Raw genomic sequence first — 56,670 nt, forward strand, 5'->3', positions numbered from 1 at the left:
TGTGCGCTACGCGAAAATCGACAGCACCGTGAAGATCGACGGCCAGAAGGTCGGCAGCGTCGATGTCGACCCGACGGTGTACAGCCTCAATCTTGCCTATCGTTTTTGAAGGAAACTCGCCATGACTGAATTGAACACCCCATTGGCCGAGCAGGCCGACGCCTTTATCCAAACCGAATCAAGCACGCCGGCACAGCGCCTGACCAGTGAAGCGCAGGCCATTGAAACGGCCCGGCGCCTGGCCAGCGAGTTTGCCCGTGAGGCCGTTGCGCGTGATCGCGAGCGGCGTCTGCCGGTTGCCGAACTCGACGCATACTCCCAGAGCGGGCTATGGAGCATCGTGGTACCCAAGGCGTACGGTGGGCTGGGCGCCGGTTACCGAACGGTCGGTGAAGTCTTTAAGCAGATCTCGTCGGCGGACGGCTCACTGGGCCAACTGGCGCAGAACCACTTCGTTATCCTGGCCCACATCGCCTTTGACGCCAGTGAGCAGCAGAAGCGCTTTTTCTTCGACCTGGCACTGTCAGGCGCACGCTTTGGCAATGCCTTCTCCGAGCGTGGCAGCAAGCACGTAGCAGACTTCCAGACCCGTATCAGCGCTGAAGGCGACGATTTTGTGGTGAGCGGCCAGAAGTTTTTTTCCACGGGGGCGCTGTTGGCGCACTGGGTGCCGATTGTCGCGGTTACCGAGGAAGGCTTGCCGCACCTGGCCGTGGTGCCACGCAATGCACCGGGGCTGAAGGTGGTGAACGACTGGTCCAGTTTCGGTCAGCGCACCACCGCCAGCGGTACGGTGCTGATCGATCAGGTAAGGGTACCTGCCGCGCAGGTGGTGCCGATCTGGAAGGCGTTCGACCGTCCGACCGCAGGCGGTGCCATTTCTCAGTTCATCCAGGCTGCCATCGATGCAGGCCTTGCCCGCGGCGCGTTCAACGATACCCTGGACTATGTGCGCCGGCATACCCGTCCATGGATCGACTCGGGGTTGGAGAAAGCCACGGATGATCCGTACATCATTCAGCAGGTGGGCGATTTGCAGATTCGCTTGCGTGCCGCTGATGCGGTATTGGACCTGGCGGCTGATGCGATTGACCATGCACTGCGCGAGCCGACAGAAGACAACGTGGCGCTGGCCTCGCTGCTCACCGCCGAAGCCAAGGTGCTGACCACCGAAGTGGCAATCCTGGCCAGCAACCGCCTGTTTGAATTGGCGGGTACCCGGTCGACCCTTGAGGAATACGGGCTTGACCGTCATTGGCGCAACGCCCGTGTGCATACGCTGCACGACCCGGTACGCTGGAAGTACCACATCGTTGGCAACTATGCGCTCAATGGCGTCAAGCCACCTCGCCACCCCTGGAGCTGATCGGCGTGTGCTGGCTAGGCACTGTGTGGTGTAGTAATGCGACGTAAATGTCCTGTTTTTATCCAAACGCTGGCGCCATCAGCGCCCGCTGTGGCGACCAAATGGTCGCCTTTGGGCAGGCGCATCCACGACAGGGCTGTAAGCAGGTCGCCATCAACCTCCACCTCACCGGCCAGCACCAGCATTTCGGCGCCATCCGGGCATGCCATCTCGATGTGCGTGCCTTGCACCCACACTTCCAGGCGTACCGTTTCGTGATTGTCCTGGAACAATGGGATAACGCCTATACCCGGGCGTTGGGCATCCGGTGTCAGTGTTGCGTGGTTCATGTCGATCACGCAGTGATGACGGTCTGCCGGATCGAACTGCCAGAGTTTGACGAAGATGATGCAACCATCGCTGGAGCCGGGTGTGTGCCGCGAGGTTGGAGGATTGCGCACATAGGTGCCGGCAGGGTAGTCGCCATGCTCATCCTGGAACACACCCTCCAGTACGATGAACTCCTCGCCGCCGTCATGGGTGTGAGGGCTGAACTGGCTGTCAGGCGCATAGCGCACGATGGAGGTGGCGCGTGCAACTTCGTTACCGATGCGGTCGAGCATTCGTCGCTGCACGCCCTGCATAGGGGAGTCTACCCAGGGCATGTGTGCTGCGTGCAGCACGATACGCTGGTCGAAGTCGGCGTTGATTTCCATGCAGGGAGTTCTCGTTTTGGCGGCGGTTCGGGTTACCTGTCACCCGTTAGTGTTGTTCCAACGCAGCGGCCGCGCAAGGCGTTAGTACTTGCCGCTGGGTAGCGGGCTCTTTAAATAAAAAACCCTTGCTTTCTGGCAAGGGCTTTTCCACGTCTGAGGGTGGTTATGATTCGACAGTTTCGAGGGTGTTCTTGATGTGCTGAAACAGCGTGTCCTGGCACGTCCGGTATTGGCGTTCTAGTTCATCAAGCTCTTGCATTCTAGAAAGCCAAACCTCGTCGGATACAGTACTTAGATGTTCCACGGTGTTTTGCCAAGTAGCTTTGGCGCAGTCGGTGGCATTCAGCAAGGCTAGGAAGTGTGCGTCTACAGGCAGTGCTTGCGCAGAGTGTTTCCGTGACAACATTAAAAAACCCGGTAATCCATTGATTTAGTGTGGTTAATGTTAACCCTCTGTGAGCAAAAAATCGTGCGGTATACGACGAATGGATAGTGGGCTATCAATCTGTGCGCGGTGTTGTCAGAGGTTTTCCCTGGCCTGTCACAAGGCTTAAACATGGCGTCGGCAAAATGACGTCAAAATGCTTACGTGGCGATATTAAAGTGATATTATCCTGCGCTGGCGATGTGCAGGTCTGAGCTGTGAGGGTGTGCGTATCGGCCCAGGAGCAGATTATTTATAAGCGTATTCACGGATGGCATCGTAAAAAGAACCCTCGGGTTTGTAACTTTCACATACCGCATTCATAACCGCTCAACTTATTCAGGGTTTGCCGTGTGCCTGGCGATTTAACGTCATGAACGCTGCGACGCAGTACCACTCGCCTGAAAATCATCGGATATAAAGTTTTTGCCAGCGCGTTTAACACGTCGTGGCCGCCAAGGATTATGTGCATGTTCAATCAGCTAAAATTCAGCCAGAAAATTCTGCTCGCTGCCGCTGTGGTAGTGGTGATGATTTTCTCCTTATCCAGCCTCTATAGTTACTCGTTGCAGCGCGATGCGGTCAGCAAGAGCCTGGAGAACTATCTCAACGATGTTGGCGGCGCCACTGCCAAGGGCATCCAGAGCTGGCTGGCAGGGCGCATTTTGCTGGTGGAAAACACCGCCCAGTCGATTGTCCGTAACCCGGCACCTGAGGAGGTCGTTGGCCTGCTGGAACAAAAAACGCTGCTGTCGAACTTTGTGTTCACCTACCTGGGTAGTGTTGACGGCCGTTTTACCATGCGCCCGGACAGCAAGATGCCTGATGGCTATGACCCGCGCACACGACCTTGGTACCTGGCCGCCAAGGCGGCTGGAGGCACCATCCTGACCGAGCCCTATGTCGACGTGGTCACCGGCGGGCTGACCGTAGCCATCGCAACGCCTGCAGGCAGCGCGGGCGTGCTGAGCAGCGATCTGAACCTCAACGTGCTGAATGACACCATCAATTCGCTGAACTTCAATGGCTTGGGTTACGCGTTCCTCGTGAGCAGTGATGGCCGGATTCTGGTTCACCCAGACAAGAGCCTGGTCATGAAGAACCTGAAGGATGTGTACCCTCACAATACGCCACGTATCGGCGACAACTTCAGCGAGGCGAGCAACCAGAACGGTACGCGCATTCTCAGTTTTGCCCATATCGACGGCCTGCCTTCGGCTGACTGGTACATCGTACTGTCCGTTGATAAAGCCAAGGCCTACTCGCTGCTCAGCGAGTACCGCACGTCAGCGATCATCACCACGCTGGTCGCGGTCGCTGTGATCATGCTGTTGCTCGGCGTCCTGATCCACGTGCTGATGCGCCCGCTGAACGCCATGGGTGTTGCCATGCGTGACACTGCCAAGGGCGAAGGGGACCTGACCAAGCGCCTGACGGTACATACTCAGGACGAATTTGGTGAGCTGGCCACGGCCTTTAACCAGTTTGTCGAGCGCATTCATGCCTCTATCCGCGAAGTGTCGTCGTCGGCTTTCCATCTGAGCGATGTGGCGACCCAAGTGGTCACGGCTTCCAATTCGTCGATGCTCAATTCCGACGAACAAGCCAGCCGTACCAATAGCGTGGCTGCGGCCATCAATGAACTGGGTGCTGCTGCCCAGGAAATCGCACGCAATGCGGCAGAGGCTGCACACCAGGCCAGCGATGCGCGGGCGCGGGCGGAAGAAGGCCAGAGCATTGTGGACGCCACCATCAAGACGATGAACCAGCTGTCCGCCAGGATCAGTGACTCGTGTGGCAACATCGAGGCGCTGAACGGCAAGACGGTCGACATCGGGCAGATTCTTGAGGTCATCCAGAGTATTTCCGACCAGACCAACCTGCTGGCACTCAACGCCGCCATTGAGGCAGCGCGTGCCGGTGAAGCCGGGCGCGGCTTCGCTGTGGTCGCCGATGAAGTGCGCAACCTTGCCCATCGCACACGAAGCTCGGCGCAGGAAATCCAGCACATGATCGAGGAGTTGCAGGTTGGTTCCAAGCAGTCGGTAGAAACGATGGTAGAAAGCCAACGCGACAGCGAAAGTAGCGTCTTGATCGCCAACCAGGCCGGCTCCAGCCTTGGGGTTGTCACCGAACGTATTGGTGAAATCGACAATATGAACCAGTCCGTGGCCACGGCGACAGAAGAGCAGACGTCGGTGATCGAGGCGCTCAACCTGGACATCAACGAGATCAATACCCTCAACCAGGACGGTGTCGAGAACCTGCAAGCGACCTTGCGCGCCTGCAACGATCTGGAGCGCGAAGCCAACCGCCTCAAGCATCTGGTCGGAACCTTCCGCATCTGATTGCGGCCAGCCGCTGCGCCAAGTGGGCCAAGGCGCAGTGTTGGACGGGTAGGGGCTTGCCCTTACCCGTCCTGGTGCTGGCGTGCGCCGTGCCGCAAACTCATCCAGTTCTCACGACTCAAGCGGTACATGCGCACTAGCCGGCCATGAAACTCGCGTAACTCGAATGTCGTAAAGCCGGTTTTTTCAGCCACCCTCAACGAGGCGATGTGCTCCGGTTCGATGACTACAACGACAGACGCCAGTTGTTTTCGAGCAAAAACGTCATCAACAACAGCGTTGCTCGCTTCGCAGGCAAGCCCTTGGTTCCAGTACCTTCTGGCCAGGCGATACCCCAGATTGGCCTCTTCTGCGCCATCAATCACTTCTGGCCCAACGCCACAAAATCCGACGAGGTCATTCGTGGCTTTTTCGACCAAGGCCCATGGGCCTATGCCGAGCGAGGCGTAGCAGGCCTGGCACCATTCAATAAAACGCCGGGTGGCCTGCTCGTTACATACCCCGCGCACCGAATACCTCATCACCTCAGGGTCGCTCAGCATTGCTGCCAGCGCGGGTAGATCGTGCTGTGATAGATGCCGCCCAATCAGCCTCGGCGTTTCAAATACATGCACTCATCTCTCCTTGTGCCTGCCCTTAAGTTAATCGGCGCGCGGGTGCGCGTCGTCCTTGCATGCAGCGTCAGTCGTCAATACGGTAACATCCTGGCCGCCGCTAGGTAGATCAAGCAACAACCGTGTACCTCTCTGGAAAATAGCGAGTAGCGCCCATGCACCTGCCGAGTGTGAACTGATGACCGCCTTGACTGCCCGAGAGGTGTACCAATGCTTGCGAGACGCCGCCTTGGGCATTCGACCCTTGCAGCGCCTTGACCAGCCGTCTGGGCATGGCCTGTTGGAGGTTGCCATTGAAGGGTGGCAACTGACGCTCGACTTCAGCGGCAACAGCCTGCACCACTGCCTGCGTGGTCAGAGCCCGGATGGTCGTGTAGGGGCCTGCGACAGTTGGCAACGTACCGACCCGGTCAGTTTGCTCAGTACCTGGGAACTGGCCCAGGTTGAGCGGTTGCTGAAGGGCGCCTGAGTCAAGGCTGCACGGGTTCGTCGGCACACTGCTTGAGCTAGTCAATCAGCACCTGTACACGCTGGGGCATGGCTTCGCGGTTGGGGTAGACGAATAACCTGTGGCCACGGCGCTGCGATCAAGGGCTAGTGTCCAGCCAGTAGTGTACGGCCCCGGCTCAGGTAGGCGTCCATTTCTTCGTCCGGGACCATGCTGCCGCCGGTGCCCCACATGATGTGCGTCGCCTTGGCCATACGTGGGTCATCCAGCCCCAGGCGTGCCCTGTAGCCTTGTTGCTCCTGCAACACCCGCAGGAAACCGGGCAGCCCGGCCAGTGCCGAGGGCTCCAGCTTCAGGCCTTCGGTAGCCTCCATCAGGGCCAGCAGGCGGTAGAGTTCGTCATCGGTGACGGTGTAGTAACCGTCGATCAAGCGCTGCATGGCGCGCCCGACAAAGCCTGATGGCCTGGCCACTGCCAGGCCATCGGCGGCGGTGCGGTTGTCGATGCCGACGTCGTAGACGCTGACCGCATCGTGCAACCCGGTGTAAACCCCCAGCAGCATGCAGGGCGAGTGCGTCGGTTCAGCAAACACGCAGTGCACCGCATCACCGAAAACCTGCTTGAGACCGAACGCCACTCCGCCAGGGCCACCACCGACACCGCAAGGCAGGTAGACAAACAGTGGGTGCGCCTGATCTACCGTGATGCCTGCGGCGTCAAGCTGGCGTTGCAGCCGGCGTGCGGCCACGGCGTAGCCGAGGAACAGGTTCAGAGAATTTTCGTCGTCGACAAAATGGCATTTTGCGTCCATCTCGGCCTGTTTGCGGCCTTGCTCCACCGCCACACTGTAGTCGGAGGCGTATTCGATCACCTCGACCCCGCAAGCGCGCAGCCGGTCTTTCTTCCATTGCCGGGCATCGGCGGACATATGCACGGTGGCCTTGAACCCCAGGCGTGCGCTCATGATGCCAATCGACAAGCCCAGGTTGCCGGTGGAGCCGACCGCGATACTGTACTGGGCAAAAAAGGCCCGGGCTTCATCGCTGTCCAGTGTGCTGTAGCTGTCGCCGGGTTGAAGCAAGCCGCCGGCCAAGGCCAGGTCCTCAGCGTGCTTGAGTACTTCATAGATACCGCCCCGGGCCTTGATCGAGCCAGAGATCGGCAGCAGGTTATCGGCCTTCAGCCATAGTCGGCCTTGCATCGGCAGCTGTTGCTCCGCGCACAAAGCAGCCTGGAGCTGGGCCAGCGGCAGCAGCGGCGATTCGATGATGCCGTCACTGGCCTGTGTCTCGGGGAAGGCTGATTGGATAAATGCCGCAAAGCGTTCAAGCCGGGAGGCGGCGTCGCCGACATCGGCGACGTTCAGCGGCACATCACCCAGCGCCTGTGCTGTCGGTGCCAGCGCCGGATTGAACCAGGTGGTTGGTTCAAGACGGATCAATTCGGCGAGCAAAGGATGGTTTTCGCACCCGTTGTCGATCATTTCATTGACGGTCATGTTCTGCCCTTTGTTCTCGTCAGTGCATGAGGTTGTGTAGATCGCAGTTGCAGCGATTAAGCCTCGGACGCTGGGGCTTTACAACGGATGGATGTTCAACGGATGGCTGATCTGTGGTCACCTGTGCAGGTTCGGCAGAGCACGTCGGGCATGGCTTCGAGCCGGTGCCTGTCTGCCAGGCTTGCGCCATCACAAAGGAAGAAGCCTGTTCTGGATGACTTGCTTCATTACCAGGGTGGAGGTCAGCCGCTGCACATTGGGCAGTGTCGAAAGGCTTTCATCGTAGAGCCGCTGGAAGGCCGGCAGGTCCTGAGTGATGACCTGAAGCAGGTAGTCCGGCTCGCCAAACAGTCGCTGAGCGTCGACCACCTGGGGAATGTCAATCAGCGCCGTCTCGAACGCCTCGACGGCGCGCCTGTCGCCCTCTCGGAGCGTTACAAACACCATGGCAGAAAAATTCAGGCCCAGTGCGCCGGGATTCAGCTGTGCGCGATAACCCAGCAACACGCCAGACTCTTCCAGTGCCCGTACACGCCGATGGCACGGGGAAAGGCTCAGGCCCACGCGCTCGGCCAGTTCGGTGACCGATAGACGACCATCTTTTTGAAGCTCAGCAAGAATCTTCCGATCAGTTCTGTCCATGTAGAAGAATCTCCCGGTTAGCGGCACGTACATGATGATATTCGAAAGAAAATTCTAGCAAGATTTCACTAATCTTCCTCGCACCCTTAACGGCTGCACTTTTCTGGCGACCAGATGAGGGCGGCGTTTGATTCACGGAGTGAGGCGATGCAGATGATGATGAGTAAGCAGCAGGGGCGGGTGGCCCGATGACGTTCAGTGTGGTCGTTGCATTCTGGGCTGTGTCGATTCTGTTCATTATCACGCCCGGCGCGGATTGGGCGTATGCGATTTCGGCGGGCCTGAAGGGGCGTGTCGTCATACCTGCGGTGGCCGGGCTGCTGTCTGGCCACTTGATTGCAACCGTGATTGTGGCAGGCGGTGTCGGCACGCTGGTTGCCAGCCACCCGGTAGCCCTGTCGGCACTGACCGTTGCCGGGAGCGCTTATCTGCTTTGGTTGGGCATCAATATGCTTGCCCATCCGGCTACACCGCACGCTGATGCCCGTCAGGCATCGGGCTCCTGGTCGCGCTGGGCAATCAAGGGGCTTTGCGTGAGCGGGCTGAACCCGAAAGTGTTCCTGCTGTTCCTGGCACTCTTGCCTCAATTCACGGATGTCACCGCGCCATGGCCCGTTCCCATGCAGATCATTGCGCTGGGGCTCATACACGCCTTGAGTTGCGGTGTGATCTATCTGCTGGTCGGGTTTGGTTCACAAGCCGTTCTTCGGGCGCGCCCGGCTGCAGCGCACCTCATCAGCCGGCTCTCTGGTGCAACCATGATCATCATCGCGGTAGTGCTGCTCGCCGGGCAGCTGTCCGGTTAATTCTATTTCAGCGAGGCGACACCCGATGAGCGACCAGCCTTCACCTTATGGCAGTGCCCCTCGTGCCCAACAGGCGACCCGCGTCAGAATTTCACACCTGAAACAGATGAAAGTTGACGGCCAGAAGTGGGCGATGCTCACTGCGTATGACATGTACAGCGCCGCTATCTTTGAAGAGGCCGGGATACCTGTCCTTCTGGTGGGGGATTCTGCCGGGAACAATGTCTATGGCAATGAGAACACCCTATCGGTAACCGTTGATGAACTTATCCCGCTGGTACGCGCGGTAACTCGCTCGACACAGCGAGCACTAGTGATTGCGGATCTGCCTTTTGGTGCTTACCAGGCTTCGGTGGAGCAGTGCTTTAACACTGCGGTCAGGTTCATGAAGGAAGCCGGTGCGCACGCTGTCAAACTCGAGGGCGGTATCGAGGTGCTGCCGCAGGTTGAGAAGCTTGCCAGCTCGGGTATCCCCGTCATGGCGCATATCGGTTTTACTCCACAACTGGAACATCAATTAGGTGGATACCGCGTACAGGGTCGTGGCGAAGATGCACAGCGACTGATCGACAGTGCCAAAGCCTTTGAAGCCGTGGGCGCGTTCGCTATCTTGATCGAGATGGTGCCGGGGGACGTGGGTGGCGCGATCACTGCAGCTGTTTCGATTCCTACTGTCGGGATCGGCGCGGGTAACCAATGCGATGCCCAAGTGCTGGTCTGGCAAGACATGGCCGGGCTGCGCACGGGGCGGCTGCCGCGGTTCGTCAAGCAGTACGCCGATCTACGTTCGATCCTTCACACCGCGGCAAGGGACTTTGCAGGTGAGGTAGAGGCAGGAACATTTCCCGGCCCCGAGCATACGTTTTAACCGCCGACTATCAGTAGCCAAGGAACCCCACATGAAAAGCCCGAGAGAACGTGCTGCTGAAGGTCTTCAGGTCGGCGACTGCTTTACAGTATCCCGCTGTTTCTCAGAGGACGATGTTCGTCAGTTCGCACAGATATCTCGGGACTACAATCCGGTTCACTGCGATGCCTGCTATGCCGAACTGCGCAGGTTCAAGGCGCCCATTTCCCACGGTCTTCTGACGGCCAGCCTGCTCACTGAAATCGGCGGGCAGATTGGTTGGCTGGCGACAGGGATGCAATTCGAGTTCAAACGCCCGGTTTACCCAGGCGAACAGATCACGTGCCATTGGCGCATCACTGACATCAACGAGCGGGGGCAGGCAAAGGCCGAGGTGATAATACTCAACGCAGAAGGCGTCACGGTGCTGGAGGCTTTGACCTCGGGTGTGCTGCCGGGCGTACAGGAGCGTGAACGCCTCAAACAGATGCTTTGTGAGGGGGACCCCACCAACGGTGCCGCCACGTCTGTGAGTTGATTGGCGGCCATGAACACCAAGCGGGCAGGGCGCTATGCCACTACCCGCATACACCGCTAGCGTGCTTCCGGCCTTGACCGGTCGGCCTCCATGCCTCCGAGTAACGCCTGCGCCAGCCCTTGAGCCATATCAACGGCCGTGCGCGTGGACCAGAGCAGATGACGGGTTTCGCTGTCGACCACCTGACAGGCCTGTTCGTTGGTGGCGTAGGCGGAGCGTAGCAGGATGGTGAGGTGGATCAGCACGTCTTCGACGTTGAGCCCGGCGCGAACACTGAACAGCGGATCGTGACTGTCTTCGCAGGAACCGAACGTGGCGCAGGCGGTGGTTTTCAGGATGTTGGTGTGCGGGGGATCGGGGACTATCTTGGTCATGGTGATGCTCCTGGAAAATCTGACCGCTGACCTCTTGCGCTAGGTGGACGGTCTCGCTGAGACCCTGTTCAATCATGTTAAGGCTCAATAATGTCAATGGGCCGCTATGCCAAAAGGACGAGGTCATGCTTCTGCAAACCCGCAATTTTATTCTTGAAGCACTTGGCGACCTGGCCATTGGAGATTACAACGCACGCCCCTTCGACTGCGCTTTCGAGTTGCTCGCGGCACCACCAAGCCGCAAGCGTCTGATCATGGTCGGCTTTAACGGCTCTCTTGCCGATGCCGTCCACACCAACGCCGGTTCAATAGGTGCAGGTTACGATCAGCCTGAATTTTCCAATGTTGCCTATGGCCTTGATGGCGGTTGGGGGCCGAAAACCCTGGCTCGGCGCCTGACAGAGTTACCCACCGCACTGGGTTTTGAGTGGCGCGATACCATTTACACCAATGCACTGTTGATGTGCTCCAAAGATGCCGCATCGATACAAAAAGTTGCGCTAGGATCCTCTGCTGCGAGCCTGGAGTCACTGACACGCAAATCAATGCAGTTTTTCCAACGGGTGACGATGTCGCTCGCTGAACCAGAACTGATCATCGCGTACAGCAATGGGTTGGGGAGCCCGTCCGCCGCGAGGATCATGTGGGAGGCATTCGGCAACGGTGAGGCATTGGACCATGTCGATTCGTCTTCCTACCGTGCGACGTACGGGTTCACCGCTACCATCGCAGGGCGGAGGGTACCGGTTGTGGGAATACGGCATATGTCCAGGTTTGTACCAAGCGTTGAGAACATAAAGCTGGCCTGGACAAGGCAACGAGAGCGGGCTTGAAAAGCTGAGTGGCCAGTTAAAGCAAGACAACCAGCCACTCAGCCAGCGCCTCAAGCAATGGTGGAGGTCGAGCTTTTACTCGCGTAAATCTGAAAGAAAGACGTTTCAGTAGGGGGCTCACCACTCAGGCGGGTTTGTTGGTGGTCCAGACACAACAACTCTGCTCCGCGCGTTCGGGGCGTGATGCGTCTGGAGGTTTCGGTCAGTCGTACGCTCTGACAGCCGTTCCGACCTGGCTGAGAGAGGCTTACTCAAGAACGCCTGGATCGCGCCGGATTTCCTCGCGTGCCATGGCCTCCCACAGGAACGGGAAGCCGTTCGTATCGGTGCGCGTTCCGGTTGCGAGAGCGACACTAGCGGGCAATGGTGAGCCGCCACCTAGCGTTTCGACATGCCAGGCCAGACGGCTGCGCCACTCCAATGTGATAGCGCGCAAGTGCGCCTGGCGAATGCCATTGGCCACCACCAGTACGCCGTGGTTTGCGAGCAGCGCCCATTTTTGCGTCCCCAGTGCGTCGACGACAGCTCGGCCCAATGCAGTGTCTTCCACCGTGCCTCGATACTCGTCATAGAGTACCGGGTCAGTGTCAACCAACGCGGATGTCTGGTCGTAAATCGGCGGAATTCGTCCGGCCGCCGACCACACCGATCCCCATCGCGGATGGTTATGGATCACCACGCCCACATCATGACGGGCTACGTGCACATCCATATGCAGATTGATGGCCGGCGTGATGTTCCATTCCCCCTCGATCACCTTGCCTTCCTGATCGAGGCGCACGATATCCGAGGCGGTCACTTCTCCCCAGGTGAGTTCCCAAGGGTTGGCCAGGTAAGTGCCATCGTCCTGGCGAACGGTGATGTGACCGGCGATGTGGTCGTTATAGCCTTCGCGAGATAACACCCGGCAAAGTAGCGCCACGCTCTGGCGCGGAGTCAATTCAGGCAGCAGCGCATAGCGACCTGGCCTGGGTATGTAACGGGTCAGCAAATCGTAGTTCAGTTCATCCTTCAGCATGGCTGTTTCCTTGAGAGTTACGCGTGGAAAGGCCCGCGAGCGAATACCGAGGTACGCTGCATGCGCCGTTGATGCGGTTGATAGTCCAGGATGGCGTTGTGGAGCACGCTGCGGTTGTCCCAGAGCACCATGTCACCCACTCGCCAGCGATGGCGGAAGCCGAACTTAACGTGTTGGCAATGTGCATTCAGGTAGGCAAGGATCGCATCGCTTTCCTGGGTGGCCAGGCCGTCGATATGGGTGGTGTAGGTCGGGCTCAGATACAACGCCTTGCGACCTGATACCGGGTGCTGAATAACCAGCGGATGCAGGTGTCGACGGTTCATGTTGATGACCTCGACATAGCGATCATGCGTGACAACGTTCTGGCGCAATGCGGCCGTCATTGGCCCGTTCATGTCGTGCCAGGCGCCAAGGCCTTCAAGGTAACGCTTCATGCGCTCGGACAACTCGTCGTAAGCCGTGGTCATGCTGATCCAGCAGGTGTCGCCGCCACACGGCGGCAAGATCTGAGCGTGTGTCATGGTGACGATAGGTGGGCTTGGCAGAAAGCTCTCATCGTGGTGCCACATATCGGCGCGGTCGCCCAGCTTGGAGTCGATCACGGTGATCTGTTCAAAACCTTCGCCCAGGTTGGGATAGAAGGTGTGAACTTCAGGCTCACCGAAGTACCGTGCCATTGCCAAATGTTGCTCGGGCCTTAGCCCAGGGACGTGCAGCACTATGGCTTCATGTTTTACAAGTAGCGCCTCAAGCGCCGCCAGCGTTTCCGGCAAAACGATTGAAGCGGGATCTAGATCAAGCACCTCGGCACCCAGGTTTGGGCCAAGAGGCTGGACGCTGAACGATGAAGACATAGGCAATCTCCCGGTAGGGTTGGAATATCCGATCTTATGGGCCGTATCACGCTGCGTTTAGACGTTGTCTGATCGACGAAAATGATCATACTCACGTCGCCAACGTTGAGATATTCGCATTCCGGAAGCCCTGGAATTTGAAGTTAAGTGATTGATTTAAATGGATAAATATATAAATCGTGGTGCGGCGATAAACGCAGCACTCGGGTTTTCATGAGCAAGAGAGGCGATGAAACCACGATGGCCCCAACGTCTAAGCCGGAGCAGCTTCCTGCGTTACGCAAGCGTCCGACTCAATCACGCTCTCGCGCACTGGTCGATGCTGTGGAGCAGGCGTGCCTGCAGATTCTGGATGAAGCAGGCGAGGCAGCGCTGACCGTCGCGCGCATCGCGGAAATATCAGGGGTCGCAGTTGGGTCGATCTACCAGTATTTCCCCAACAAGGACGCGATCGTCGCCTTGCTGTACGAGCGAGTACTCGATGAGGAATCCGAGGCATTATTGAGGCTGCGCGAAAGGTTGGTTGGCGTGCCCTTGAAGTCGGCGCTGCGGGTAATTCTGGCCAATATCATTCGGGTCGAAACACGTCTGTTCAAATTGAACCAGGCGTTTCACTTGCGTTATCACTCGGCCTTGCACCTGGGAATGTGGCGCGGCCCTTATCACACGGCGGGAGAGTTCATCGAAGCGACATGGCTGCCGCTCCTGCACCTTTACCAGGATGAGATCGCTACCGAGCACCCTGCTTTGGCGGCTTACTTGCTCGGGCAGGGACTGCGCAGCGTCATCCGGTCCGTACTGGAGGACATGCCGAACCAGCTCGAATCCCCGGCGTTACTCGATAGCCTGGTGGCCATGGCGCTCGGTTGCCTGCGCCCCTCAACATTCGACTAATACGCCGTCACGCAGTCAGTGTTGGCTAACGCGGCACTCAGGCTGATCGAGTCGTTACGCATGAACAAGGGATGTTATCAGGGCTTCGGGTTGAATATTCCAAGCTGATATCATTCGCCAAATTGAATGCTGAGCAGACACAAATGAACCGTCGTAAAAAAATAAACCAGTTGTTAAAGGCTCATGCCAAAAAGGCGAGTGCCAAACTGGCACCGAAGAACAAGCCTAAATATGTGAGCAAGGCTGATCGATTGAAGCTGGAGCTGGCTGCTGAGTCCGACCAAGACTCAATTAGACCGTAAGCGTCTGCCCCCCCATGCGTTGCAGTGAATGAGTGGCCAACGCTATACGTTTGCTACCATTAACGAACGGCATCGAGATGGAGGTCTGCAGCGTGCAGAGTCGGCCTTCGCCTCCCTGGCATTGACCCACTTGTTGCAAGCCTGCCTGACCACATTGGAGGTGCAATGCGCATTCCATTGTTTTACGCGGTGTCCGCTGCACTCTTCTTGACCGGGTTTTCCTGCTTGGCGCAACCACTGGATGCGACCGAGAGCGCAAACACTGCCGATACAGCGGCTGTCACGGCGGCGGCCAAAGATGCCGTGTTTACCCAGGAACAGCTGGATCAAATGCTCGCGCCCATTGCGCTTTACCCGGACCCGCTGCTGGCACAGGTGCTGATGGCCACCACGTACCCCGGGGAGGTCGCCGAAGCGGTAACCTGGTCCAAAGCACACCCGGACGCCAAGGGTGATGATGCGGTCAAGCAAGTGGCGAACCAGCCGTGGGACCCTAGCGTGCAGGCTCTGGTCGCGTTCCCGCAGGTTCTGGCAACGCTGGGCCAAGATCCCGTCTGGGTACAGCGCCTGGGCGATGCCTTCCTGGCGCAACCCGACGATGTCATGGGCGGCGTGCAACGCTTGCGTCATCAGGCGCAAGCAGCAGGCAACCTTCAGAGCAACCAATATCAGAATGTGACGGTTCAGGCTGCTACGGCCCCGGCCCCCACGAATGCGACCTCCGCCCCCGCTAGCAGTACCTCGACCATCATCATCCAGCCTTCCGATCCGCAGGTGGTGTACGTACCCAGTTATAACCCGACAACCACCTATGGCACCTGGGCCTATCCCGCGTCACCTCCGGTGTACTACCCACCGCCGCCTGCCTATTACCCCGGCTCGGCATTGCTGGCTGGGCTGGCATTTGGTACCGGTGTGGCGATTATCGGCTCGCTGTGGGGCGATTGTGACTGGGGTAATAACGACATTGATATCGACGTCAATCGCTACAACACCATCAATCGAAACAACCAAATCACTCAAAATCAGAACAAGTGGCAGCACAACGCCGTTCATCGCGATGGCGTTCCCTACCGAGACAGCAGGAGCCGCGAACAGTACGGCCGGCAACTGAACGGTGCCAATCAGCGTGAGGCCTATCGTGGTGACAATGCACAGCGAGCCCAGGCCCGTGAGAAGGCCCGGGGTTCCATGGACAAGTACGGTATGGAACGACCGGCCACCAGCAACCGCGAAGCCCGTGATCGCGCGAATGCAGCTCAGCCCGGCGCCTCGGACAACAATCGGTTGCAAGCAGGTAACGACAGGCTGAAGTCGTCTGACAGGGGCCAAGGTACAGCCAGAAACACTCGGGAGAGTCAGCCACCCAGGAATGCCACCCAGGAACGTGGCCAGGGCGAGTTGCAGGCACGCCAGGCTGCGCAAAAACGGCCATCCGCCAGCACCGGCAGTGCCCGCAACAATGTATTTGCCGGAGCTCGCTCGCCGTCCCAGGCTGACGCACAAGCCAGTCGCGGTCGTACCAGCCAGGTATCCGCCCAGCGCCCCAGTGCCTCGCGATCAGCCGGCAACCCGATCAGTCGGCCGTCCAATCCACCTGCGCGTCAAAGGGGAGGGCGACGTTGAAAAACATTCCTCGAGTAACGGCACTCATGGGCCTGTGCCCTCATGCCTTGGTGATAACCGCCAGCGTGGCATGTTCGTGCATTGCCGCCGCACAGCAGGCATTTTCAACGCCTGAAAAGGCCGCTCAAGCGTTCGTCGAAGCCGTGGGGACGCAGCACGCCGATCAGGTACGTCTAACCGAGTTGCTCGGTGAGGAATGGCGCAGTTTCATTCCGCGCGAAGGTGTTCAACGCGGTGATGTGGATGCGTTTTTGCAGCAATACCATGAACAACACCGCATTGAAAAAACTGGCGATAACAAGGCGCTTCTTTCAGTGGGCAGTGACCACTGGACACTGCCCATACCCCTGATAAAAGGCCAGGATGGTTGGCGTTTCGACATCAAGGCCGGTAGTGCCGAAATCCGTGCACGTCGAATTGGCCGCAACGAACTCGCTGCGCTGCAATCGGTGCTGACCTATCACGACGCCCAGATGGACTATGCATCAGTCGACCGTGATGGTGACGGCGCACTCGAATATGCGCAGAAAATCTTCAGCACTCCCGGCAAGCATGATGGCCTCTACTGGGCGGACGACGACAGCGGTCAGATCAGCCCGTTGGGGCCGCTGTTCGGCAAAACCATTGCCGGTGAAGACTGGCATGGTTACCGCTTTAGGATTCTGGATGGCCAAGGTCCTTCGGCACCTGGCGGCGCCTACAGCTACCTCATCGGTGACAAAATGAGCCGTGGCTTCGCACTGATCGCCTGGCCGGCGAAGTATGCTGACACCGGGGTGATGAGTTTCATGATCAGTCATGAAGGGCAGGTGTTCGAGAAAGACCTGGGGCCTGCTGGTGACAAATTGGCACAGTCGATGAAGCGCTTTGATCCAGATGACAGTTGGAAGGAGGTCACTGTTGATCACGACTAGCACCTGGGGCGGCGGTCAGTAGAAGCGCCTGGCTTTTTATCTGTCGTGCTGATCGTTGTACTTGCGACTGGTACTCTGTGTCGTCTGCCTGCGCGCTGAACTGTCTACCGAGGCCTTGCATGCCACTGTCTATCAGTACCGAAACCTGCTGGATCGATACGCCATACGGGCGACTGTTTTGTCGTCGCTGGTTGCCTTTGAGCATATCAAGCAACACGCAAAAGCCACCGATCATTCTTTTCCATGACTCCCTTGGTTGCGTCGAGCTGTGGCGGGATTTCCCCCAGCGGCTGTGCCAGGCAACCGGGCATGAGGTCATTGCCTATGACCGGCTCGGCTTCGGGCAGTCGGACGCTTACCCCGGGCTATTACCGCTGCACTTTATCCGAGACGAAGCTGAGTGTTTTTTTGCGCACCTCCGGGCCGCGTTGAAGATCGATCGTTTTATTGCCCTGGGCCACAGCGTTGGCGGCGCCATGGCGGCGAGCTGTGCGTCCTTGTATGCACCGGTGTGCATGGGGTTGATTACCCTGTCGGCGCAGGCGTTCGTCGAGGACCTGACGTTGCAAGGCATTCGAACGGCCGAGGTGCAATTCGAACAGCCGGAGCAGATGGCGCGGCTTGAGAAGTATCACGGCGACAAAGCAGCGTGGGTGTTGTCCGCCTGGACCCGTACATGGCTCTCCCAGGCCTTCAGGGCGTGGACTATTGAGCGCACGATTGACGCACTCCATTGCCCACTGCTTGCCATCCATGGCCAGTACGATGAGTACGGGTCGACGCTGCATCCGATGCGTATCGCAAAACTGACGACATCCACGGGTCAGTATTTGATCGTGGATGATTGCCACCATGTCCCCCATCGGGAGGCACCTGAAGCCGTGCTTGAGGCGGTCGGTCATTTTCTCGGTGTTTCCTCGGCGACCGTCCGCACAGCCTGCACGTAGTCCATATGACCGGTCGCCTCGCCAAGTGAGCCTGCCGTAGCCTGAGGTACCGAAACATCCTATTGTTGAGCAGTGGGGGATCACAGAGAGGACCGCGCGATGAGCAACGAACAGGAAGCACCTGAGACACACGGTGTGACGGTGAAGTTACTTGCAACGCTTGACCTTGGCCCTGAGATCGCCGGCATGGCAGGGCGCCAACTGAGAATGCGCCTGGTGACTATCGAACCCGGAGGCGTCTTCGGCCCGATGCACAGCCATAAAGACAGGCCAGGTACCGTTTATATCTTGCAAGGCACGATCACTGACCATCGCAATGGTGTCGCCACGGACTACGGGCCGGGAGTAGGGTGGCCCGAGGACAGGAACACCACCCACTGGCTTGAGAACAGAGGCGCGACTCCGGCGGTGGAAATCTCGGTCGATATCGTCAGACAAGCGTAAATACAGGCCCGACCGTTAATGCGATCGGGCCTGTCAATATCCTCAGCTACTTTGAATTGTGTTATTGCGGCCACAGCTAAATACAGCGTGTTTAAAAGTACAAACGCATTCATTGCCGTATTCATATCAATCGTATCCGCTGGGTGTAAGGCTCACCTGCACCGTGCGTTGAATCTTGAATACCTGAGCCTGCCAGAACGCCGGGTGTGGTGTGAGGCCGTCAGCAGCAACGCGGGTTGCTGCTCTGCAGCCTGGCCTGACGTGGCGGGACCGGCCAGCGGCCATTGCTCAAAAGCACAAGACTTCCAGCCGAAAAGCCGGATAATGGCGGCCAAATCGTTTGGCTCGTATTCAGGTAATCCCGCATGGAAATCAAGGTTAACTTTCTCGACAACCTTCGGCTTGAAGCCAAGTTCGATGACTTTACGGTGGTGGCTGATCAACCTATCCGCTACAAGGGTGATGGCTCCGCACCGGGTCCGTTCGATTACTTTCTGGCTTCATCGGCTTTGTGTGCGGCTTACTTTGTGAAGTTGTATTGCCAAACGCGCAATATTCCCACCGACAACATTCGCCTGTCGCAGAACAATATTGTTGATCCGGAAAACCGCTACAACCAGATCTTCAAGATTCAGGTCGAGTTGCCAGCGGATATTTCCGAGAAAGACCGCCAGGGCATTTTGCGCTCCATCGACCGTTGTACGGTAAAGAAGGTCGTGCAAACCGGGCCTGAGTTTGTGATTGAAGAGGTGGAAAGCCTGGATGCCGATGCCCAGGCATTGCTGATGCTGAACTCAGCGTCAGACGCGAGCACGTACATCCCCGGCAAGGACCTGCCACTGGAACAGACCATCGCCAATATGTCGGGCATTTTGGCGGGCCTGGGCATGAAGATTGAAATCGCTTCGTGGCGCAATATCGTCCCCAATGTATGGTCGCTACACATTCGCGATGCGCACTCGCCAATGTGCTTCACCAACGGCAAGGGCGCGACCAAGGAAAGCGCACTGGCGTCGGCGTTGGGCGAGTTTATCGAGCGTCTGAACTGCAACTTCTTCTACAACGACCAGTTTTGGGGCGAAGACATCGCCAATGCGGCGTTCGTGCATTACCCGAACGAGCGCTGGTTCAAGCCTGGCCGTAGAGATGCACTGCCGGCTGAGATTCTCGATGCGTACTGCCTGGAAATTTACAACCCTGACGGCGAGCTACGCGGCTCGCACCTGTACGACACCAACTCTGGCAACGTAGAGCGCGGCATCTGTTCTCTGCCGTATGTGCGCCAGTCGGACGGCGAGGTGGTGTATTTCCCGTCCAACCTGATCGAAAACCTCTTCCTCAGCAATGGCATGAGTGCCGGTAACACGCTGGCTGAAGCGCAGGTGCAATGCCTGTCGGAAATTTTCGAGCGTGCGGTGAAGCGCGAAATTCTGGAAGGTGAAATCGCACTGCCTGATGTCCCGCACGACGTGCTGGCGAAATACCCCGCTATTCTCGCCGGTATTCAGGGGTTGGAAGAGCAGGGCTTCCCGGTGCTGGTGAAGGACGCGTCCCTTGGCGGGGCGTACCCAGTGATGTGCGTCACCTTGATGAACCCGCGTACTGGCGGCGTATTTGCCTCGTTCGGGGCGCACCCAAGCTTTGAGGTGGCGCTGGAACGCAGCCTGACGGAACTGCTGCAGGGCCGCAGTTTTGAAGGCCTGAACGATTTGCCTCAGCCTACATTTGAAAGCAACGCAGTGACTGAGCCGAACAACTTTGTCGAACACTTCATCGACTCCAGCGGTGTGGTGTCGTGGCGCTTCTTCAGTGCCAAAGCTGATTTCGAATTTGTTGAGTGGGACTTCTCCGGCGAAGGTGAAAACTCCAATGCCGAGGAAGCTGCGACCTTGTTCGGCATTCTCGAAGACATGGGCAAGGAAGTGTACATGGCGGTGTACGAGCATTTCGGCGCAACCGCCTGCCGCATTCTGGTACCGGGCTATTCGGAGATTTATCCGGTAGAAGATCTGATCTGGGATAACACCAACAAAGCGTTGTTCTTCCGCGAGGATATCTTGAACGTGCACCGTCTGGATGACGCCGGCCTGGAAGCACTGGTCGAGCGTTTAGAAGACAGTGAACTGGACGACTACACCGACATAGCCACCTTGATCGGTATCGAGTTTGACGACAATACCGCCTGGGGTCAGCTGACGATTCTAGAGCTGAAGCTGCTGATCTATCTCGCCTTGCAGAAATTTGAAGAGGCGAAAGAGCTGGTGGAAGCCTTCCTGCAGTTTAACGACAACACGGTCGAGCGCGGTTTGTTTTATCAGGCCTTGAACGTGGTGCTGGAAGTACTGCTGGACGATGACCTGGCGCTTGAAGATTACGAAGTCAATTTCCGCCGGATGTTTGGCAACCCACGGATGGACGCCGTGTTGGGGTCAGTGGACGGCAGCTTGCGCTTCTTCGGCTTGACGCCTACGAGCATGAAGCTGGAGGGGCTCGACAGGCACCTGCGTCTGATCGAGAGCTATAAAAAACTGCACACGGCGCGGGCCAATGTGTCGGCGCTGTCCCGCTAATAGCGCAGCCGTGAAAAGCCAGGCACTGCCTGGCTTTTTTTTGTCATGCGTTTGCTCGGCGCCTCTGTATTGTTATCGACGAGAAGCGGACCTTAAGTAAGCGAACGGGCATTACACCTTGCCGACGGATACCCAGCTGTGCGGCAGCAGCTCGGCCAGAGCGCTGGCCTTCTGCGTCGGCAGTCGCGTTAGCACATCCTTGAGATAGGCATACGGATCATGCCCATTCATCCGCGCCGACTGGATCAGGCTCATGATTGCCGCCGCCCGTTTGCCGCTGCGTAGCGACCCGGCAAACAGCCAATTGGAGCGACCTAGAGCCCACGGGCGGATCTGGTTCTCGACTTGGTTGTTGTCGATGGGCACAGCGCCATCGTCCAGGTAGCGCGTCAGCGCTACCCAGCGTTTGAGGCTGTAATCCAAAGCTTTCGCCGTGGCTGAGCCGTTGGGCACAAGATCACGCTGGGCCAGCATCCAGTCATGTAGTGCGTCGAGGAGCGGTGAAGCCTTTTCCTGCCGTATTCGCCAGCGTTCTTCATTGCTCATGTCGCGCACTTGGCGTTCGACTTCGTACAGCCCAGCGATAGAGTGCAGCGCCTGTTCGGCCAGTTGGCTTTTGTTCGCCGCGTGCAGATCGAAGAACTTGCGGCGGGCGTGAGCCATGCAACCGATTTCGGTGATGCCTTGCTCGAAGCTGGCCTTGTAGCCAGCGAAGTCGTCGCAGACCAGCTTGCCATTCCACTGGCCAAGAAAATTGCGCGCATGCTCGCCGGCACGGCTGGGGCTGAAGTCGTAGACCACGGCCTTCAGATCGGCGAAGGGCGTGGTGCTGTAGGCCCAGACGTAGGCACGGTGGGTCTTCTTCTCGCCGGGCGCGAGCATCGAAACCGGGGTTTCGTCGGCATGGATCACGCGCTGGGCAAGCACCGCTTCGCGCAGCGCATCGACTAGGGGCTGGAGCTGCACGCCGGTTTGCCCGACCCACTGTGCCAGTGTCGAACGAGCGATGGCCAGGCCGGCACGGCCAAAGATCTTCTCCTGCCGGTACAGCGGTAGGTGGTCGGCGAACTTGGCCACCATCACGTGAGCCAGCAGGCCGGCGGTAGGGATCCCCTTGTTGATCACCTGGGCCGGCACGGGCGCCTGGATCAGCGTTTCGCATTGGCGGCAGGCCCATTTCCCACGCACGTGCTGTTCGACGGTGAACACGCCCGGCGTGTAGTCGAGCTTTTCGCTGACGTCTTCGCCGACGCGCTGAAGCTGGCAACCGCAGGCGCACTGGGTGTTCTCCGGCTCGTGACGGATCACGGTGCGCGGAAATTGCGGTGGCAGCGGTGTGCGCTTGGGTTGTTGGCGTGGTTCGGCTGGGGTAACCGGAGGATTGACGGCTTTCAGCTCGGCCTCGATGGCGGCGATGTCGGTGTCGAGCAGGTCATCAAGCAGGCTGCCCTGATCAGGGCTTAGCTGCTCGCTGCGCTTGGCGAACTTGTGCCGTTTGAACCATGCGATTTCGTGGGTGAGCTGCTCGATGACTGTTTGATCGCGGTGGATCTTTTTGCCCATCGCATCGACTTGCGTGAGCAACTGCGCGGCCAGTGCGCGCAGCTGGTCAGGTGTCAGTTGGTCGAGATTGGGCGAGGAAGTCATGCCGCTGATTGTGCCAGAGCAGGCGGTCAGCGGAGATAAACCGATGGGCTAATGGCAGGTGCTACAGCACTGTGATCGCGCCGGCTGCGCCGACTCGCTGCCAGGGCAACCCCAGTACCAAAGCCTGAAGTTGCTCGGTGTCGAGTTCGACTTCCGAGCCGTGCCGGATGCCTGGCCAATGAAACTTGCCCTGGTGCAAGCGCCGCGCGGCGAGCCAGATACCCACGCCGTCATGCACCAGAACTTTCATGCGGTTGGCGCGGCGATTGGCGAACAGATAGGCGCAGTGCGGCTTCGCCGCACCGAACACCGCCACCACGCGGGCCAACGCGGTTTCAGTACCCGCACGCATATCCATCGGCTCGGTGGCGAGCCAGATACTATCCACGCGGATCACTGGGCGAGCCCACGGACAAAGCGGGCGCAACCTTCAGGATCGGAGGCTGGCCATTTCACCGTGACCGATTGCGCGCCCAGCGGTAGCTCGATAATCACCGCTGCTTCAGCTGGTCGTTTGGGCGTAACCCTCGCAGGAACGAACGCCGGCAACGCCGCTGGCAGTTGATCCCGATAAAGCGGTAGCCACTTGCGAATGACGTTGGCGTTGATGCCATGGCGTATGGCCACGCTGGAGACGGTCGCACCAGGTTGCAGGCACTCCTGAACAACCTGGGCCTTGAACGGTTTGGGGTAAGAGCTTCGTTGGCGCATGGAAATCCCGGCGATAAGGGCTATCGCGTCCGCTTAAAAATACGCGGACACCATCGCCCTTAATGCGGGATTGCGGAAGGTGACTTGGCTGGACGCTTACGACCTTAACAATAGATGAACAGGAACAGATTGCAGTGATAAAGGGCTTATGAAACTTGCGAATAGATGCTTGCGATCTTTTTACGTTGCAGCGTGCTTGTCAGGGCAGCGACCAACGTCAGAATAGCTCCGGTACCAAGACAGATCTGAGGTGCGGATTCGATTGGGAACAGTTTAAAGAGCAGCGCCATAATCACTGCCCCAGCAGTTTGTCCGAGCAGCCGAGCAGTGCCCTGCATGCCCCCGGTGGCACCACTTCGCTCTATGGGCGTAGATAGGAACATATTACGATTGTTGGCCACATTGAAAAGGCTGAAACCCAAGCCGCACAGCACTGTCAGTGCTACAAGCAGAAGGTATTGGCCCGTCGGTTGGCACAGTGAGGCGGCCCCCAGCCCGGTAGCTAGACACAAGCCGCCTATGGAGCAAAGGCTAGCCATCGAGGCTCGGTCTGCAAGGCGGCCAGCGAGCGGTGCCACGATTGCAACGGTCAATGGCCAGGGAATCATAAAGAGGCCTGCCTTGACCGCCCCTAGTCCTAAGTTGTGCTGCAGGTAAAAGGGCAGTGCGACCATTCCTGTGGTCTGTCCCGCAAAGCAACAGATCGAGGCGATCACTGAAATGCGCAATGAATGGGATCTGAGCAAATCAAGCGGGATCAGTGGCGTTTTTTTGGGCATTTCCCGTCTTACCAGCAACGTCAATTGAATGGCTGAGATGGCCATTAGAGCGCTAGCAAGAACGGGCTTGTCTGTGATGATCCAGGCCGCAATGACCAACGTTGCAAATACACCCGCATTCAACAACACGCTCAGCAGGTCTATCCTGCGAGCAGTGCCCTCAGTGCGAGGTAGTGCACTGGCTGCTATCAGTACCAGCACGCCTAAGGGGAGGTGTACAGCGAAGAGCCAAGGCCAGTTGGTCACCGAGAGTATTGCCGCCCCGATTACCGGCCCCGCTGCCGATGATAGTGCGACACCAAGGGCATTCCAGCCTATCGCGGCACCGAGCTGCCGATGCGGCACTACTGTGCGAAGTAGTGCAATCCCCAGTGCCATGACTGCCGCTCCTCCCAGTCCTTGCAAAAAGCGGGCAGCGATGAGCCAGGTTATGGAGGGAGCCAAAGCACACAACAAAGTGGTGCCTGTGAACAGCGCAACACCCCACCGGAATACCCGGCGATAGCCTATGCTTTCACCCAGTGCAGCGCATGGCAGTAGAGCCATCAGCAGTGCTGTCTGGTAAGCCGTCACAATCCAGACGGACATCGCAGCGGAGACCTTTAACGATTCGGCAATCGTTGGCAGGGCGACGTTTACTATCACCGTGTTCAGTACCACCAGAACCATGGCCGCCAGCACGGAACCGATCGCAATTGCACATAATGGCTCGGGCAGGTCTGAATCCGCATCTGTTGAATGTGGCGAAGGGTATCTTGCCGACGATGCTGACTCAGGTTGTTTGCACGAGCGCAACGGTTCTGCGCAGAGCCGCAACGTCCTGGCGCTATTGGGGCGAGGTTTCACCGTCTTGCCTCCGGCACCCAGGCACCGTCTTGCTCGACATACCTCGTCAGCCTTTGGGCCTCTTTGTCCTCTTTCTTCAGATCCCGTTCGGTAAACCGGAATAACAGCGCGGGCCCAGCTATACAGCGCGTATCGTGAATGTCGCCAGGCAGGTACACCTGAGTTTGTCCGGAGCAAATTACAGTGGAGCCTCGTTTTACGAGTTTCACCCTACCGTCCTGGTCCTTGATCCGGGAATAGGTGCCCATTTCGATAGCACCCTGCTGAACCGCATAAATTACCCATCCTCTTCCATGATCATGTGGAGGTCGATAGAGCCCTTCAGGTTCAGTGTGCGCCAACAGCATGAATCCACTTGTTGGGTCTCTGTAAACTTCTTGTTGCGCCAATGCTTCCAGGTGCAATGTTGCCAACCACTGCTCCGAGATAGGGGTATCCAAGAGTTCATCCAGTTGCTGTTGACAGCCTGCAACTAACTCAGAGCTCAGAGCCCCCCAAATTGACCTGACGTTACTAACGAATTTGTCCAGTGAGTTCATACCTGCTTTCCCGATCTAGTTCACTACGGATGTCCCGATAGCTCGAACTTTAGGTAGCAATGGTGCATGGCGGAAGACGCACCACTTGCACTTTATTGATGCGTTTGACGCCCTATCACCTGCGGGGTGCGCTAACATCAACCCATGACGATTCCAGATTTCAATCTGCTGATTACCCTTGATGCGGTCCTCGCTGAAGGGAGTGTCGCTCGCGCAGCCAAGCGCCTGCACCTTAGCCCGTCGGCCATGAGCCGAGCGCTTTCGCGGTTGCGGGAAACAACGGGCGATCCACTTTTGGTCAGGGCGGGTCGGGCGCTTGTCCCGACACCTAGAGCGCTAGAGCTTCGTGACCGTGTCAGTCAACTGGTGATGGATGCTCAGGATGTGTTGCGTCCCACGCAGATGCTCGACCTCAGTCAACTCGTTAGAACGTTTACCCTTAGGACTAGCGAAGGCTTTGTGGAGTGCTTTGGGCCCGAGCTTATCGCACGCATCGAGGAAGACGCCCCTGGTGTGCGGCTGTGTTTTTTGCAGAAGCCAGACAAAGACAGCCAGCCTCTTCGCGATGGGATTGTTGATCTGGAAACCGGTGTGATAGAACTCTCGACCGCTCCTGAGTTGCGGGGGCAGGCCTTGTTCAGGGACAACTATGTTGGCGTTGTGCGATCAGGACATCCACTTAGTCGTGAGAAAGTAACGCCTACTGAGTATGCTGCAGGCAAACATATCTTTGTGTCACGAGAGGGGCTGGACAAAGGCCCGATTGATGACGCTTTGATGTCTCTTGGACTGACGCGCAAGGTTGTTACGATCGTCGGAGGCTTTTCGACCGCTCTGGGTTTGGCCCGGGGGTCTGATCTGATCGCTAGCGTTCCTGAGCGCCATACTGCAAGTTTGCGCCAGGGGATGCATAGCTTTGCGCTTCCGGTTCGCACCGCAGAGTTCACCGTTTCTTTGCTTTGGCATCCAAGATATGGAGCTGACCCCGCTCATCAATGGCTTCGGAGTCTAGTGCTGGAGATTTGCAAAAGAGGTACTGAGGGCGTTTGATGGCTGCCAATACCAGTTGAAACCGGTCAACTGCAGCCATTCAGGTGCGCAGGCAGAACAGAGGCGCCCCGGGGCGAGCAAATAGCGGGCTCCGGGGCGCAAAGAACTAGGCCGAGAACCCCCCATCAATCGTCAAGCTGGCGCCGGTGATGTAGCCTGCTTCCGGGCCGGCCAGGTAGGCGACAAAGCCGGCAATTTCCTCGGCCTTGCCGTAACGATCCAGTGCCATCAGACCTTTCAGGTACTCGGCGCCCTCACCATCGGCCGGGTTCATCTCAGTGTCCACCGGGCCGGGTTGCACGTTGTTCACGGTGATGCAGCGCGGGCCCAGGTCGCGGGCCATGCCTTTGGCCAAGCCGACCAGCGCCGATTTGCTCATGGCGTACACTGCGCCGCCAGCAACCGGCATGCGTTCGGCGTTGGTGCTGCCGATATTGATGATGCGCCCGCCGTCGAGCATATGCTTGGCAGCTTCCTGGCTGGCGACGAATACACTGCGCACGTTCACCGCCAAGGTGTGGTCAAGCTGCTCCAGGGTGATTTCCTCAGTGTTGCCCCAGGCCAGCACGCCGGCGTTGTTGACCAAAATATCCAGGCCGCCGAAGTGCTCGACTGCTGTACGAATGGCCTGTTGCACGGCTGCGGCATCAGCACTGTCGGCCTTGAGGGCAAGTGCCTTACCACCAGCGGCAACCACTTCGCTGACCAAAACATTGGCCCGCTCAGCAGACGATACATAGGTGAAAGCTACTGCCGCGCCTTCACGGGCCAAGCGTTTGACGATGGCCGCACCGATACCGCGGGAGCCACCTTGAACGAAAGCGACTTTTCCTTGCAGCGTTTGGGTAGAGGTCATGGTGTATCTCCTTTACAGAAAGTTAGTTCAGCCCGACTGCGGTGTGAGCAATCTATTGCCATGGGCCTGCTTAGCTATAGCCTGTTGATCAGGAGCAGGGCCCCATAATCTTTTACGGTTCATCCGGGCGCGGTGTGTCGAGGTGCAGAGTATTGCAGTGGGTGGTTAAGTCAGGATTATGGGCGTCCGCCACTGGCCGGTATTCGAGAACGCAGCGAGAATGGCAGCATAGCCCACACCGGGATTCACCGCGGAACGTGACCCAGGATCAACGGGCGGGTGCGCCTCATCACACGTCAGGCAGCGCCAATACGAGGAGGACCGTGTCTATGCAAACGCGTATCAATGAAGCAATCCAGACGCACTACACCCGTGCGGACTTGGGAGACGTCATACTGACGGCGCTGGAGAAAGCAGGCAAGGACATAAACCACCTCACGCCCGAAGACTTGGCGCCCATCGACCAGTTTCATATCCGCGGCCGGGCGGCGACGCTCGAGCTTGCCCGGGCTGCAGGGCTCGATGCATCAAAGCACGTACTTGATGTGGGTAGCGGCGTAGGCGGGACCTCGCGTTGCCTGGCGAAGGAGTTCGGTTGCCGTGTCACGGGCATCGACCTTACAGACGAGTACTGCCGCGCTGCTTCGATGCTCTCGGCCAAGACTGGCCTTGCACACCTCGTCGACTACCGCCAAGGCGACGCCACCAAGCTGCCATTTGATGACCAGACATTCGATGTCGTATGGACGGAGCATGTGGCAATGAACATCCCGGACAAGACGCGGCTGTACAAGGAAATGCACCGCGTTCTAAAGCCGGGCGGCACGCTCGCTATCTACGATGTACTTGCTGGTCCGTCTGGCCCGGTGCTGTTTCCGGTTCCGTGGGCGCGCACACCGGATACGAGTTTCCTCGTGTCGCCAACTAAGTTGCGCGCGCTTCTCGAGGAAGCAGCATTCACGATTACCGACTGGTCTGACACAACAGAAGCGGCGCGCGCGTGGTTTGTGACCCTGGCCGAGAAGATCCAGAAAGAAGGCTTACCATCCCTTGGATTCCATTTGCTGCTTGGCGCTGATTTCAAGGTGATGGCGCAGAATCAGGGTCGAAACCTGCAAGAGGGGCGGATTGCTCTTGCACAAATCGTTGCGAGGAAGTGAGCTATGCTCGCAGGGTAAGTTTATCCTCTTGGATATGTTTATCGACGGTATCTGCGTGGAGGGTTCAGTCAATTCGCCTCACAGTAGGATATGCGACTGAATCGAAAACTGAATCGATCCTCTTTTTGTACGTGCATGGAGTGACAGCTCCTGGCCCAGAGTGTGTAAAAACGCACCGGTAAACCCTTGCTATGATTTCCGAGAATCTCAGCGTATGGGACGCCCATGAAACGGTTTATCCAGGGTGAACACCGAGGTCAAAGCACCTTACTTCCCGAAAGCCTCGACGACTACGTCAGCGATACCAATCCGGTTCGGGTGGTTGACGTTTTCGTCGATGAACTCGACCTAGCCACGCTAGGTTTTGATGGCGTCATTCCAGCCGAAACCGGAAGACCGGCTTACCACCCTTCGATCCTGCTGAAGATCTATATCTACGGCTATCTAAACCGCATTCAATCGAGCCGGCGTCTTGAGCGAGAAGCTCAGCGCAACGTCGAACTCATGTGGTTAACCGGGCGATTGATGCCCGATTTCAAGACCATCGCCAACTTCCGAAAAGATAACAGCAAGGCCATTCGCGGCGTCTGCCGCCAGTTCGTTTTGCTCTGCCAGCAGTTGGGGTTGTTTGGCGAAAACTTGGTTGCCATCGACGGCAGCAAATTCAAGGCAGTGAACAACCGTGACCGCAATTTCACCAGCGCCAAACTGAAGCGGCGTATGGAAGAAATCGAGGCGAGCATCAGCCGTTATTTGGCTGTGCTCGATGCGGCTGATCGACAGATTCCTAGCGCCTCCGCGCCAGACACTGCCAGCCTGGAAGATAAGATTGCCAAGCTAAAAGCGCATATGAAAGAGCTTCAAGGGATCGAAACTCAGCTCAACGATTCCCCTGATAAACAGGTTTCGCTGACCGACCCGGATGCCCGTTCGATGATGACGCGCGGCAGCGGTATCGTCGGCTACAACGTGCAGACGGCTGTCGATACGCAGCACCACCTGATCGTTGCTCACGAGGTCACCAACAGCGGTTCAGACCGCGACCAACTCAGTTCAATGGCGAAGCAGGCTCGTGAAGCCATCGGCGCAGAAACGCTGTCCGTGGTGGCTGACCGAGGCTACTTCAAGGGTGAAGAGATCCTTGCCTGTCACGACGCAAACATCACGGCCTACGTGCCTAAGCCAATGACTTCAAGCGCCAAGGCTGATGGCCGATTCAATAAAGATGCCTTCGTGTATGACCCGACGAAAAACGAATACACCTGCCCGGCGGGAGAGGCACTGATCTGGCGATTCTCCAGCGTTGAGAAAGGCATGAATATGCACTGTTACTGGAGTTCTAAGTGCCAGAGTTGTGCGCTGAAAACCCAGTGCACACCAAGCACAAATCGTCGAGTAAGGCGCTGGGAGCATGAAGCAGTGCTGGAGGAAATGCAGCGCCGGTTGAACCAAGCACCAGAGATGATGCGGGTTCGAAAACGGACTGTTGAGCATCCCTTCGGTACGCTCAAGCAATGGATGGGCGCAACGCACTTCCTGACCCGAAAGCTGAACGGGGTGAGTGCGGAGATGAGCTTGAATGTGCTCGCCTACAACTTGAAACGGGTGATGAAAATCATCGGCACCGAAGGCCTGTTGAAGGCGATGACGGCGTAAAAGCCCCAGCTTTTGCTGCTCCAAGAGGTGCCAAAGCGCTTCATAAACGCTCTGACGCGCTATTGGCGCTGATCGCGGCTATTTGCTTGGGAAACCGCCTCGCCCAGGAACACTGGGCTGAGGCACCCAAGATGCGAAAGTGTTTTTACACACTCTGGGCCGATTCCTGCCATTCCCAATGACCGCTATGGGTTGTGGATTCAACCGGTCGCGTACGACTGCAATCGATCAAAAGCATCTGCTCATTCGCGGGTTTGTGGGGCGGGTAGAATTCAGATGCCTTGAAGGTCGATGACTCAGCGCTTGTAGAGTAACGCTTCAACTACAACGCCAAACGCTGATGAATGTTCACGGCGATTGGGGTAGTAGAGATGGTAACCGGCAAAGGGTTGGCACCAATCTTCCAACACCCGCACAAGGCTACCGTCGGCTAGCTCTTTCGCCACCATGTCCTCCGGCAGGAAACCCAAGCCACATCCCGCCACGGCCGCACGCAGGATCGGCAGGCTGCTGTTGAATGTCCATTGCCCTTCGACACGGGCCTTCAGTTCGTGACCATCCTTTTCAAAATCCCATTGCATCAGGTTGCCATGGGTGGGGAGGCGCAGATTGATGCAATTTTGCGCCGCCAGATCACCGGGCACCTTCGGCACTGGCCGCTTGTTGAAATACTCAGGTGAGCCCACGACTGCGATGCGCAAGGGTGGTCCGATAGGAACGGCGATCATGTCCTTAGCGACCTGATCTCCCAGGCGTACACCGGCGTCATAGCGTTGCGCGACGATGTCGGAGAGGGCGTAGTCGACGGTGATTTCGACTTTGATGTCCGGATAGTCGGGAAGCACCTTTAAAAGCTTGGGCCACAGAATATTGTTGGCGGCATGTTCGGATGCTTGAATCCGCACATTGCCTGCCGGGGTGTCACGAAACTCGCTGACTGCGGCCAGTTCGAGTTCAATCTCATCGAACCGCGGCGCCATTGACTGATACAGCCGCTGACCCGCCTCGGTCGGCGAAACGCTGCGCGTGGTACGCGTTAGCAGGCGCACACCCAATCGGCTTTCCAGCGCGCGCATGGTGTGGCTCAGCGCCGACTGCGAGACGCCAAGCTGGGCGGCCGCGCGGGTGAAACTGCCTTCGCGGGTGATTATCACGAAGGCTTGCAGGTCGTTGAGATTGGCGCGGGACATTGATGAAAACCTCTCATGAGGGGCGCGGGATTAATCCATGAAAGCAGGTTGCACACGGATGCGCGACCCCCAAGAGAGTTGATTACAAGGTGCGGGCGTAAAACGCGGTCAGTTTGCCAATCGCGGCATCGACATAACGCGGCACCCAATAGGTTTCGATGTGGGTCGCGCCGTCGAGGATAAACACTTCCTTGTCGGTGGTGCCGGTGGCTTTCGGAAAGGCGTCCTGCGTCATGTACAGGCTGTCGGCTTTGCTGCCAGCGATCATCAGCAACGGTTGGTTGATCAGCTCGATATGGTCAGTGGCGTCGAAACGCATCAAGTCGATCAGGCTGCTGGTGGTGTATTTGAAGGTCGAGTTCGGGTGCGCGTGGGTCTTCCAGTAGTACTCATAACCTTGGCGATACAGCTCGAAGGGCAGTTTGGCAATCTGCTCGTCGGTGAGGTTGGCATCGCCCGAATACAGCACCGCGCCGCCGGCCGCCTCTTGCGCGCGGGCTGCTGACGCCTGTTGCAGGCGTTGCTGAATGCTGTCCATTTGCGAGTCGTTGTAGCCGTTGCGACGTACCCGGCCCGAGTTGAACATGCTCACCGTTGCCAGCGATTTGAAGCGTTTGTCGGTTTGCGCTGCCGCCAGCGAATAACCACCGCCACCACAGATGCCGAGCAGGCCCAGACGCTTGTCATCGACGCCGGCAAACTGGCTGATGAAGTCGGCCATGCCGTGAATGTCTTCGATGCGATACGCCGGTTTATCGATGCTGCGCGGCTGACCACCGCTGGCACCCTGATACGCCGCATCGGCCGTGATGGTGATGTAGCCCTGTTCGGCCAGGCGTTGCGCGTACAGACCGGCGACTTGTTCTTTCACGCCGCCATTGGGGTGTGCAACGACCACGGTCGGGTAGGTCTTTTTCGCGTCATAGTTAGCCGGTGTGTACACGTTGGCGGCGATATCCAGACCGTTGAGCTTGTAGCTGACCGGATGGATGTTGACCTTGCCCGGTTCGTTCTTGCTGATCGCGCCGTCGTAGGCGAGGGTGAACGGGTTCTTTTTGTAATCGGCGGCCAAGGCTTCGCCCGCGGAGAGGCCGACCAATGCCGACATGAATGTGGCTTTGAGTGTGTTTTTCACGTGAAGCTCCTGAGCAATCAAAAGGGCGGCAGTGGCAAAAGTATTTGGGTCAGTCCAGCTGGTTTTCTTTGAGGAACTGCGCGACCAGGTCAGCGATCTGCACGTTGTTCAGATCCGACATGGGGAAGTGGGTATTGCCGTGAATGCCGATCTCCGGCAGGTGGATCAGTCGCACATCACCGCCGTGGCGATTGACCGCGTCACGCCAGAGTCGGGCCATTTTCAGGCGTGCGCGCCAACTGTCCTGAGCGGGCAGGTCGACCGCCTGCTCCGGGATGTTGTCGCCGTAAAGGATCAGAATCGGAATGCGCGTGAGAGCCATGAATTGCTCCATCGGCACCGCCGCGCCTTGCACTGTGTCGAACGCGCTGGGAATCGGCGCAGGCACTTCACCTTGAGCGAACACGAAGCTGCTGCCTGGCTCGAACGCAACAATGGCTTTCACCTTGGTGTTCTTGATCGCCGTCAACCAGCCCGGCCCGCCACCTTGCGAATGGGTGAATAAAATCCCCGGGCCGATTTTGTCGAACAGTGCTGACACGCCATCAGAGACCACGCCCATGTCGAACGGCCCGGTGTTCGGCGTCATCGCCCGGAAAAACTGCTCGCGGGTCTGGGCATCCTGTGCCACTTGCACGCCGTTGAAGTAGTTGGGCCACAGGCCGATGCGGAACTGGTTGAACCACAGTTGCTCGTCAGGCACAGGCTTGATTGTGGCCTCGACCATGCTGCGCCCGGCATCGCCACGCCGTGGCTGATCGATCAGATAGACGCCGTAATGGCGGCGCAGAAAGATGTTCTGAAAGCCTTCGCGACCATCGGCGGTAGTTTCCCAGGTCTTGGAAAACTGACCCGCACCGTGCCACATGACGATGGGCAGTTTTCGCGCATCCACCGGGATTTGATAGAAGGCGTATACGTGGTCACCGTGGTAGGTCTGGCCGTTGGGCGTCATCGGTTTGTGCGGGTTGAAGGTGCCCGGTGCAGTTGTCACCGTTCCGCCGGCGGCGAAGCTGCCTTGTTGTTGAATCAGCAACGAGCCATCGGGTTGGTTCGCGCAGGCCGCCAACAGGCTCAACAGCGTGATGCTCAGCAGGTACTTTACAGATTTCATGTCATTTCCCCGAAGCCGCGAGGGCCTGGGTCAACGCGGTATTGGCACGTTCAGCCGTCTGCGCATCGCCGTGTTTTTTCAGCAGTTCCGTGACCTCGAGCAACTGTGCCGTGCTCAGACCGACGCGCAAGCTCGCCGCCATGTGTGAGCGCAATTGCGGCTCGACACCTGGCGTTGCGGCCAGCGCCCCGACGGTCGCCAGTTCGCGGCTTTGCCAGTCGAGGTTGTCGCGCTCGAAGATGTCGCCGAACAGGTGGGTTTGCAGGAACCGGTTGATCACCGGAGCGAACTCGAACACCGGGCCTTTGACCGGGGCGCCGGAGATCCTGGTTTGATTCGCGGTTCCGGCGGCCAGCAGCTCATTCCCGATCGGAATCGCCCGGCTCGGCTCACGCCCCGGCGCGTCTTCGATACCGCGCTGTTTGCGCGTTTGCACCACCGTCATCAGCTCGTTCAAGGCGTTGAGGCTGCGGGGGAAGCCCACATAGGCGTATAGCTGCACCAGAATTTCCCGGGTTTCGCTGATGGTCAAGCCGGCATCGAGCCCTTGATTGAGCGCGGTGTTGAGGTTGGGTATGTCGCTGGTTGCCATGAACGCGGCGATCAGGGGAATCGTTTGTTGTTGGCGCGACAAGGTAGCTGCGCTGGCTGGCGTGCTGGCCATGGTCTGCGATGCCTCGGCTGCTTGAGTGGTAACGCTGAACATCGCCCCGATGCCCAGACAAAGTGCCATGAGTGCGGGGAGTGCAGTGCTATTGCGTGCGTCAGTGGTCATCGTGAAAGGCTCCATCCATTGCGGGTCACTGCGGTGTCACTGGATCGTACGGAGGATGGTTGTTGCGATTAATCCCGAAATTGCGCATGGACTTCTGAGCAGAACTCATGAGTCGACATTGCCATAACCGCTGCAATTCCGGCGCGACCGCGCTGGTGCGGGGCATGGAGGTCGGATGACGGTTTGCGACAAAGGTGCCGGGAGAGCAACTTCGACACATTCCGTAACTTCATTGGCCGGCGTACTGCGCCTCCGATACCTGTTCCGCCCAGGTGACGGTCTTGCCGTCCTCGGCTTCAGCGATGGCGATGTGGGTCATGCCGTTGCTGGCCGTGGCGCCATGCCAGTGACGGGTATGCGGCGGAATCCAGACAGTGTCGCCCGGTCGGATTTCCTGTCGCGGGCCGCCCTCTTGCTGCACGTATCCGACGCCTGCGGTGACGATCAGCGTTTGCCCCAGCGGATGGGTGTGCCACGCCGTGCGTGCGCCGGGCTCGAAGGTCACCGTGCCGCCGCCGATGCGCGCCGGCGCATCACCTTTAAACAGGCCATCAACGCGCACTGTGCCGGTAAAGTTTTGCGCCGCGCCCTTGACCGAGGCTGCGAGCCGTTCGGCGTAACGCGGATTTCGCTGGCGGCCTGGGATTCTGCCGCCATGCATGACAAAGCAACGAGTGGTGCGATCAATCGGTTCATCGGGTCAACTCCGGTCAGGCGTGAAAGCGGCGCCGCACGTGGCGGCGCGTTGGGCAGACTCAGAGACCGGTCATCTTCAGTGCCGATTCCGGCAGGCGTTCACCGTGCACCTGAATCTGCGCCATCTGCTCGTTGATCACGCGCAGATCGTCACTGGTCAATTGAAGCTCGACTGCGCCCAGGTTCTCTTCGAGTCGATGGGGTTTGGTCGTGCCCGGGATCGGCACAATCCACGGTTTCTGTGCAAGCAACCATGCCAGCGCGACTTGCGCCGGAGTAGCGTGTTTGCGTTGCGCGACGGCTTTCACCACGTCGACCAGCGCCAGATTGGCCTTGCGGGCTTCAGGGGAAAAGCGTGGTACAAAGTTGCGGAAATCGCTGGCGTCGAACTGCGTGTGCTCGTCGATTTGACCGGTGAGGAGACCGGCGCCGAGCGGGCTGAACGGTACGAAGCCGATCCGCAGTTCTTCCAGCACTGCCAGCAGTTCCAGCTCTGGGCTTCGCCAGAACAGCGAATATTCGCTCTGTACCGCCGTAACCGCTTGCACCGCATGTGCCCGGCGAATGGTTTCCACACCCGCCTCAGACAGGCCGAAATGCTTGACCTTCCCCTCGGCGATCAGCTCCTTGACGGTACCGGCGACGTCTTCGATGGGTACCTGCGGATCGACGCGGTGCTGATAAAACAGGTCGATGCAGTCGGTGCGCAGGCGCCTCAACGATGCCTCGGCCACGGCGCGGATATGCTCCGGGCTGCTGTTGGTGCCGCCGCCGCGTGCGCCGGTGATCAGGTCGATATCGAAGCCGAACTTGGTAGCGATGACGACCTGCTCGCGAATCGGCTGCAAGGCCTCGCCCAGCAGTTCTTCATTAGCGAACGGGCCATACGCTTCAGCGGTGTCGAACAGGGTGATGCCTTGCTCGTGAGCCGAACGAATCAGCTTGATCATGCCGGCTTTGTCGGCAGCCGGCCCATAGGCCGAGGTCATGCTCATGCAGCCCAGGCCCAGTGCGGACACTTCCAGGCCATTACCCAACGTGCGGATTTTCATGATGTCACTCCGTACAGAATTCGATTAACGCGTGCGGGGGTGATCGCTCAGCCAGGCGTTCACGCGTTCCATAGTCTTGCGCTCCTGCTCACTCTCCATCACAAATCCCTTCAGAACCCTAGCCTTCGGCGCGTGCTCGACCAGCACGCTGCGACTGTTGCCCAAGCCATAACTCCCGTGGGTGTTGAAGGGGATGAGGGTCTTGCCGGTCAGGTCGTGGGCGCTGAGAAAGGCGCGCACGATCGGCGGGGCGGTTTCACCCCAGATCGGAAAACCGAGATAGATCGTGTCGTAGTCGCTGAGGGCGTGAATCTTGCTTTGCAGCTCGGGTTCGAAGCCGCTGTCACGCTCCTGACGCGCCTGCTCCACGGTTTGCAGATAGTCCTCGGGGTAGGCGTGGGTCGGGCGAATCTCGAAGAGATCGGCACTCAGTCCACGCTGGATCAGCCCTGCAACGACGCGGGTATTGCCCGAGCGCGAGAAATACGCGACCAGAATCCGCGAGCCTGAGCGCGGTGTTTCACTAGCGCCTTGCGTGTCGGCGAGCGATAGCAGCGGGGCGCTGGCCAGTGCGGCGATCACCGTGCGCCGCAGCGGATCATGATCGTTGCTCATCGACCGACACGCGCCTTGAGGGCCTCGGGATAACGCTCGCCTTCGATGCGGATCTGCGCCAATGCTGTATCAATTGCCTTCAGTTCGAAGGCGTCGAGCGTGATGTCTGCGCCGCCGAGGTTTTCTTCCAGACGATGCAGTTTGGTCGTCCCCGGAATCGGCACAATCCACGGCGCCTGCGCGAGCAGCCATGCCAGCGCGATCTGTGCGGGTGTGGCTTGTTTCTGCGCGGCGATCTGACGGATCAACACCACCAGGCCCTGATTGGCTTGCAGCGCCGACTGGCGGAAACGCGGGACGACGCTGCGGAAATCGTCGCTGCCGTAAGTGGCCTCCGCCGACACCGTGCCGGTGAGAAAACCTTTGCCCAATGGGCTGAACGGCACTAAGCCGATGCCCAACTCCCAAAGCGTCGGCAGGATTTCCTGCTCAGGCTCGCGCCACCACAGCGAGTATTCGCTTTGCAGCGCTGTGACCGGCTGCACCGCATGCGCACGGCGAATGGTCTGCGCACCGGCCTCCGACAGGCCGAAGTGCTTGACCTTGCCTTCGCCAATCAAATCCTTCACTACTCCGGCGACGTCCTCGATCGGCACGTCCGGATCGACGCGGTGCTGGTAAAGCAAATCGATGTAATCGGTCTTCAGTCGACGCAACGAACCCTCGACAGCGACCCGGATGTGCTCGGGGTGGCTGTTGAGAATCTGCTGTTTATTGTCGTCGCCGAAGGTGAAGCCGAACTTGGTGGCGATGACCACTTGATCACGCACCGGTGCCAGGGCTTCGCCCACGACTTGTTCGTTCAGGTAAGGGCCGTAAACCTCGGCGGTATCGAAGAGCGTGACGCCTCGGTCAACCGCCGATCGGATCAGAGCAATGGCTTGTTGTGTGTCAGTCGCCGGGCCGTAGCCATGGCTCAAGCCCATGCAACCCAAGCCCAGGGCTGACACTTCGAGTGAACTGCTTCCGAGTGTGCGCTTGTGCATTTGGATCTCCCGACATTTGGCGTTGGGAGAACAGTAAGCGAGCTAATGAGCGGGCACTAGACGGTTAAATCGGCAAGGGTTCATGAAATTTGCTCATCAGTCTCAGAAAACGGGAGGTGACGACTGTGTCCTCATGGATACCTAGACGCCCTGAGCAAGTGCTCAGAAACAGGCCTAACTATCGCGTTTGATAGTAAATAATCGAGCGATCGCTTCTGGCCCAGAGTGTGTAAAAACACTTTTGTATCTTGGATACCTCAGCCCAGCGCAGTTGGGCGAGTCGATTGCCCAGGCATTTGCCACGATCAGCACCGGTAACGCCCCAGGGCGCTTATGAAGCGCTTTAGCGCCACCTAGAGCAGCAAAAGCCGGGGCTTTTATGCCGCCAGCGCCTTCAGCAAGCTTTCCGTACCGATGATTTTCATGACTCGCTTCATGTTGTAGGCGAGCACATTGAGGCTCATCTCCGCGCTGACGCCGACCAGCCTACGTGTAAGAAAATGCGTGGATCCCATCCATTGCTTGAGCGTCCCGAAGGGATGCTCAACAGTGCGTTTTCGGATTCGCATCATGTCCGGCGCGTGGTTCAGCCGGATCTGCATTTCATCTAGCACTGCTTCATGCTCCCAACGCCGCACTCGTCGCTGCTTGCTCGGCGTGCACTGAGTTTTCAGGGCGCAGCTCTGGCAGTTCGAACTCCAGTAGCAGTGCATGTTCAGGCCTTTCTCGACGCTAGAGAAACGCCAAATCAATGCCTCACCAGCTGGGCAAACGTATTCATTTTTGGCTGCGTTAAAAACGAAGGCATCTTTGTTGAAACGCCCGTCCGCTTTAGCTCCTGAAGTCATCGGCTTGGGTAAATAAGCGGTAATTTTTGCATTATGGCAGGCCAGGATTTCCTCGCTTTTGAAGTAGCCCCGATCAGCCACTACCGACAGCGTTTCTGAACCAATGGCTTCCCGAGCCTGCTTCGCCATCGAGCTGAGTTGGTCGCGGTCAGAGCCAACGTTCGTGACCTCGTGAGCAACGATCAAATGGTGCTGGGTATCGACCGCCGTCTGTACGTTGTAGCCGACAATGCCATTGCCACGCGTCATCATCGAGCGGGCATCGGGGTCGGTCAGTGAAATCTGTTTGTCTGGAGAGTCGTTGAGTTGAGATTCGATCACCTGAAGCGCTTTCATCTGAGCTTTGAGCTTGGCGATTTTCTCTTCCAGGCGCGTAGCATCTGGCTCAGCGGCGCTTGGCAATTGCCGATCAGCTGCATCAAGGGAGGTCAGGTAACGGTTGATGCTCGACTCGATTTCCTCCATTCGCCGCTTTAGTTTGGCGCTGGTGAAATTGCGGTCGCGGTTGTTCACTGCCTTGAATTTGCTCCCGTCGATGGCCACCAGGTTTTCGCTAAACAGCCCCAACTGCTGGCACAGCACAACGAACTGGCGGCACGCGCCGCGAATAGCTTTGCTGTTGTCTTTTCGGAAGTTGGCGATGGTTTTGAAGTCGGGCATCAAGCGCCCGGTTAACCACATCAGCTCGACATTGCGCTGAGCTTCTCGCTCAAGGCGTCGGCTCGATTGGATGCGGTTCAGATAGCCGTAGATATAGATCTTCAGGAGGATCGCAGGGTGGTATGCCGGTCTGCCGGTTTCGGCTGGAATGACGCCATCAAAACCCAGCGTGGCCAAGTTGAGTTCATCGACGAAGACATCAACCACCCGTACCGGGTTGGTATCGCTGACGTAGTCGTCGAGGCTCTCGGGAAGTAAGGTGCTTTGCCCTCGGTGCTCACCCTGGATAAACCGTTTCATGGGCTTCCCTTGCGATGAAGTTCTCAGAAATCATAGCAAGGGTATGTCCGGGCGTTTTTACACACTCTGGGCCGTTACCTGCCCTCCGCGAAGGGCAGTTTTGGGTAAAGGGCTGCTGGTCATGGATGAGTACTATCGACCCTTAGCAGACGCTTGCAGGTTCTCTATGAATGACCGGTAGTTGTTTGCTCTTCTGCACTGTCAACTGCAGACCAGTACGCCACCCCCTCCAATTGCACATATTCAATGCGGTTCCGTCCATTGTTTTTAGCCGCATATAGCTGCTGGTCTACGGCGTTGATGAAGTCTGTAGGCTTTTCCCACTCACCTGGCACTACCGAGCCCGCGCCTATGCTGACCGTGACGCGGTGACCATGCGGCGATAGCGCATGCACGATGGACTGCCTCTGAATCAACCGCTGGCAGCGCTCAGCAACTCTACGCGCCACCTCGGCATTGGCTTCGGGCAGCAGCACGACAAACTCTTCGCCTCCGTAGCGAGCCACAAGATCGCGAGGGCCATCCAACGCCAAACTCAGCGTCTGTGCAATCGCTATCAAACATTTGTCGCCTTGAATATGGCCGTACAAATCGTTGTACTGCTTGAAAAAATCGACGTCAAACAACAGCAGAGACAGTGGCTGGCGCTCGCGGCGCGCGCGTTCCCACTCCAACTCGAAGCAGCTATCGAAGCGGCGGCGGTTGGCGATACTCGTCAAACCGTCCTTGAACGAAAGCACCTCTAGCTCTTTCTGCAAGCTCAGCAGTTGGTCCTCGGTCTTCTTGCGTTCGCTGATGTCAAACATGAAGCCGATCAGTGCTTCGACCTCGCCTCTGTCATTGCGCACCACGTGCACAACGTCGCGAATCCACACATAGCCGTTGTCCTTGGTCAGCGCTCGGTAGTCCGCCTCATGGTCCACGCCAGCCTGGGATTGTGTTACGCAGAAATTCACCACATATTCGCGATCTTCTGGATGCATGCGCATAGCCCAGTCTTCCACGCTCACCCAACTTTCAGGGCTCCAGCCCAGCAACGCTTCGATCTGAGGGCCGATATAGGCGAATTTCATTGAGGCCCAATCAATCTTCCAAGGAATCGCCTTGGTCGACTCCAGCAAGGTTCTGTACACCTCACTGTCATTAACGAACTCGCTTGCATCGGACATACGCAATAGCCCTCAGAGTCATATCAGTAAGCCACTTTAGCCTTAAGCAGGCAGTCGTGGAAATTTACTGAGTGTGTTGCAACGTCATCTGTCCTGCGACCGATCAGCGATGCGCTCTCACCGGCATTCGCGACTAGAATTCCACTGCCGACCCTTCTAAAGCCAGGTCCGGTTTCAACCCTGCAATGTCAGGTCGCTAGTGTTATTTCCGTCTATGGGATACCGGTATGGCAAATCTGCAAGACAAAACCGAATCCGAAGAGGATCTGGCCCAGATGGTAATAGGGCGGGGCCCCTGCACCTACCTGTTGTTGCTGTTGCTCGGATTGATCCTCCTGTTTCCTTTTCTCGAGGAGGGGATACTGGCCCGCACGTTGCTCGGCATTCTGTTTTCAATCGTGCTGCTGGTGGGCGCCTCTGCCACTCGGCAGACTCGGCGGGGGTTGATCCTCAAGCTGGGCCTGGCGTTGCTGGGGGTTGGCCTTCAATGGACGGCGTTGTGGGCGGAGAGTGTCGCGACTCTTGTCTTTGCCGCCGTATGTTATGCGGCGTCTCTTGCCGTCTCGTTTAGCGGCGTGCTCCGCTACATTCTCAAGCGCGGGCCCATTACAGCCGACAAGCTGCATGGTGCGCTTGCAGGTTACATCATGCTGGCCTTCGTCTGGTCCTTCGTCTATGGCCTGGTCGAGGTATCCAGCGCGGGTTCCTTCGGCCCCGGGCAACTCGACTTCATGCAGCCCGGCTCGTTCTTCAAGCTGATCTATTTCAGCCTCACGACGCTCACGACCACCGGCTATGGTGATGTGATCCCGTTGACTGACCACGCCCGCTCACTGGTGATGGTCGAAGAATTTTCAGGCGTCTTTTACGTGGGTGTTGTCATCGCGCGGCTTGCCGGCCTTTATCCGTCGAATCAGATCAGGTGACGCTCGATTTTGACTGAGTTGTCCCTGATTGCAGACGACCCCGTGAAGGCGATGCAGCGAATGTCCTGGGGGTCAGAGCCCTCCGCCGAAGCGGTACTGCCAGACGATGCCAATGGCATCGTATTCGCTGCCCGTACGGGTATGCCCGCCATTACTCGCGTTCAGCTTTAGCGAATGGTTGCGGTTCAATGGCAGCGTAAGGGTGCATCCGTAGCGTGTATTTTCCTGAAAGTCATGGTTGCCGACCCCATCGACTGAGCTACTTCCGCCCGCGAAATAGGTTGTATCCAGCGACGCCCAAACACCATTGCTAAAGGCATAGATGAGATGCCCTTGTACTTGGTAGATCGGGTTCTGTGACAGCGTGTGGTCGCCGAGGAACTCGTTATTGTCGGTGTAAAAGGTACCCGCGCCGGATAACTCCAGGGTCACTGGCCCCAGGCGTTTGGAAATCCCAAGCTCGGGTTTGAACGACCAGCGGTTGTTGCCCAGGTTCACCAGTTTGTTCGCGTCGTATTGCCCCAGAGGCGCTGTGATCGCCAGGCTGGCGCCGATAATGACATCTTGTTGATAGCGGGGGAATTCAGCCAGGGACATCGCCGGGGCGCCATACAGGTTCACCGAGAAGCGCAATCTTGGATCGATCAAACCCGTGACATTGCGCTCCTTGGGTTCACCGTTGAACAGGGCAGAGCCGCTCAGTTTTGCCTCAGGCACGACGATGTCGAACTTCCCCGAGCGGCCCCAGACGTCGAGGGACCTGGCAAAGGCAAACACGACTGTCTTGATGTTGAGCTTGGCATCCTGGAGCGGAACTGAGGGGTTGGCCGTCACGCTGCCATGGAGATCGCTGTAGCCCATCAGCAGGAAATTGATACCGATCGGCGTATTGGCGTAAGACCTGGGTTCGAGATCCTCTGCGACCGCGTTGGGGGCTGTGATGACGAGCGAAGCGGATGCGAATCGAACCAGCCTGACGACGCAGCGTTTGTGTTTCATCCACGTTTGCTTCCTGTCAGGCCCTGAAGTTCTATGTATTGTTGTAGCGCATCTGGATTTGTTTGGCACTGGCCGCGGCTACCCGCTCCATGTGCTGATCGCTGAGGATGTCTGTGGGTGAGTCGATATCCAGCAGGACACCTGAATCTTCAACCTCTACCGGAATACAGGCATCAGCATTGTCGAGGATGACCTGCCTGCCGCCCTGATCGCCTTGCAGATGAGCAAGCGCTGGCCAGAAGCGCCGACCAAACACCACGGGATGCCCCCGCTGTCCTTGATGGAAGGGCAGGACGATATGGTCGGTGCTGGACAACGTGCGCAGTTGCTTAAGCGTCTGCGCGTCGATCCATGGCATGTCACCGAGCAGAACCGCCACGGCCTTTGCCCCTGAATGCTCAAGTGCGCGTACGCCCGCCGCGAGACTGGCCCCCATCCCGTCATCGGCATGCGCCGCCCACACGATGTCGACCTGGAGGTCGATTGCCAACTGTTCGGGGACGTCACCTGGACGTAGCACCACCCGAACGTCGTCGAACACCTCCCGCGCACGCGCCAGGGTTGCCGCCAGTAGTGATTGCCCCGAACGCAGTCGGGCTTTTCGCTTGTCGCTGCCAAAGCGCTCGGCGCGGCCCGCTGCCAGTACCAGCGCGACACAGCCGCCCTGCGAGCCATGAGGCTGCTGATTACACCTGTCGTGTTGCTCCCTCGTACGCTTGGCCTGGTCCACGGACAGCTCGCCAGGCAGTGCGACATTGTTCTTGGCGGCAAGGACTTCGGCCATGACACTGACCGCGATTTCCGCCGGGGTCTTGCTGCCGATGTAAATGCCGATCGGCCCATGTAAGCGCCTGAGCGACGCTTCGGTCTCACCGAAATGCTCGATCAGTCGCGCTCGGCGGTTCTGGCTGTTGCGCCGGGAACCAATGGCTCCAATGTAGAACGCCGGGCCGTGCAGGGCTTCGAGCAAGGCCAGGTCGTCCAGTTTCGGGTCATGGCTCAGGGCAATGATGCAGGTACGCACGTCAGGTGCGAAGGCCCGGACGACGTCGTCGGGCATGCCGACCACTGTATCGACGCCGGTAACCGTCCAGGTGTTGATGTACTCGGGCCTGGGGTCGCACACCGAGACCTTGAAACCATTGAACTGGGCCATGATCGCCACATATTCAGCCAGTGCGCCGGCGCCAATCAGCAGCATGCGGTAACCCGGGCCGAGTGGGTTGCTGATGCGCTGGCCGTCGAAGCTGAACGGATCTGGCGTGGTGGTTGCTTCGAGTGCGACCTCGCCGGTCGCCAGGTTCAGGTGGCGACGCATCAGCATGCCTTCATCAAGTCGTGCCAGAAGCTGTTCCAGTGCCTGCAGGCACGGTGCGAATTCAAGGACGATCTCCAACGTGCCGCCACAGGGCAGGCCGAAGCGGTGTGCTTCGTCGGTGCTCACCCCGTAGCGAACAAGCTGCGGTGCACCTTCCGGCAAGCCGGGCCCTTCGTAGGCGCTACTGTAGCGGTGAATCAGGTCATCCTCGATGCACCCTCCGGAGACGCTGCCCACGACGCGTCCGTCGTGGCGCAGCACCATCATCGAGCCTACCGGCCTTGGCGACGAGCCCCAGGTACGGACCACCGTCGCCAGCAGGCAGCGCTCGCCGGCAGCGAGCCAATCCCGCGCGGTGCGAAGAACGAGCAGGTCAATGCTTTCCATGGAATCTCCTCAGTGAGCACTTCGGCTTCACAGGTTGAGCCTGAGGCTCGATGTTCATCGGCCTCGCGGCTTCAGGCCTGTCTAGCTGAAGGTGTACCTGGACAACGGCATGCTACGGATGCGCTGGCCAGTCAGCCGCGCCACCGCGTTGGCCACCGCCGGTGCGACTGCCGGCAACGGCGGTTCGCCAATCCCGCCCATCTTCGCGCCGCTCTCGATGATGCGCACATGCACCCGCGCCATGCGCTGCGGTGTCAGGATAGGGTAGAGGTTGTAGTTGCGTGCACGTGGCTGGCCGTTGGCATACACCGCTTCCTCCACGAGGGCCTGGGACAATCCCAGCGCTACGGCGCCATTGACCTGAGCCTCGATGATGGCCGGGTTGACGATGCTGCCCGGATCAATCGCTTGCCAGATATCGTGGACTTTTACCTGGCCCTGCTCGATGGACACCTCGGCAATTACCGCCGCTTCCGAGCCGAACGGCGAGGCCATGGCCACGCCCCGTGCCCGGCGCGAACCATCTTCGGCGGTGAACGGGCCACGTTTCCAGCCACCCGACAGTTCGGCGACCGCCTGCAGGAGATGGGTCAGGCGGTCGTTGCCGCGCAGCAGGTGCAAGCGCAGCTCAAAGGGGTCCTTTTTGCCGTGGTCGGCCAGTTCGTCGAGGAACGCTTCGTAGAAGAAGTCATTCATCGAGTTGCCCACCGAGCGCCAGTAGCCCAGCATTGCCGGGCCTTTGACGTACACCTGGGCGATGCGCTTGTGGGTGATGGCGTACGACTTGCCCGTCAGCCCCTCGAGTGCCGAGGGGTCGAGTCTTTCGCCCTGTTTTCCGGCGATTGCTTCGGTTGGGCCTTCGGTCGCGCTCACGGCTTCAAGCGCTACGGGCAGGCCCTCGGCGTCCAGTGCCGCGCGGAACTTGACCACCGCCATGGGGCGCAAGGCATCGCGCAAAAACTCCTCCTCGCGGCTCCAGATCAGTTTGACTGGGCGCCCGACGGCCTTGGCCAGCAGGATCGCCTGTGGGTAGGGGTTGGCGCTGTCGTAGAGGAAGTGACGGCCGAAGAAACCACCCAGCAGGGGTGAGTGCAGGGTGATCTGTGACGGGTCCAGGCCGGTACGCTTGGCAATGTCGGCGCGGAACATGTCGGGTGCCTGGTTGGGCAACCACAGCTCAAGCGTGCCATCGGCGTTGAAGCGTGCCAGGGCCGAAGGGGGCTCAAGCTGCGCGTGGTTCAGGTACTGGTTGTGGTAGGTGGCCTCGACCTTGGTTGGCGCCGAGGCGAACGCCGCGCTGAAGTTGCCCTCGTTCTCCGCATCGCGGCCCGGGCCCGGCGCACTGGCCAGTCGCTCACGAAAGGCGTCACTGGAGAAGTCAGCGGGCATCGGGCGCAGCGGCGAGTCTTTGCCAGCTTCCTGCCACTCCACCTGCACGGCCTCCACGGCGCGCTTGGCATGCCACCAACGCTCGGCAACCACGGCGACCGCGCCGGGCAGGCGATGAACCGAATGCACGCCCTTCATGGCCTTGACCTGCGCTTCGTTGAGCAAGGCGCCTACGGTCATGCCCAGGCGCGGCGCATGCTGCACGGCTGCGTGCAGCATGCCGTCGAGTTTGACATCAATCGTGTAGATGGCTTTTCCGGTGGACTTGTCGTAACCATCGACCCGCTGCACCGGCTTGCCGATCCAGCGGAATTGGCTCGGATCACGCAGTTGCACATGGGCAGGATCAGGCACCGGCAGGTCCATGGCGCGTTCGGCCAGTTCGCCATAGCTCAGGACACGGCCCGAGGCGGCATGGACCACGCGACCGGGTTCGGTGGTCAGTTCGCCGACCGGCACCTCCAGGCGTTCAGCGCCTGCCTGCAGGAGCATGGCCCGGGCCAGGGCACCGAGGCGGCGCATGGTTGGGTAGCTGGTACGCACCGACATGCTACCGCCAGTGATGCGCATACCGTTGTCCATGACCACGTATTGCTCGCCGGGCGGGGCGCTGTCGACCAGGAAGGTCGCAGGGTCGGCATCCAGCTCCTCGCCGACGATCTGTGCCATGGCGGTAAAAGTACCTTGCCCGCCCTCCATGAAGGGGCTGAGCAGGCGAACAGTGCTGTCCGGGCGGATTTCCAGGAAAGCCGGCACCTGTGTGCCCGCTGCCTGACCGCCACTTGCGGCGGCTTGGGCCCGGGTAAGGCTGATTGGCAGGCCGAAGCCGAGCACCAACGCGCCAGCGGCGGTTCCTGCGGACGCAAGGAGAAACCGGCGCCGTGAAATATTCACCGGTTCTCCGAGCGGGTATGGCTGTCCGTCGGGGCTGCTGAATATGCTGTCGTTCATCAGCTGTTCTCCTGATCGGCCGCTACCTCATGCACGGCGGCCTGGATGGCGTTGTAGGTCCCGCAACGACACAGGTTGGTCATTGCCGCCGCGATCTCTGCGTCGGTCGGATGGGGCGTGTGCTTGAGCAGGGCGGTGGCTGCCATGACTTGTCCGGACTGGCAATAGCCGCACTGGGCGACCTGATGCTTTACCCAGGCGGCGACCACCCGTTTGCCCACCGCATCGGCTTCGATGGCTTCTATGGTGGTGATATCGCGCCCGACGACGCCCGCAATGGGGGTGACGCAGGCGCGCAGCACGTTGCCGTCGACCATCACCGAGCACGCGCCGCACTGTGCCAGGCCGCAGCCGTATTTGGTCCCGGTCAGCCCCAGGTCGTCCCGGATGACCCACAGCAGTGGTGTGTCCGCGTCGGCATCGACCTGGTAGGTCTGTTGGTTGATTCGAAGCTCCATGGCTCACCTGCAATCAGTCGGTTGGTGTCTCGGTTTTCTCGTGGGAGCAATACGCTAGGCGCACGTCATCCAAAGACGCTAGCACAAGGTCGGCCCGGCGATGCCCGCAGGGTATTGCTAAGACCTAGCGATGAGCTTGATAAAACGGGCTATGCCGTAGTGCGCCTGAAGGCAATCAGTCCACCAGGCGCAAGGCGTCGATCACGACCTGCATGGCCCGTGAGGTCTCCCGCTGGGCGGCGTAGTAGAGGTGATAGCCGGGAAAGCTGCGCCACAATTCTTCGAGCACCGGCACTGCCCGGCCCGACGCCAGGTGTGGGCGGGCCAGGTCTTCGGGTACGTACGCCAGGCCCCATCCTGAAATGAGGGCTCTCCTCCGTATGCGACAAGTCCCCAAGGGGACGAAGCTGCCTACTTTAGGTGCTGCTCGACTAGCAGGTAACCCGCATAAAGCGCATGTACCTATGCAAGAAATTGATTAATCAAGCCGACAGGGTGGGGCGCTTCACTCCAGACGCAGTGCTGCGATCAATAGTGACATGGCGCCGGTGGGTTGCCGTCGGCTGGGATAGTACAGGTGCAAGCCGGGCCACATCGGGCACCAGTCATCCAGCAGTCGTACCAGATGCCCGTAGCGCAGGTAGGGCTCGGCCAGTTCTTCCGGCAGATACGCCCAGCCCGGCAATGGCGGCGTCCAGGCAGTCGAAGGTCGTGTTGAAGATCAACTGGCCGTCGACCCGGATGTTCAACCGGCGGTCGTCCTTCTCGAACTCCCAGGGCCACAGGTTGCCATGGGTGGGCAGGCGGATATTGATGCAGTTATGGTGCATCAGATCCTCAGGCTGTTCAGGTGCGGGGTGTCGGGAAAGATAGCTTCTGGTTGCCACCGCAGCGAACCGTGCGTCGGGGCCGATGCGCACGGCGATCATGTCCTGGTCCAGGGACTCACCGAGCCGCACACCGGCATCGAAGCGCTCGGCGACGATATCCACCAGCCCGTTGTCGGTGAATACCTCCACCTTGATACCGGGATACTTGGGCAGGAAGCGCTTCAGCTTGCCCATCAGCACGGTATGAACCGCGTGGTCCGAGGCGGTGATGCGCAGGGTGCCGGTCGGGCTGTCGCGCAGATCATTCAGCGCTTCGAGTTCGGCGTCTATCTGCTCCATTTGCGGCGCCACGGTCTGCAACAACTGCTCACCGGCTTCGGTTGGGGTCACGGTACGCGTATTGCGTGACAGCAACTGCACGTCTCCAGCGTACGCACGGCGTGGCTGACGGCGGTCTGGGACAGGCCCAGGCGTGCGGCTGCCTTGGTGAAGCTCCGTTCCCGCGCCACCGCAAAAAATACGGTCAGGCCGGCAAAAGCGTCGCGCAGGGTCTTGTGTTCCATGGGCTGGCAAACCTCGCATAACCGCATCTGTAGCAGGCTTGGCAACGCACTCGCTCATGGAACACCTGAAAAGCCCTCTAGCTGCCGAAGGATTCCATGAGTACTTGAACCAGCTCTCCACCTTCTGGGGTTGCCCAGCTACCTGCCAGTTCGGCAATCAACTGGTTGGTGGTGGTGAGTGTTACACCGGCCTTGTCCATCCGGCGCAATGCGATGTCATCGGCCATTGCCGTTGGCGAGGCGCCTGCATCGGCGACTACCTGGACTTCATAACCTTCCCGTACCAACGTCAGTGCTGGGTATACGGTGCACACGTCATTGGTTACGCCCGCGATGATGAGCTTATTGCGACCTGTAGCTTTCACCGCAGCAGCGAAGTTTTCGTCATCCATCGCGTTCACGATACCCAGCCGTTTTACGCGGGCGGCAAACGCCGAGGGAAGGATCTGTTCCAATTCGCTCAGCAACGGGCCTTGTGCATATGCTTCCATGCTTGATGTCAACACGACAGGCATCTTCAAAATGCGTGCGGCCTTGGCAAGCATCAGGGCGTTGCGTTTCAGCTCGTCAAAGGGCATGGACTTGGCCCAGCCCATAGTGCCGACCTGATGATCAATCAGCAGGAAGGCGGCATTGTCAGCGCTGAACTTTTCGTACTTCATGGTGATTCTCCTAATCGTTACAGGTGGGTACAACACCCAGTGGTGGGGTCAACGAGCGTGCAGTGTTCCAAAGGCACCGCGCCGGTAGTCGTCTACCGCCTTGGCCAGCGCCTCTGGCGAAGCAAGGGCAAGAGGGCCTTGCCAATACACCGGTTGATTCAACGGAGTACCCGAAAACACCACGGCTTTCGCGTGTCCGTTTTTTGCGTGCAACGTAACCAGTCGATCCGGCCCATGCGGCAGGTTTACCGGGGCTTTCGGGTCAGTCAGGTCAAAGGCATGACCATCGACATGAATCTCCCCGTCAATCGGCATCACGAATGCGACGTGCCCTTCTGGAACGGGAATCTGCACCTCGCATCCGTGCTCAAGGGCGATATCCAGCAGCCGGACGTCCGTAGGGAGTGACAGGGGTGACACTGCGTCCGCAAAGCTTCCGAGGGGCACTCGAACGTTAGCGCCTGCCAGGCGGACAACAGGCGCGTCCTGCGCTTCCAGGCTGAAGACAAAAGGCGCGCCTGCCTGTTTGTCCTCCGGCAGGTTGATGAAAATTTGCAGCATGTGAACCGTCTTGCCTGGTTCGGCTGGAACCTCTTCATGCACCACACCGTTACCCGCCGCCGTCCAGTGCAGGTCACCCGGTTGAATCAGGTTGCGATTGCCCAAGGCGTCGCGGTTGTCGATACCGGTTTCCGAGTCCAGAAACAGGTAAGACACTGCCGAGAAGCCCGCATGAGGATGGGCGGGGAATGTCGGCCCACTCATCCAGGCATGATCTACCCCCAGGAACGGATCGATCGGTTTCGCATACAGGTCGCCACGGAGGCTGAATGCTCTGAACTGGCTGCCGTGATTCATACGCTGCAAGCGGGCGATGGGTTGCATGACAGTGCTCCTCAGGCCCCTTGGGACAGGGTTGGGTAGTCGATGTAGCCTTCAGCGCCCGGTGCGTAGAAGGTGTCCTTGTTTGGCAGATTCAACTCGGCGCCTGCACGGAAGCGATCAGGCAGGTCGGGGTTGGCGAGGAATGCGCCGCCGAATACAGCGGCATCCGCTTTGCCGGTAGCGATCAACGATTCGGCGCTGTCTTTGTTGAGGCCGCTGCCAATCAGGTAGCTGCCGCCGAACAGAGGGCGCAATGCCACGTGGTAGTCGAACGTGGCGCCGAACAGTGCCACGTGCAGGTAGGCCAGGTTCAGACCACCAAGCTGCTTGACCAGATAGGTGTAGGTTTCCTGCGGATCGGCATCGACGATGTCGTTAAAGTTCATCGCGGGGGAAATCTTGATACCCACACGGTCGCTGCCCACTTCACTTATCAGGGCGCCAATCACTTCCAATACGAAACGGACTCGATTCTCAACCGAACCGCCATAGTGGTCATCGCGCTGGTTGCTGCCGGTCGACAGAAACTGTTCAGGCAGATAACCCGAGGCGGCGTGCAGTTCTACGCCGTCGAACCCGGCTTCAATCGCGCGGCGCGCGGCTTGGCGGTAGCCTTCGACAACAGCGGCAATCTCGCTAACGGTCAGTGCGTGCGGTGTGACGAAGTCTTGCAACCCCGTGGCAGTGTAGGTCTGACCCGCCGCCTTAATGGCAGAAGGCGCCTGCGGTTGAGCTCCGTCAGCCAGCAACGACGGGTGTGAAACACGACCGCAATGCATCAGTTGCATGAAGATGCGGCCACCGCGAGCGTGTACGGCTTCAGCGACTTTCTTCCAGGCGGCGACCTGTTCGGCGGTTTCAATACCAGGCGTACGGACATAGCCCTTGCCGAGTCCAACGGGAAACACGCCTTCAGAAATGATCAGCCCGGCACTTGCCCGTTGTGCATAGTAGGTGGCGACCAGATCCTTCGGCACACCCGCATCGTCAGCGCGCGAGCGTGTCATGGGGGCCATGACCATGCGGTTGGAGAGCGTGTAGCGACCTACTTGGACTTCGGAAAACAGAGCGTTCATTTGGGGCTCCTCAGTGGTGATGGAGCCATGATGGATCAATCCGAATACGGGATAAATCCGGTAAAATTGAAATAACTGATCCACTGATGGAGCAATCATTTGGAATATCTCAATGACATGGCCTTGTTCGTCGAGGTCGTGAAGATGCGCAGTTTCCGCGGGGCGGCGGAGTCCTTGGGCATGCCGAACTCGACGCTCTCGCGGCGTATCAGCGGCCTGGAAAAGCAGATTGGCTTGCGCTTGCTCCATCGCACGACTCGCAGGATCGAGCTAACCGAAGCCGGTCAGCTCTACTTCGAGCGCTGCAAGCGCATCGTCGACGAGGCCCGCTTGGCCCATGAGCAGTTGGGCGAGATGCTGGCCCGCCCTGGCGGCTTGTTGCGAGCTTCACTGCCGGTAGACTTCGCCAACATCTACCTGGCGCCATTGATTGCCGAGTTTGCCCGGCTGTATCCCGGCATCAGCTTCGAGTTCGATCTGACGCCACGTCAGGTGGACCTCGTCAGTGAGCCTGTGGACGTTGTCATCCGTATGGGCGAGCCGCCCAACTCAAACCTGATTGCGCGTAAACTCGCAAGCCTGCAACGTTGCCTGTACGCCTCACCCAGATACCTTGAGCGTTCTGGTGAGCCGGACCATCCCTCCCAGCTCATCAACCATGAATGTCTACGGATGCGCGGAGTAGGTGCCGACCGCTGGACGCTGTCCAGCGAGGCCGGTAATGAGCACGTGGACGTAAGAGGGCGATTCGCACTCAACAGTGTGGGGATGCTCAGGCGCCTGGCATCCTTGGACCTGGGCATTGCCTTGCTGCCGGAGGGTATTGCTGCACAGGATGTGGCCAGTGGGGCACTGCGAAAAGTTCTGCCGCAGTGGCAAGCGTCACCGGTATCGGTCTACGCACTGACCGAGACACGGCTGTTGCCAGCCAAGACTCAACGGTTTATCGAGTTTTTGCGCGACAAGCTCGAAACCGCCTGAGCGTCTTAGGCGCGCTTCATAGAGGCTTGGCAGGCATTTGCATCCCCGCAACCATCTCTCGTGCTGCCGCGATGAATGCCGTCGAAGCCCCATTGACCTGGCACGTGACGATCAGCCCCTCACCGATCACGAAAAGCTGCATCGCAGCCACAGACGGTTGCTTGAGCTGTGCCTCGGTACAGATCGTTTCCAGGTAGGCGAGCACCTGTTGCTTATGTTGCTTTGCCAGTTGGTGAGGTGTTTCGCGCTGGTCACTGTATTCAGCAGCGGCGTTGATAAAGGCACAGCCAAAAAAGTCTGGCCCTTGCGCCCAAGCGGCAATGAAGTCGATGTAGGCCAGTGGTCGCAGCGGGCCAGGCGCTGCCTCTAGCGCTGCCTTCATCTGCGCCATGAATTCGGTATGGCGAAGCTGTAGCGCGGCGTCGATCAGGTGTTCTTTGCTCGGGAAATGCCGATACAGCGTTTTCTTGGTGACCCCGGCCACCTGGCTCAGTTGCTCTACGCCGGAGGCGTGGTAGCCCTGGCGGTAAAACAAGCGCAAGGCCGACGCGGTGATGGTCTGGGATGTGCTCATGTGTTCTGGCCTCCTGGGGTACTGGACGTAGTGTACACCGATCGGTTGACATGCATGTATACCGATCGGTATCTTTTGCGCGGTCTAAAGCCTTTCTGGAGTTGCTACGATGCCCATCGGCCCCATCCTCAAATCGAGTGCGCCCCCCGCGCCTTCGCTGCATTTCAGCCTGTTGTCATTCATTGGTGCGGTCATCGCGATTGGTGCCACAGGCTGGCTTAGCCATGTGTCTGGAGCACCCTGGTTGATGGCGTCCTTTGGTGCAAGCTGTGTACTCGCCTTCGGGTTGCCGGAGTCACCCTTGGCCCAGCCGCGCAGCATCATCGGCGGGCACCTGGTATCGACACTGGTCGGGTTGCTGGTACTTCACACGTTGGGGAATTCGTGGTGGGCCGGTGCGCTGGCCGTGGGTCTGGCGCTGGTAGCGATGCAACACACGCGCACATTGCATGCTCCGGCAGGCGGGAATCCATTGGTGGTTTTGGCAGCCGGTGCGCCTTTCAGTTTTCTGCTCACGCCGGTATTGGCCGGCTCAATCGTGATCGTTGCCGTTGCCTGGTGCTTGAACAACGCCCGTAGCCGTTCCAGTTATCCGAAGTACTGGCTATAGGCCGACTGTGCTCAGTTGCGAGGTTCGCTGCTGTCGGTCGAGGCCGGGTGGAGGCCTTGCCGTTCGGCGACAGCGCGTAGTGTTCTCAGGGTAATCATCGGGGCGTCGATGACGAACTGATTGGCCAGCCATGAAGGAATATCCCCTGCAGGATCGGCTTGCAGTTGGTAAGTCACCTCCGTTTCACTGTCGCTTTTGGGCACCATTTTCCATAGGCCACTCAGCTTGCGCACCCGGGTCTGGCCCGGTACGCCAGGCACCATGCCAGGCACGGCGCTGAGGTGGCGTATGACTGCGCCGTCGTCGGTACGCTCAGTGTGTACCTTGAGTACGATGTCGCGGGTATTGGCCGGCCATGGCAGGGCGGTGGTGAGGTAAACCCAGGTGTCATCGCCTTCGACTTTCAACAGGCGCATGTCTGCGCAGGCGTATAGCCATTTGCAGGCGACCCGCAGGTTTTCCTGCAGGTCGCTGAGGGTGGCCACGCTGGCCTTGATCAGCGCTACGCCACGAAAGCGCTGGTAGGGAGAGCCCGGCACGTTGCTCAGGTAGACCTGGATGCCGTCCTCGTTTGCGGCCAGTTGCCAGTCCTCGGCGCTGACCAGCGTTGGGCGGCACAAGCCCAGCATGAGCAACAGGCCCGTGGCCATCGCTGGGAGTAGGTTCATGGTCAGACTCCCTGGGTACTGGCACGTTGAGCCGCTCCGCTGCTGTGAGTCTCCGGTTCTAGGGTTGGGCATACACCTTGAAGAGTTTTTTGGCCGTCTCGCCGGCGCCTCCCAGGTACTTGTCGTAGGCCTGTTCGATTTCGCCGGAACGGTACATCTCGCTGAGTGTGGTATCGACCAGCAAGCGGAAGTTTTCATCGCCGCGCTCCACCATCAATGAGACGGGTGCGAATTCAAAGATACGGTCCAGTATCATCAGCTTTGCGCCCGGGTAATCGGCGGCGACATGGGTTTTGAGCGACATCCGTTCAGAGAAGAACGCATCGGCCTTGCCATCGGCGACCAGTTTTATCCCTTCGTCGTTGTCCTTGACCGTGATCAGTGTGGCAACTACGCCGAGCAAGCGCATTTTCTCGCGGATCCACGCCTCGGAGACGCCGCCACCGGTGGTGACGAAGGTCTGGTTGGCGAGACCACGGTTGACGGTGGCGCGCCAGGTCGGCCCGCTGTGGGCCACCTTGCCATTGAGCACATTGAGTAACGCCTCATTGGCGTTGTCACGCACGACCACGGAAAGCCCGGCCGTGTAGACTGGTATTGAGTAGCTTACGGTTTTGCGCCGTTCCAGTGTCGCCGGTGTTGGCGTACAGAGGATGTCGATCTTGCCCGAGCCGACGGCGCTGGTGGCCTCGGTGATGTTGATGGGCTGGTAGTGCACTTGCAGCGAGGTCAGCCCCAGTTCGGCCTTGACCTTGTCGGCGATTTTCAGGCACAGGTCGATGGCGTAACCGCCGACCTTGTCGCCCTCCATGCTGCTGAACGGTGCGTAGTCTGGCAGGTAGCCCAGGTTAAAGGTGTTGTTGGCGCGAACGCGCTCCAGGGTGTTCGCGCTGGCCACGACCGGCATCAGCGCAAGCAAGCAGGTCATCAGCAGGCTTGCGGGTTTGGTTAACTGTACGTTCATATCCTGTTCCCCGTGTTCAGATGTCTTTGCAGTCCTGACAGCAACGTCTAAGGATTGCCTGCCCTGGCCTGGGCGGTTTGAGGCTCATTGACAAAACGTTTGGCGAGGAAACCGTAGAGCAGGTAACCGACGGCCAGCACCAGAGTGCCACCGAACACGGCGTCTCTACCGCAGGCATAGAGGGCATACAACGAATAGGCCACTGCAACCAGCAGCACGGCGGTATTGCGTGTGTTGACTGCTGATGAAGCCTTGGCCTTGTACATCATGACCAGCAGCCCGGTGAGCGCTGTCACGTAGGGAATCAGGTTGGTCACTGCCGCCAGGTTGACCAGTTTGCTGAACTGGGCACTGGCATTGGGCGAAATGGTCGACAGGGCCATGAGGGTCTGCAGTACGCCGCAGACGATCATGCCGATGATCGGTGCATTCCGTGCGCTGACCTTGCTGAACAGTTTCGGGAACATGCCTTGGTCGGCGGTCATCTTGGCCGTTTGCGCCAGGGTGAACTGCCAGCCCAGTAGCGAGCCTACGCACGCCATCACTGCCAGCGCCATGATGATGTTGCCGACCGTTGGGTTGAAAATGTGCGCATAGACGAGTGCGAAAGGTGCTGACGCGTTGGCCAGCTCAGCGTTGGGGATGATGCCCTGGATGACGGTAGTCGACAGCACATACACCACCGCAGCCCCCAGTGTCCCGAACAGGCAGGCCAGCGGTACTGTGCGTTTGGGGTCTTCTACCGCATCGGAGGCCTGCGCGGCCGACTCCATGCCCAGAAATGCCCACAGGGTCAAGGGAATGGCCTTGCTCACTGCCTCGGAGATCGGCAGGCTGTTAGGGTTCCAGGCCGCGGCCAGCACGTCAGGCTTGAACCAGAACCAGCCGATGATGCACAGGCCTGCCACCGGGATGATCACGCCCCAGACGGTGACTGCACCGATCTTGCCGGTGATGCTGGGCCCGCCAAAGTTGGCCAGGGTGGTCAACCAGAGCAGGCCCACTGTACCGATGAACAACGGAATGGCGCCGCTGCCCAGCCAGGGCACGAATGAGGTCATGTAACCCACTGCGGAAATGGCGACGGCGACGTTGGCGATGGCCAGCGACAGGAAGTACAGGTACGAACAGAGGAAGAACCCGGACTTTGCGTGCGCCTCTTCGGTATAGGCAGACAATCCGCCTGATCGTGCGCAGAAAATGCCACATTGGGAAAAGCAGTAGGCGATGGCCATGGACCCAACAGCGGTCACTAGCCATGACAACAGTGATACTGCGCCGAGTTGGGCCATGCTTGTGGGCAGCATGATGATGCCGGAGCCCATCATGTTGACCGTTACCAGAGTGGTCAGCCCCACGAGGCTCATTTTCTTGCTTGAATCAGCCATCTGAAAACTCCTTACGCTCTCAAAAGCACTGACCCTGATTCCGGCGGTTTACTGCAAGCCGCAGGGGAGGGGGCTAAACGCTATTGTTTGACCACATACACCTTGTAGGTTGGCCGCCCCTGGCCATCACGCTCGATTTCGATGCCATGGTTGTCATGCTCGAAACCCGGAAAGTGACCATCGAACAGCTCCATTGCCAGCAAGTAATCGACGATGGCCTTTTTGTCGGCACCGGCTTTCTCTCCCGGCAT

Annotated in this window: 56 protein-coding genes and 4 pseudogenes (2 of these 60 cut by a window edge); 22 read left to right on the forward strand and 38 right to left on the reverse strand. The window is 58.8% G+C overall.

The annotated features are described in order from the left end of the window. Positions 1-109, forward strand: partial view of an OmpW family protein gene (locus tag CS390_RS11855; protein WP_099774562.1) — the final stretch only. It extends 497 nt beyond the left edge of the window; only the last 109 of its 606 coding nucleotides appear in the window; the start codon falls outside the window, past its left edge; the stop codon is at positions 107-109. Positions 110-121: 12 nt separating this feature from the next. Beyond that, positions 122-1,366, forward strand: coding sequence for an SfnB family sulfur acquisition oxidoreductase (locus CS390_RS11860; protein WP_099774564.1), 1,245 nt, complete (start codon positions 122-124; stop codon positions 1,364-1,366). 14 nt (positions 1,367-1,380) lie between these two features. Here the strand turns inward: CS390_RS11860 and CS390_RS11865 are convergent, their stop codons facing one another. Then, entirely contained in the window at positions 1,381-2,061 is a 681-nt protein-coding gene (locus CS390_RS11865) for a cupin domain-containing protein (RefSeq protein ID WP_099774566.1), read from the reverse strand. A gap of 954 nt (positions 2,062-3,015) precedes the next feature. Here CS390_RS11865 and CS390_RS25660 point away from each other — a divergent pair. After that, positions 3,016-3,978 (forward strand): annotated as a pseudogene (locus CS390_RS25660) (cache domain-containing protein); the annotation flags it as partial. Between the two features lie 90 nt (positions 3,979-4,068). After that, positions 4,069-4,833, forward strand: coding sequence for a methyl-accepting chemotaxis protein (locus tag CS390_RS25665; protein WP_371917239.1), 765 nt, complete (start codon positions 4,069-4,071; stop codon positions 4,831-4,833). Between the two features lie 62 nt (positions 4,834-4,895). Here the strand turns inward: CS390_RS25665 and CS390_RS11880 are convergent, their stop codons facing one another. After that, positions 4,896-5,447, reverse strand: a complete 552-nt coding sequence (locus CS390_RS11880; RefSeq protein WP_099774570.1) for a GNAT family N-acetyltransferase — start codon at positions 5,445-5,447, stop codon at positions 4,896-4,898. A 178-nt stretch (positions 5,448-5,625) separates the two neighbouring features. On the opposite strand from CS390_RS11880, the gene CS390_RS11885 reads away from it, so the two are divergent. Beyond that, complete coding sequence (locus CS390_RS11885; RefSeq protein WP_065761494.1) at positions 5,626-5,916, forward strand: hypothetical protein; 291 nt, start codon at positions 5,626-5,628, stop codon at positions 5,914-5,916. A gap of 125 nt (positions 5,917-6,041) precedes the next feature. Here CS390_RS11885 and CS390_RS11890 read toward each other — a convergent pair whose 3' ends face one another. Together CS390_RS11890 and CS390_RS11895 are read right to left on the reverse strand one after the other, a co-directional pair. After that, positions 6,042-7,394, reverse strand: a complete 1,353-nt coding sequence (locus tag CS390_RS11890) for a D-serine ammonia-lyase (protein WP_099774572.1) — start codon at positions 7,392-7,394, stop codon at positions 6,042-6,044. 189 nt (positions 7,395-7,583) lie between these two features. Beyond that, positions 7,584-8,036 (reverse strand): Lrp/AsnC family transcriptional regulator, encoded by a 453-nt coding sequence (locus CS390_RS11895; RefSeq protein WP_065761496.1) that lies wholly within the window; start codon positions 8,034-8,036, stop codon positions 7,584-7,586. Positions 8,037-8,224: 188 nt separating this feature from the next. Between CS390_RS11895 and CS390_RS11900 the strand changes: the two genes are divergently transcribed. The 3 genes from CS390_RS11900 to CS390_RS11910 are packed head-to-tail and all read left to right on the forward strand — an operon-like array spanning position 8,225 to position 10,227. Then, positions 8,225-8,842, forward strand: coding sequence for a LysE family translocator (locus CS390_RS11900; protein WP_099774574.1), 618 nt, complete (start codon positions 8,225-8,227; stop codon positions 8,840-8,842). Positions 8,843-8,867: 25 nt separating this feature from the next. Further along, positions 8,868-9,710 carry a 3-methyl-2-oxobutanoate hydroxymethyltransferase gene (gene panB / locus CS390_RS11905; protein ID WP_099774576.1) on the forward strand — a complete coding sequence of 281 codons (843 nt, stop codon included), beginning with the start codon at positions 8,868-8,870 and terminating at the stop codon, positions 9,708-9,710. Between the two features lie 31 nt (positions 9,711-9,741). Then, positions 9,742-10,227 carry a MaoC family dehydratase gene (locus tag CS390_RS11910; protein ID WP_099774578.1) on the forward strand — a complete coding sequence of 162 codons (486 nt, stop codon included), beginning with the start codon at positions 9,742-9,744 and terminating at the stop codon, positions 10,225-10,227. 56 nt (positions 10,228-10,283) lie between these two features. Here CS390_RS11910 and CS390_RS11915 read toward each other — a convergent pair whose 3' ends face one another. Then, positions 10,284-10,601, reverse strand: coding sequence for a DUF3077 domain-containing protein (locus CS390_RS11915; protein ID WP_099774580.1), 318 nt, complete (start codon positions 10,599-10,601; stop codon positions 10,284-10,286). A 125-nt stretch (positions 10,602-10,726) separates the two neighbouring features. Here CS390_RS11915 and CS390_RS11920 point away from each other — a divergent pair, with 125 nt between their 5' ends. Beyond that, positions 10,727-11,434: a hypothetical protein gene (locus CS390_RS11920; protein ID WP_218195300.1), complete on the forward strand. Its 708-nt coding sequence runs from the start codon at positions 10,727-10,729 to the stop codon at positions 11,432-11,434. A 247-nt stretch (positions 11,435-11,681) separates the two neighbouring features. On the opposite strand, the gene CS390_RS11925 is transcribed toward CS390_RS11920, so the two are convergent. Both CS390_RS11925 and CS390_RS11930 read right to left on the reverse strand, forming a co-directional pair. After that, positions 11,682-12,452, reverse strand: coding sequence for a class II aldolase/adducin family protein (locus tag CS390_RS11925; RefSeq protein WP_099774582.1), 771 nt, complete (start codon positions 12,450-12,452; stop codon positions 11,682-11,684). Positions 12,453-12,469: 17 nt separating this feature from the next. Further along, a complete protein-coding gene (locus CS390_RS11930; protein ID WP_099774584.1) occupies positions 12,470-13,309 on the reverse strand; it encodes a TauD/TfdA family dioxygenase in 840 nt (279 codons plus the stop codon). A 213-nt stretch (positions 13,310-13,522) separates the two neighbouring features. On the opposite strand from CS390_RS11930, the gene CS390_RS11935 reads away from it, so the two are divergent. From CS390_RS11935 to CS390_RS11965, 7 genes are all read left to right on the forward strand, one after another. Further along, positions 13,523-14,203, forward strand: a complete 681-nt coding sequence (locus CS390_RS11935) for a TetR/AcrR family transcriptional regulator (RefSeq protein ID WP_099774586.1) — start codon at positions 13,523-13,525, stop codon at positions 14,201-14,203. A gap of 143 nt (positions 14,204-14,346) precedes the next feature. Beyond that, positions 14,347-14,505, forward strand: coding sequence for a DUF2986 domain-containing protein (locus CS390_RS11940; RefSeq protein WP_099776657.1), 159 nt, complete (start codon positions 14,347-14,349; stop codon positions 14,503-14,505). Between the two features lie 165 nt (positions 14,506-14,670). Next, the gene (locus CS390_RS11945) at positions 14,671-16,131 is read left to right on the forward strand and encodes a DUF3300 domain-containing protein (RefSeq protein WP_099774588.1); all 1,461 of its coding nucleotides are present in this window, start codon (positions 14,671-14,673) and stop codon (positions 16,129-16,131) included. Positions 16,132-16,157: 26 nt separating this feature from the next. Then, positions 16,158-17,045, forward strand: coding sequence for a DUF2950 domain-containing protein (locus CS390_RS11950; RefSeq protein WP_099774590.1), 888 nt, complete (start codon positions 16,158-16,160; stop codon positions 17,043-17,045). A 119-nt stretch (positions 17,046-17,164) separates the two neighbouring features. Next, positions 17,165-17,992: an alpha/beta fold hydrolase gene (locus tag CS390_RS11955; protein ID WP_099774592.1), complete on the forward strand. Its 828-nt coding sequence runs from the start codon at positions 17,165-17,167 to the stop codon at positions 17,990-17,992. 99 nt (positions 17,993-18,091) lie between these two features. Next, entirely contained in the window at positions 18,092-18,436 is a 345-nt protein-coding gene (locus CS390_RS11960; RefSeq protein ID WP_099774594.1) for a cupin domain-containing protein, read from the forward strand. A 365-nt stretch (positions 18,437-18,801) separates the two neighbouring features. Then, on the forward strand, positions 18,802-21,006 hold the full coding sequence (locus tag CS390_RS11965) for an OsmC domain/YcaO domain-containing protein (protein ID WP_099774596.1): 2,205 nt from the start codon (positions 18,802-18,804) through the stop codon (positions 21,004-21,006). Between the two features lie 111 nt (positions 21,007-21,117). On the opposite strand, the gene CS390_RS11970 is transcribed toward CS390_RS11965, so the two are convergent. The 5 genes from CS390_RS11970 to CS390_RS11990 form a co-directional block, all read right to left on the reverse strand. Next, a complete protein-coding gene (locus tag CS390_RS11970) occupies positions 21,118-22,653 on the reverse strand; it encodes an IS66 family transposase (protein WP_099773211.1) in 1,536 nt (511 codons plus the stop codon). A 61-nt stretch (positions 22,654-22,714) separates the two neighbouring features. Beyond that, complete coding sequence (tnpB, locus tag CS390_RS25315) at positions 22,715-23,041, reverse strand: IS66 family insertion sequence element accessory protein TnpB (RefSeq protein ID WP_145991801.1); 327 nt, start codon at positions 23,039-23,041, stop codon at positions 22,715-22,717. Between the two features lie 5 nt (positions 23,042-23,046). Continuing rightward, positions 23,047-23,364: a transposase gene (locus tag CS390_RS11980; RefSeq protein WP_079761861.1), complete on the reverse strand. Its 318-nt coding sequence runs from the start codon at positions 23,362-23,364 to the stop codon at positions 23,047-23,049. Between the two features lie 146 nt (positions 23,365-23,510). Next, the gene (locus CS390_RS11985) at positions 23,511-24,989 is read right to left on the reverse strand and encodes an MFS transporter (RefSeq protein WP_218195301.1); all 1,479 of its coding nucleotides are present in this window, start codon (positions 24,987-24,989) and stop codon (positions 23,511-23,513) included. Then, a complete protein-coding gene (locus CS390_RS11990; RefSeq protein ID WP_099774601.1) occupies positions 24,986-25,528 on the reverse strand; it encodes a hypothetical protein in 543 nt (180 codons plus the stop codon). The genes CS390_RS11985 and CS390_RS11990 overlap by 4 nt, the downstream gene beginning before the upstream one ends. 144 nt (positions 25,529-25,672) lie before the next feature. Here CS390_RS11990 and CS390_RS11995 point away from each other — a divergent pair, with 144 nt between their 5' ends. Continuing rightward, positions 25,673-26,578: a LysR family transcriptional regulator gene (locus CS390_RS11995; RefSeq protein ID WP_099774603.1), complete on the forward strand. Its 906-nt coding sequence runs from the start codon at positions 25,673-25,675 to the stop codon at positions 26,576-26,578. A 106-nt stretch (positions 26,579-26,684) separates the two neighbouring features. On the opposite strand, the gene CS390_RS12000 is transcribed toward CS390_RS11995, so the two are convergent. Further along, positions 26,685-27,434 carry a 3-oxoacyl-ACP reductase family protein gene (locus tag CS390_RS12000; RefSeq protein WP_099774605.1) on the reverse strand — a complete coding sequence of 250 codons (750 nt, stop codon included), beginning with the start codon at positions 27,432-27,434 and terminating at the stop codon, positions 26,685-26,687. A gap of 329 nt (positions 27,435-27,763) precedes the next feature. Here CS390_RS12000 and CS390_RS12005 point away from each other — a divergent pair, with 329 nt between their 5' ends. Further along, positions 27,764-28,594 (forward strand): class I SAM-dependent methyltransferase, encoded by an 831-nt coding sequence (locus tag CS390_RS12005; RefSeq protein ID WP_099774607.1) that lies wholly within the window; start codon positions 27,764-27,766, stop codon positions 28,592-28,594. Between the two features lie 225 nt (positions 28,595-28,819). Continuing rightward, positions 28,820-30,250 carry an IS1182 family transposase gene (locus tag CS390_RS12010; RefSeq protein ID WP_077566290.1) on the forward strand — a complete coding sequence of 477 codons (1,431 nt, stop codon included), beginning with the start codon at positions 28,820-28,822 and terminating at the stop codon, positions 30,248-30,250. Positions 30,251-30,546: 296 nt separating this feature from the next. Here CS390_RS12010 and CS390_RS12015 read toward each other — a convergent pair whose 3' ends face one another. The 10 genes and pseudogenes from CS390_RS12015 to CS390_RS12060 form a co-directional block, all read right to left on the reverse strand. Further along, the gene (locus tag CS390_RS12015; RefSeq protein WP_099774609.1) at positions 30,547-31,440 is read right to left on the reverse strand and encodes a LysR family transcriptional regulator; all 894 of its coding nucleotides are present in this window, start codon (positions 31,438-31,440) and stop codon (positions 30,547-30,549) included. Positions 31,441-31,522: 82 nt separating this feature from the next. Continuing rightward, positions 31,523-32,575 carry an alpha/beta hydrolase gene (locus CS390_RS12020; RefSeq protein ID WP_099774611.1) on the reverse strand — a complete coding sequence of 351 codons (1,053 nt, stop codon included), beginning with the start codon at positions 32,573-32,575 and terminating at the stop codon, positions 31,523-31,525. 49 nt (positions 32,576-32,624) lie between these two features. Then, entirely contained in the window at positions 32,625-33,569 is a 945-nt protein-coding gene (locus tag CS390_RS12025; RefSeq protein ID WP_177442442.1) for an alpha/beta fold hydrolase, read from the reverse strand. A 121-nt stretch (positions 33,570-33,690) separates the two neighbouring features. After that, on the reverse strand, positions 33,691-34,464 hold the full coding sequence (locus CS390_RS12030) for a carboxymuconolactone decarboxylase family protein (protein ID WP_099774615.1): 774 nt from the start codon (positions 34,462-34,464) through the stop codon (positions 33,691-33,693). A gap of 229 nt (positions 34,465-34,693) precedes the next feature. Then, a pseudogene (locus CS390_RS12035) lies at positions 34,694-35,160 on the reverse strand (cupin domain-containing protein). Positions 35,161-35,219: 59 nt separating this feature from the next. After that, positions 35,220-36,212 carry an aldo/keto reductase gene (locus tag CS390_RS12040; RefSeq protein WP_099774617.1) on the reverse strand — a complete coding sequence of 331 codons (993 nt, stop codon included), beginning with the start codon at positions 36,210-36,212 and terminating at the stop codon, positions 35,220-35,222. Between the two features lie 24 nt (positions 36,213-36,236). After that, positions 36,237-36,827 carry a flavodoxin gene (locus tag CS390_RS12045; protein WP_099774619.1) on the reverse strand — a complete coding sequence of 197 codons (591 nt, stop codon included), beginning with the start codon at positions 36,825-36,827 and terminating at the stop codon, positions 36,237-36,239. Beyond that, a complete protein-coding gene (locus tag CS390_RS12050; RefSeq protein ID WP_099774621.1) occupies positions 36,824-37,813 on the reverse strand; it encodes an aldo/keto reductase in 990 nt (329 codons plus the stop codon). Before CS390_RS12050 ends, CS390_RS12045 begins: the two co-directional genes overlap by 4 nt. A gap of 377 nt (positions 37,814-38,190) precedes the next feature. Beyond that, on the reverse strand, positions 38,191-39,621 hold the full coding sequence (locus CS390_RS12055; RefSeq protein ID WP_099773594.1) for an IS1182 family transposase: 1,431 nt from the start codon (positions 39,619-39,621) through the stop codon (positions 38,191-38,193). A gap of 164 nt (positions 39,622-39,785) precedes the next feature. Continuing rightward, positions 39,786-40,790 carry a sensor domain-containing diguanylate cyclase gene (locus tag CS390_RS12060; protein ID WP_099774622.1) on the reverse strand — a complete coding sequence of 335 codons (1,005 nt, stop codon included), beginning with the start codon at positions 40,788-40,790 and terminating at the stop codon, positions 39,786-39,788. Positions 40,791-41,017: 227 nt separating this feature from the next. On the opposite strand from CS390_RS12060, the gene CS390_RS12065 reads away from it, so the two are divergent. Continuing rightward, positions 41,018-41,716 (forward strand): potassium channel family protein, encoded by a 699-nt coding sequence (locus CS390_RS12065; RefSeq protein ID WP_099774624.1) that lies wholly within the window; start codon positions 41,018-41,020, stop codon positions 41,714-41,716. Positions 41,717-41,788: 72 nt separating this feature from the next. Here CS390_RS12065 and CS390_RS12070 read toward each other — a convergent pair whose 3' ends face one another. The 10 genes and pseudogenes from CS390_RS12070 to CS390_RS12110 form a co-directional block, all read right to left on the reverse strand. Continuing rightward, entirely contained in the window at positions 41,789-42,715 is a 927-nt protein-coding gene (locus tag CS390_RS12070; RefSeq protein ID WP_099774626.1) for a transporter, read from the reverse strand. Between the two features lie 31 nt (positions 42,716-42,746). After that, a complete protein-coding gene (locus tag CS390_RS25320; protein WP_256587628.1) occupies positions 42,747-43,445 on the reverse strand; it encodes an NTP transferase domain-containing protein in 699 nt (232 codons plus the stop codon). Then, positions 43,419-44,420, reverse strand: a pseudogene (locus CS390_RS25325) (XdhC family protein); the annotation flags it as partial. The pseudogene CS390_RS25325 and the gene CS390_RS25320, both read right to left, overlap by 27 nt. A gap of 81 nt (positions 44,421-44,501) precedes the next feature. After that, the gene (locus tag CS390_RS12080; RefSeq protein ID WP_099774630.1) at positions 44,502-46,760 is read right to left on the reverse strand and encodes a xanthine dehydrogenase family protein molybdopterin-binding subunit; all 2,259 of its coding nucleotides are present in this window, start codon (positions 46,758-46,760) and stop codon (positions 44,502-44,504) included. Next, complete coding sequence (locus CS390_RS12085; RefSeq protein WP_099774632.1) at positions 46,760-47,218, reverse strand: (2Fe-2S)-binding protein; 459 nt, start codon at positions 47,216-47,218, stop codon at positions 46,760-46,762. The genes CS390_RS12080 and CS390_RS12085 overlap by 1 nt, the downstream gene beginning before the upstream one ends. A 175-nt stretch (positions 47,219-47,393) precedes the next feature. After that, positions 47,394-47,615: a LysR substrate-binding domain-containing protein gene (locus tag CS390_RS12090; protein WP_256587608.1), complete on the reverse strand. Its 222-nt coding sequence runs from the start codon at positions 47,613-47,615 to the stop codon at positions 47,394-47,396. Positions 47,616-47,723: 108 nt separating this feature from the next. Continuing rightward, a pseudogene (locus CS390_RS12095) lies at positions 47,724-48,611 on the reverse strand (LysR substrate-binding domain-containing protein). 77 nt (positions 48,612-48,688) lie between these two features. Continuing rightward, positions 48,689-49,273 (reverse strand): isochorismatase family protein, encoded by a 585-nt coding sequence (locus tag CS390_RS12100; RefSeq protein WP_099774635.1) that lies wholly within the window; start codon positions 49,271-49,273, stop codon positions 48,689-48,691. 48 nt (positions 49,274-49,321) lie between these two features. Next, positions 49,322-50,158, reverse strand: a complete 837-nt coding sequence (locus CS390_RS12105) for a pirin family protein (protein WP_099774636.1) — start codon at positions 50,156-50,158, stop codon at positions 49,322-49,324. A gap of 11 nt (positions 50,159-50,169) precedes the next feature. Then, positions 50,170-51,234, reverse strand: coding sequence for an alkene reductase (locus tag CS390_RS12110; RefSeq protein ID WP_099774638.1), 1,065 nt, complete (start codon positions 51,232-51,234; stop codon positions 50,170-50,172). A gap of 99 nt (positions 51,235-51,333) precedes the next feature. Between CS390_RS12110 and CS390_RS12115 the strand changes: the two genes are divergently transcribed. Next, entirely contained in the window at positions 51,334-52,215 is an 882-nt protein-coding gene (locus CS390_RS12115; RefSeq protein WP_099774639.1) for a LysR family transcriptional regulator, read from the forward strand. Positions 52,216-52,231: 16 nt separating this feature from the next. On the opposite strand, the gene CS390_RS12120 is transcribed toward CS390_RS12115, so the two are convergent. Beyond that, positions 52,232-52,789 (reverse strand): TetR/AcrR family transcriptional regulator, encoded by a 558-nt coding sequence (locus CS390_RS12120; protein WP_099774641.1) that lies wholly within the window; start codon positions 52,787-52,789, stop codon positions 52,232-52,234. Positions 52,790-52,898: 109 nt separating this feature from the next. Here CS390_RS12120 and CS390_RS12125 point away from each other — a divergent pair, with 109 nt between their 5' ends. Further along, entirely contained in the window at positions 52,899-53,399 is a 501-nt protein-coding gene (locus CS390_RS12125) for an HPP family protein (RefSeq protein ID WP_099774643.1), read from the forward strand. Between the two features lie 11 nt (positions 53,400-53,410). Here CS390_RS12125 and CS390_RS12130 read toward each other — a convergent pair whose 3' ends face one another. The 4 genes from CS390_RS12130 to CS390_RS12145 all read right to left on the reverse strand — a co-directional run. Further along, a complete protein-coding gene (locus CS390_RS12130) occupies positions 53,411-54,049 on the reverse strand; it encodes an START domain-containing protein (RefSeq protein WP_099776659.1) in 639 nt (212 codons plus the stop codon). 76 nt (positions 54,050-54,125) lie between these two features. After that, complete coding sequence (locus tag CS390_RS12135) at positions 54,126-55,031, reverse strand: amino acid ABC transporter substrate-binding protein (RefSeq protein WP_099774645.1); 906 nt, start codon at positions 55,029-55,031, stop codon at positions 54,126-54,128. Positions 55,032-55,078: 47 nt separating this feature from the next. Next, entirely contained in the window at positions 55,079-56,419 is a 1,341-nt protein-coding gene (gene potE, locus CS390_RS12140) for a putrescine-ornithine antiporter (RefSeq protein ID WP_099774647.1), read from the reverse strand. 80 nt (positions 56,420-56,499) lie between these two features. Then, positions 56,500-56,670, reverse strand: the 3' portion of a protein-coding gene (locus CS390_RS12145; protein WP_099774649.1) for an Orn/Lys/Arg decarboxylase N-terminal domain-containing protein. 2,130 nt of this gene lie beyond the right edge of the window; the window shows 171 of its 2,301 coding nt (coding positions 2,131-2,301); the start codon falls outside the window, past its right edge; its stop codon occupies positions 56,500-56,502.

Source organism: Pseudomonas sp. HLS-6 (assembly GCF_002753995.1).
Lineage (GTDB): Bacteria > Pseudomonadota > Gammaproteobacteria > Pseudomonadales > Pseudomonadaceae > Aquipseudomonas > Aquipseudomonas defluvii.

Bases quoted from the DNA above. Each gene is read 5' to 3' on its own strand.
- CS390_RS11860 (WP_099774564.1), top strand. From the start codon at position 122: ATGACTGAATTGAACACCCCATTGGCCGAGCAGGCCGACGCCTTTATC.
- CS390_RS11865 (WP_099774566.1), bottom strand. From the start codon at position 2,061: ATGGAAATCAACGCCGACTTCGACCAGCGTATCGTGCTGCACGCAGCA.
- CS390_RS25665 (WP_371917239.1), top strand. From the start codon at position 4,069: ATGCTCAATTCCGACGAACAAGCCAGCCGTACCAATAGCGTGGCTGCG.
- CS390_RS11885 (WP_065761494.1), top strand. From the start codon at position 5,626: ATGACCGCCTTGACTGCCCGAGAGGTGTACCAATGCTTGCGAGACGCC.
- CS390_RS11890 (WP_099774572.1), bottom strand. From the start codon at position 7,394: ATGACCGTCAATGAAATGATCGACAACGGGTGCGAAAACCATCCTTTG.
- CS390_RS11895 (WP_065761496.1), bottom strand. From the start codon at position 8,036: ATGGACAGAACTGATCGGAAGATTCTTGCTGAGCTTCAAAAAGATGGT.
- CS390_RS11900 (WP_099774574.1), top strand. From the start codon at position 8,225: ATGACGTTCAGTGTGGTCGTTGCATTCTGGGCTGTGTCGATTCTGTTC.
- panB (WP_099774576.1), top strand. From the start codon at position 8,868: ATGAGCGACCAGCCTTCACCTTATGGCAGTGCCCCTCGTGCCCAACAG.
- CS390_RS11910 (WP_099774578.1), top strand. From the start codon at position 9,742: ATGAAAAGCCCGAGAGAACGTGCTGCTGAAGGTCTTCAGGTCGGCGAC.
- CS390_RS11915 (WP_099774580.1), bottom strand. From the start codon at position 10,601: ATGACCAAGATAGTCCCCGATCCCCCGCACACCAACATCCTGAAAACC.
- CS390_RS11920 (WP_218195300.1), top strand. From the start codon at position 10,727: ATGCTTCTGCAAACCCGCAATTTTATTCTTGAAGCACTTGGCGACCTG.
- CS390_RS11925 (WP_099774582.1), bottom strand. From the start codon at position 12,452: ATGCTGAAGGATGAACTGAACTACGATTTGCTGACCCGTTACATACCC.
- CS390_RS11930 (WP_099774584.1), bottom strand. From the start codon at position 13,309: ATGTCTTCATCGTTCAGCGTCCAGCCTCTTGGCCCAAACCTGGGTGCC.
- CS390_RS11935 (WP_099774586.1), top strand. From the start codon at position 13,523: ATGAGCAAGAGAGGCGATGAAACCACGATGGCCCCAACGTCTAAGCCG.
- CS390_RS11940 (WP_099776657.1), top strand. From the start codon at position 14,347: ATGAACCGTCGTAAAAAAATAAACCAGTTGTTAAAGGCTCATGCCAAA.
- CS390_RS11945 (WP_099774588.1), top strand. From the start codon at position 14,671: ATGCGCATTCCATTGTTTTACGCGGTGTCCGCTGCACTCTTCTTGACC.
- CS390_RS11950 (WP_099774590.1), top strand. From the start codon at position 16,158: ATGGGCCTGTGCCCTCATGCCTTGGTGATAACCGCCAGCGTGGCATGT.
- CS390_RS11955 (WP_099774592.1), top strand. From the start codon at position 17,165: ATGCCACTGTCTATCAGTACCGAAACCTGCTGGATCGATACGCCATAC.
- CS390_RS11960 (WP_099774594.1), top strand. From the start codon at position 18,092: ATGAGCAACGAACAGGAAGCACCTGAGACACACGGTGTGACGGTGAAG.
- CS390_RS11965 (WP_099774596.1), top strand. From the start codon at position 18,802: ATGGAAATCAAGGTTAACTTTCTCGACAACCTTCGGCTTGAAGCCAAG.
- CS390_RS11970 (WP_099773211.1), bottom strand. From the start codon at position 22,653: ATGACTTCCTCGCCCAATCTCGACCAACTGACACCTGACCAGCTGCGC.
- CS390_RS11980 (WP_079761861.1), bottom strand. From the start codon at position 23,364: ATGCGCCAACGAAGCTCTTACCCCAAACCGTTCAAGGCCCAGGTTGTT.
- CS390_RS11990 (WP_099774601.1), bottom strand. From the start codon at position 25,528: ATGAACTCACTGGACAAATTCGTTAGTAACGTCAGGTCAATTTGGGGG.
- CS390_RS11995 (WP_099774603.1), top strand. From the start codon at position 25,673: ATGACGATTCCAGATTTCAATCTGCTGATTACCCTTGATGCGGTCCTC.
- CS390_RS12000 (WP_099774605.1), bottom strand. From the start codon at position 27,434: ATGACCTCTACCCAAACGCTGCAAGGAAAAGTCGCTTTCGTTCAAGGT.
- CS390_RS12005 (WP_099774607.1), top strand. From the start codon at position 27,764: ATGCAAACGCGTATCAATGAAGCAATCCAGACGCACTACACCCGTGCG.
- CS390_RS12010 (WP_077566290.1), top strand. From the start codon at position 28,820: ATGAAACGGTTTATCCAGGGTGAACACCGAGGTCAAAGCACCTTACTT.
- CS390_RS12015 (WP_099774609.1), bottom strand. From the start codon at position 31,440: ATGTCCCGCGCCAATCTCAACGACCTGCAAGCCTTCGTGATAATCACC.
- CS390_RS12030 (WP_099774615.1), bottom strand. From the start codon at position 34,464: ATGACCACTGACGCACGCAATAGCACTGCACTCCCCGCACTCATGGCA.
- CS390_RS12040 (WP_099774617.1), bottom strand. From the start codon at position 36,212: ATGAAAATCCGCACGTTGGGTAATGGCCTGGAAGTGTCCGCACTGGGC.
- CS390_RS12045 (WP_099774619.1), bottom strand. From the start codon at position 36,827: ATGAGCAACGATCATGATCCGCTGCGGCGCACGGTGATCGCCGCACTG.
- CS390_RS12050 (WP_099774621.1), bottom strand. From the start codon at position 37,813: ATGCACAAGCGCACACTCGGAAGCAGTTCACTCGAAGTGTCAGCCCTG.
- CS390_RS12055 (WP_099773594.1), bottom strand. From the start codon at position 39,621: ATGAAACGGTTTATCCAGGGTGAGCACCGAGGGCAAAGCACCTTACTT.
- CS390_RS12060 (WP_099774622.1), bottom strand. From the start codon at position 40,790: ATGTCCGATGCAAGCGAGTTCGTTAATGACAGTGAGGTGTACAGAACC.
- CS390_RS12065 (WP_099774624.1), top strand. From the start codon at position 41,018: ATGGCAAATCTGCAAGACAAAACCGAATCCGAAGAGGATCTGGCCCAG.
- CS390_RS12070 (WP_099774626.1), bottom strand. From the start codon at position 42,715: ATGAAACACAAACGCTGCGTCGTCAGGCTGGTTCGATTCGCATCCGCT.
- CS390_RS12080 (WP_099774630.1), bottom strand. From the start codon at position 46,760: ATGAACGACAGCATATTCAGCAGCCCCGACGGACAGCCATACCCGCTC.
- CS390_RS12085 (WP_099774632.1), bottom strand. From the start codon at position 47,218: ATGGAGCTTCGAATCAACCAACAGACCTACCAGGTCGATGCCGACGCG.
- CS390_RS12100 (WP_099774635.1), bottom strand. From the start codon at position 49,273: ATGAAGTACGAAAAGTTCAGCGCTGACAATGCCGCCTTCCTGCTGATT.
- CS390_RS12105 (WP_099774636.1), bottom strand. From the start codon at position 50,158: ATGCAACCCATCGCCCGCTTGCAGCGTATGAATCACGGCAGCCAGTTC.
- CS390_RS12110 (WP_099774638.1), bottom strand. From the start codon at position 51,234: ATGAACGCTCTGTTTTCCGAAGTCCAAGTAGGTCGCTACACGCTCTCC.
- CS390_RS12120 (WP_099774641.1), bottom strand. From the start codon at position 52,789: ATGAGCACATCCCAGACCATCACCGCGTCGGCCTTGCGCTTGTTTTAC.
- CS390_RS12125 (WP_099774643.1), top strand. From the start codon at position 52,899: ATGCCCATCGGCCCCATCCTCAAATCGAGTGCGCCCCCCGCGCCTTCG.
- CS390_RS12130 (WP_099776659.1), bottom strand. From the start codon at position 54,049: ATGGCCACGGGCCTGTTGCTCATGCTGGGCTTGTGCCGCCCAACGCTG.
- CS390_RS12135 (WP_099774645.1), bottom strand. From the start codon at position 55,031: ATGAACGTACAGTTAACCAAACCCGCAAGCCTGCTGATGACCTGCTTG.
- potE (WP_099774647.1), bottom strand. From the start codon at position 56,419: ATGGCTGATTCAAGCAAGAAAATGAGCCTCGTGGGGCTGACCACTCTG.